Raw genomic sequence first — 54,956 nt, 5'->3', positions numbered from 1 at the left:
ACACTGGATCTCTCGACGACCTCCGACGTGTACGACCACGCGTTCGTGCCCGGCGGCTGGTTGTCCGCCGACCTCGAGGACCGGCTCGCCGCGGACGCGGTCGCGCGCGGAGCGACGCTGGTGCTCACCCGCTTCGGGGAACCGCGCCTGACGCTCGCACCCGCGTTGAGCCAGCGCAGCGCCGAGGTGGTACCGACCGGGATAGGGCTGTGGCCGGCCGAAGCGCTCACGTTGGTGGCGCCCTGGGACGGTGAGGTGACCGCCAGCGGCGAGGATGCGGTGACCCTGCGCGGTCGTGACTTCGAGGTGACGCTCACCGGCGTGCATCCCGGCCTCGTGACCACGGTGGTCAAGGCCGGCGACCCCCTCGCTCACGCCGATGCCGCACGCTGGGCCGAGGTCGCGGTCCGCCCGGTCGGTGCGATGCTCGCGCCCACACTGGTGCGCCCCGAGATGGCGTCGGGGTGGTTGGCGCACGTGCGCGATCCGCGGCCACTGCTCGGCCTGCCGCCGGAGGCGCCGGAGTCCCCCGCCGCCGGTGAGCTGGTCGCACGCCGCGACCGCGCGTTCGCCACCGTGCAGGAGCACTACTACCGCACGCCGCCGCAGATCGAACGCGGCTGGCGGCACTATCTGATGTCGACGGCCGGGCGCTGCTACCTCGACATGGTCAACAACGTCACCGTGCTCGGACATGCGCATCCGCGGATCGCCGACACCGCGGCGCGCCAGCTGCGCAGGCTCAACACCAACTCGCGGTTCAACTACGCCGCGGTGGTCGAGTACAGCGAACGCCTCGCCGCCGAACTGCCCGATCCGCTCGACACCGTGTTCCTCGTCAACTCCGGTTCGGAGGCAAGCGATCTCGCGATCCGCCTGGCGCTGGCTGCCACGGGGCGCCGGGACGTGGTCGCGATGCGCGAGGCCTACCACGGCTGGACCTACGGCACCGACGCGGTGTCCACGTCCACCGCCGACAACCCCAACGCGCTGACCACCCGCCCGGACTGGGTGCACACCGTCGAATCGCCGAACAGCTTCCGCGGCAAGTACCGCGGCACCGAGGTCGGCCGCTACGCCACCGAGGCCGTCGCGCAGATCGAAGAACTCGTCGCGGACGGCCGCGCCCCGGCGGGGTTCATCTGCGAATCGGTCTACGGCAACGCGGGCGGTATGGCGCTGCCCGACGGATACCTCCAGCAGGTGTACACGGCGGTGCGCGGTGCGGGCGGCCTGGCGATCGCCGACGAGGTCCAGGTCGGCTACGGCCGTCTCGGACACTGGTTCTGGGGTTTCGAACAGCAGGGCGTCGTACCCGACATCGTGTCGGTGGCCAAATCCACCGGCAACGGCTATCCGCTCGGCGCCGTCATCACCAGCCGGGCGGTGGCCGAGGCGTTCCGGTCGCAGGGGTACTTCTTCTCCTCAACCGGCGGCAGCCCGCTGTCGTGTGCGATCGGACTGACCGTGTTCGACGTGCTGCGGTCAGAAGACCTGCAGGGCAACGCAGTTCGCGTCGGTGGTCACCTCAAGTCACGGTTGGAGGCGCTCGCCGACAAGCATCCGATCATCGGCACGGTGCACGGGGTCGGGTTGTACCTCGGGGTGGAGATGGTCCGCGACCGGGAGACGTTGGAGCCCGCGACGCAGGAGACCAAGGCGATCTGCGAACGGATGCTCGACCTCGGCGTGATCATCCAGCCGACCGGTGACCACTCGAATATCCTGAAGACCAAACCGCCGCTGTGCATCGACGTGGAGTCGGCCGACTTCTACGTCGACGCCCTGGACCGGGTACTCACCGAGGGCTGGTGACGCGGTGACCGGATACCAGATCACCGCCGTCGTCCTCGCCGTCCTGGCGGTGGCGGAGGCGGTCGGTCTGGTCACGCTGTGGGTGCTGCTCACCCGCGCCCGCCAGGAGGCCGACGAACTGCGTGCCCGCGTCGACACCCGCAGCGCGCTGCTCAACGGCGGCAGGGAAGCGGTCAAGCATGTCTGGCAAACCGCGAACCTGGTGCGGGAGAAGGGTTTCGGCGGGGCGATCACGTCGTCGATCGAGGACCTCGCCGACTGGTTCGAGGTGGAGCGGCCCGACCTGGCACGGCTGGCGCCCAACGGCCGCGTGGCGATCATGTTCTCCGACATCGAGGATTCGACGGCGCTGAACAACCGGATCGGCGATCGGGCGTGGGCGCGGCTGATCGGACGCCACGCTCGTTCGGTGCAGCGGTTCGTCAAGGATCACGACGGCCATGTGGTGAAGAGCCAGGGCGACGGGTTCATGGTGGCGTTCGCCGCGCCCGAGAACGCGGTGCGCTGCGCGATTGCGCTGCAGCACGCACTTCGTCGACGGCCCAACGGGATTCGGGTGCGGATCGGGATCCACACCGGCAAGTCGGTGCGGCGCGGCGAGGACCTGTTCGGCCGCAACGTCGCACTGGCCGCGCGGGTGGCCGCCGAGGCCGACGGCGGCGAGATCCTGGTCAGCGAGGCGGTGCGCGATGTGGTCGACGGGGTCGACGGCGTCACGATCGGCGACAGCCGCGAGGTGTCGCTGAAAGGTTTCTCGGGCAAATACCAGCTGTACGTCGTGAGCGATTAGCGTCCCTCGGCGCTCACCGTCGGCGTACTGTGCGGCCAGTCGGGTAGCCACGGGAGGGCTTGCGATGGCTTCGCTTCGGGTGTTGTTCGCCATGACCGCCGCGACGGTGCTGTTCGCGGGTGCCGGAGGCGTGCTCGCGCCGGGGACGGCGACCGCGTTCTCCAGTCCCGATCTGCCAGTGGAGCAACTCGAGGTGCCGTCGGCGGCCATGGGCCGCACCATAAAGGTCGAATTCCTCAGCGGCGGACCGGGTTCACACGCGGTGTACCTGCTCGACAGCATGGAGGCGCCGGAGGACGTCAGCGGCTGGGACCGCAACACCGCCGCGTTCGACATCCTCAACGGCTCGGGGCTTTCGGTGGTGATGCCGGTCGGCGGCGAGTCGAGTTTCTACAGCGACTGGTATCAACCCGCGGTGGGCAACGGCAGGACCGTGACCTACCGGTGGGAGACGTTCATCACCGAGGAACTGCCGACGTGGCTGGCGGCCAATCGCGATGTCGCCGCCACCGGGAACGCCGCGGTCGGCGCGTCGATGGGCGGTTCGGCGGCGCTCACGCTGGCGATCTACCACCCGCAGCGCTTCATCTACGCCGGTTCGCTGTCGGCGTTCCCGAACCTGTCCGAAGGTCCGTGGCCCGGACTGGTCGGACTGTCGATGAACTGGAACGGCGGCTTCAGTTCGGCCGCGATGTGGGGTCCGCCCGGTGATCCGGCATGGGCCCGCAACGACCCGACCGTCAACGTCGACCGCCTCGTCGCCAACAACACCCGCATCTGGGTCTACTGCGGCAACGGGGCGCCCACCGACGTCGCCTACGCCAACCCCGCCCCGGTGGCCGGTGAGGGGTTCCTCGAGGGCTTCGCGATCGACTCGAACCGGACGTTCGAACAGCGGTACCTCGCCGCGGGCGGCCACAACGGCGTGTTCAACTTCCCGCCCAACGGCACCCACAACTGGGGCTACTGGGCGCAGCAGCTGCAGCAGATGCGCCCGGATCTGCAGCGGGTCCTCGGTTAACGCCGCCGGCCCGCCAGCACCAGCGGCAGCCGCACCAGGGCGAGGAGCTGGTTCATCCGCCGTCGCCGCGCCCGGATCTTGAGCGCCACGCGCACCCCGACGCACGCCCCGGTCACCACCACGACGATCCACAGAGTTGCCGCCACCAGATAGATCGTCTCGACCACCCTGCCGAGCGTTCCCGGTCCGCGTCGCGCCGAGGTCACGGACGAGACACACGTCTATCCCAGCGAGAGCCCCGCGTAGATCTGCTCGAGCATCGGGGCCAGCATCGCCTGCGCGGTGGTCCTGCCGTCCGGAGACAGCGTGAGGTTGGTCCAGATCACCAGGCTCACCTCGTTGTCCGGGTCGTAGCCCATGAACGAGTTGAACCCGGGCAACTCCCCACCGTGGTAGTACATCGCCGCGCGCGGTGCGAACCGCTGATACGAGATGCCGTACCCGTACTGCTGGCCGCCGGGCGCATCCGGGTCCTCGGGCCGCAGGCTCCTCGTCCACTGCCGGTGGTGGTCGTCGTCGAAGACCTCACCGGTGACCAGTGCCTTCATCCAGGTGCTCAGATCGTCGGCGGTGGAGATCGCTCCTCCCGCGGCGGTGGCGTACGACGGGTTCTGGTTCGTGTAGTCCACGGGTTTCAGCGTCCCGGCGCGCGCGGCGGCCTGCATCTCGGCGGGGTAGGGATCGTCGGCCAGGGCGTAGAAACTTCCGCCGTACATGTAGCCGTGCGAATAGGGCGCAGGCATGGCGGTGTCGTCGGCGGCGGGCAGCGAGGTCTTGGTGAGGCCGACGGGTTCGAACAGCCGGTCGCGGAACTGTTCGGATAGTGTTCGGCCACCGGCCTTCTCGGCGATCAGACCGAGAAGCGCATAGTTGGTGTTGCTGTACTCGTACGCGGTGTCGGGCGGGAACTGCGGTGGGTGGCGGTAGGCGATGGCGAGCACTTCGGCCGGTGTCCAGGATTTCGCAGGTTCGGCGTCCATCACCTGCGCGAGCGAGGGGTCCTGCGTGTACCCGTAGAGGCCGCTGCGCATCGTGAGAAGGTCTGCGACGGTGATGTTCTCGCCGTTGGGCACGTCGGGGACGTACGCGGTGACGGGGTCGGTGAAGCGGATCCTACCGTCCTGGGCGAGCAGCACGATCAGCGCCGCGGTGAAGGTCTTGGTGTTGGAGGCGATGCGGAAATGCGTGCCGGCGGTCGGTGGCGTGCGGGTACCGACCTCGGTGGTGCCCGCCGCGGCGTCGTATCGTCCCTGTGGGGTGTGGACGAGGACGAACGCGCCGGGCACCGTCAGTTCGTCGGCCAGCCGTTGGACCACCTGTTGGAGCGCCCGGGGGTCGATGGTGCGCAGTGCCGGCTCTGACGGGGACGTACAGGCGGCGACGAGGACCGCGACGCCCGTCGCGACAGTGGCGATACGGAGCGCATGCCTTCTGCGCGAACGCCGGGACCCGCACGTTCGGACGACGAACATCGTGGTCGCACCATATCGCTCGGCACACTGACATAGGCTCGGAATGTGCGAGACGACGGGCTCGGGCACAGCGGCGACGGGGACTCCGAACTGGATCAGGCGTTGTCGGGTGGGAGTGCCCAGACGGTGGGGCGGTTCCGCTTCTACATCGACGAGGAGCGGTGGGAGTGGTCGGACGAGGTGCAGCAGATGCACGGCTACGCGCCGGGCGAACTGCCCGCTCCGACCACGGCACAGGTGCTGGCGCACAAACATCCCGACGACCACGAGCATTTCGTCGGTGCGCTCGAGGACACGCGCCGGACGCGGGCCGCGTTCAGCACGCGGCATCGGATGATCGACGCCAATGGCGTCCACCACCGCTTGGTCGTGGTGGGTGATCAGCTGCGCGACGAGAGCGGCGCCGTCGTCGGCACGCACGGGTTCTACATCGACGTGACGCCGGCGGAGGCGGCCTACGAAGGGCGGATCTCGGCGGCCGTCGCGGACGTCTCGGACCGGCGGGTGGTCATCGAGCATGCCAAGGGGATGCTCGGACTGCTGTACGGTCTCGACGCGGAGGCCGCGTTCGCGTTGCTGAAGTGGCGGTCTCAGGAAGCCAACGTGAAATTGCGGGCGTTGGCGGTCCAACTCGTCGAGGATTTCCGCGCGTTGAGTGGACAGTCCGACGAGCTCCCGCCGCGGCGCGTGTACGACCAGACACTGATGACCGTGCACGAGCGGGTTTCGGACCGCGAGTCACACGCGGTGCACCGGTCCTCCGACAACACCTAGACGGCACCACAGGTATCCACCTGCTTGTTTTTCGCGTAGCCTTCGTGTAGCGGCCGACTTTTTTCGAAGGACTGCACGTAGTGCGACCGTGATGAGGATCCGAATCCTCCCGTCGTCGTACAGCAACCGCGGCGTTCACACCATCAAGAACCCGCGGCGGCGTCTCGCGGGCACGCCGTAGGAAGAAGATTCCGTTGAGTGATTCCGCCCAGAGTTGGGCCCGTGACAAGCGACGGTTCGTCGCCGACGCGGATGAAGCATCGAGGCTGGGCGTCGCCCCGAAACGCGACCATGGCTACCCCACGGGTCCGTTGGGTCGCCAATTCGCTGATCTGACAACCGCTTTGCTCAATGCGCAGACCGTCGCGGACGTGCTCGAGCAGGTCGTCGATGCCATCATGAGCGTCGCCCCGGACGTCGACGTGGTGAGTGTGACGCTGCGCAACCCCGACGGCACGTTCCATACACCGCTTGCGACGCACTCGGTGGGCCGCATGCTCGATCAGTGTCAGTACGACATGGACGAGGGACCGTGCGTGACCGCCGCCATGAACCCCGGACCGGCATTCGCGGCGTGGCCCGAACCCGACGTCCCGTCGCCGTGGCCGCGTTTCACCCGCGCCGCACGCAAGCTGGGTGTGGAGGCGATCCTGTCGCTGTCGTTGCTCCCCATGCCCCAACCGCCGCGGTTGTCGGGGGCGTTGAACCTGTACTCCCACTCCCCCGCAGGACTCGATGCCGTGGACAGGGGTGCGATCCTGCTCCTCGCCACGCACGCGTCCTTGGCGCTGGCCAACACCGAGGCGGTCACCACCGCCAAACTCCGCGAGGCCCAACTGCGTCAGGCGATCGACAGCAGGGATGTGATCGGGCAGGCGAAGGGAATTCTCATGGGTCGGCGCAACATCTCGGCGGACGAGGCGTTCGACATCCTGCGGAAGTCGTCGATGGAACTCAACATGAAGTTGGCCCAAGTAGCGAAAATCGTTGCGTCACACCCGGATATCTTGGGCTGATCTCACCGTGCGAACTGCTCGCGCACCGCATCCCTGTCGATCAACGACCACACCTCGGCGATCCGTCTGTCGGTGAAGCGGTAGAAGACGTGTTCTGCGAAGGAGATTCGCGCACCGGTCGGCTGCAGTCCCAGGAACTCACGTTGTGGGGTGCAGTCGAACGCCAGCCGACACGAGACCATGTCGCCGTCGGCGAGCAGGATCTCGGGAACGAAGCGCAGGTCCGGCGTCGCATGGGTGTCGGCCTCGAGCATCGCGCGGTAACCGTCGAGCCCCAGCCGCCGACCGTTGTGGGTGACGTCGTCGGCAACGTGCCGGCTCAGGTCGTCCCAGCGGCGTTCGTTGAGACAGGCGAGATAGGCGCGGTAGGTCTCGGACAGATCGGTGTTGGTCACCGATCCATCGTCGCGTGTGAGGGCGGTGACCGCCCGAGAAGGTGCACGCTGCTGAACACGTTCGAGTTGCGTCCGAGCGGTCACCTAGCGGGGACCATGGATGCAACTACTTCTGGTGTCCCGCCGGCACGTCTTACCCGCCCGCCGAACTTCTCAAACGTACCGGTCATGGTCCATCGACTCGCCGTTGCGTCTCCGCCACCGCACGCGCGATCTCGGCGCGCTCCCGTTCGGCCGCGGCATGCATGCGCTGGTCGGCGTCATCGAGACGCCGCAGTCGTTCGCGTTCACGCTCTTCGACCGCGCCCTCACGTTCGTCCGCGCGCACTTCCCGCTCGTCGGCAGCTTGTTCACGCGCGTCCGCGATGCGGTCCCGGTCGTCGGCCAGGCGGTCGCGTTCGTCGGCGACCTGCTCGCGGCGTGCGAGGTCGTCTTCGCGTCGCGCGAGACCCCTTGCGCGATCGTCCAGCTCAGCGGCGCGGTCCCCGTCTGTGTCCCGCGCGTCGGTCCGTTCCTCACCGACCACGGGTCAACTCTAACGCCGCGACGGCGCGTGGACGACGAGACGAGCGTCGGCCCTACACTTTCGGCGATGCCCGAAGACGACATCAGGAACCGCTACGGCGAGCTCGCCGACGTCTACATCCGGATGTTCGGTTCGGTGGCGCAGGTGCACTCAGAGGATCTGCGGTTCCTGGCGCGCAATCTCTGATCGTGCGACGGCACCGTGCTGGACGCCGGGCGATCGTGCCCGGCGGAACGCTCGTGGTGGGGTGCTTCGAGGGCGACACGGTCGAGGCGTTCGCGCACAAGGTCACGACCGCCTACCGGTGGCCGGTCGACGGGATGGCGCGGATGCTGGCCGCGGCCGGGTTCAGTGAGGTGGACCGGCTGCGGCGACCCGGCAGCGCCGATGTGCGGTCGCATGCGGTGCTGGCGGCGGGTTAGCGCGTCCGCGCGCCGCCCAGACGACGGTTGTTGACGGATTCCGCGGGATTTCGGTCACCTTCCGTAGTCTCGAGCGAACTTCGCGCGAGCGGCATCCGTGACCGGAGTGAACAGATTGACCAGGTTCCCGTCGGGGTCACGGAACAACAGCGCACGGTTACCCCACGGCATCGTCGTCGGCTCGGTGACCACCTCGGTGAGTTCGCCACGAAGCCGCGCGTACTCGGCATCCACGTCGTCGACGAGGAACTCGAGGATCGCGCTGCGATTCGCGGCGGGCTCGGCGGATCCGGCACCGAACAGCGCAACCGTCTTGTCGCTTCCGATCGCCAGCGTGCCGACCGGCGTGGGGATCTCCGCGAACAGTTCGTTACCCCAGACGGCGGCCACGCCGGTGACCTTCTCGTAGAACGCAACCAGCCGGTTCACGTCGGCGGTGATGATGCGGGTCGACACGAAATTCATACGCCGGATGCTAGGGACGCCCTCCGACAAGTCAGCTCCGCGAGACTACGGAAGGTGACGCATTTCGCGGGATTTCCGTCATCTTCCGTAGTCTCGGCGCACTCTGCAGCCCTAGACGTTGAAGCGGAACTCCACCACGTCGCCGTCGGCCATCACGTAGTCCTTACCCTCCATGCGGACCTTGCCCGCCGCCTTGGCTGCGGCCATCGACCCGGCCTCGCGCAGATCGTCGAACGACACGATCTCGGCCTTGATGAAGCCCTTCTCGAAATCCGAGTGGATCACCCCGGCGGCCTTCGGCGCGGTGTCGCCCTGATGGATCGTCCACGCCCGCGCCTCTTTCGGCCCGGCCGTCAGATAGGTCTGCAGCTTCAGCGTGTGGAAGCCGGCCCGCGCCAGCGCGTCGAGCCCGCGTTCGGTCTGCCCGATCGACTCCAGCAGCTCCGCCGCGGACTCGTCATCGAGCTCCTGCAGTTCCGCCTCGATCTTCGCGTCGAGGAACACACAGTCCGCAGGCGCCACCAACTCCCGCAGCTCGGCCTTGCGCGCCTCGTCGGTCAGCACCGACTCGTCGGCGTTGAAGACATACAGGAACGGTTTGGTGGTCATGAGATTCAACTCCCGCAACAGGCTGACGTCGGTGCCCGCGGCGAACAGCGTCTTACCGCCGTTGAGCACCTCCTGCGCGGCGAGCGCCGCGTCCAGGACGGGCTTGCGGTCCTTGTGCGTGCGGGCTTCCTTCTCCAGCCGCGGCACCGCCTTCTCCAGCGTCTGCATGTCGGCGAGGATGAGCTCGGTCTCGATCACCTCGATGTCGGATTTCGGGTCCACCTTGCCGTCGACGTGCACGACGTCGTCGTCGGCGAACACCCGCACGACCTGGCAGATCGCATCGCATTCGCGGATGTTGGCGAGGAACTTGTTGCCCAGGCCGGCCCCCTCCGAGGCGCCCTTCACGATCCCGGCGATGTCGACGAATGTCACCGGCGCGGGCACAATCTTCTCGGAATGAAACATCTTCGCGAGCTCGACGAGCCTGGGATCCGGGAGCGCGACCACACCCTCGTTGGGTTCGATGGTCGCGAACGGGTAGTTCGCCGCCAGCACGTTGTTGCGCGTCAGCGCATTGAACAGAGTGGACTTACCGACATTCGGCAGTCCGACGATTCCCAGGTTGAGGCCCACAGGAACCACAGTCTGCCAGAGCGCGACGGGCACGCCCGCGCGCGCTGGACGCGCGCTCTCGGGACGAGCCGGTACGGTCTAGCTGTGTCCGGACAGCGCGCACGGTCGGCAGTACCGGCCGACCACCGCTCTGTGCATCCACTTTTCCCAGGTCTGCCCTGGTGGGGTGCGGTGGTGCTGGCGTTCACCCTCACCGCCGTCGGCTTCGCGTTCGACGCCGGCTCCGGCAGCCGTGAACTCGGGTCCGTGTTCGCCGGATGCTACGTCCTCGGCTGCCTGCTCGCCGTACTCGCCGTCCGGCAGTCCGGCCTGTTCACCGCGGTTATCCAGCCGCCGTTGCTGCTGTTCGTGACCGTGCCGGGCGCCTACTTCCTCTTCCACGGCTCCGAGATCCAGGGCCTCAAAGACCTGGCGATCAACTGTGGCTATCCCCTCATCGAGCGGTTCCCGTTGATGTTCTTCACATCCGCGGCGGTCCTGCTGATCGGGATGGCCCGCTGGTACCTGGGCATGTCCGCCCGCCACGCGAACGCCACCGCCGGCGAGGCGGCACCGGCCGCGAAACCCGGCGGCGGTCTGCTGGGCACACTCACCGCGACGGTGTCCGGGCTGTTCGCCAAACCCGCGGCCGGCGACGGTGACGCGGAGGATGCGCCGCCGCGGCGCCCGCGCAGCGCCGAACGGCCGCGGCGCACCGCCAAACCGGCCGCCGAGCGCAGCCGCACCAGGCGTGACACCGCACGCGCCGGAGCCGCACGCAAACCGACCAAACGCGCCGCACCGTCGCGCTCACGGCACAACCGCCCGCCGGAGACCGAGATCATCGAACCCGTCGTCGACCGGCCGCGTCGGCCCCGCTCGGCGTCACGGACCTCCGAGACCCCGGAGCCGCGGCGCCGGTCCCGCACCCAGGCGCCGCGCGAAGCCCGTGAACCGCGCAAGCAGCAGCCGCCCCGCGCGCGGCGGTCGTCGTCGAACGACAGATCCGAGCGCCGGACCGAGCGTCCCAGCCGCTTCGACGCCTACGAGCCCTACGAGCCGCCGGAGCCACGCAACGGCAGCCCGGGCCATCACCCGATCTCGCGGGTGCGTTACCGCGGCGCCGACGGGGACGACCAGCCGAGCCAGTACCGCAGCCGTCCGCGTCCCCGCTCGGAGTGGGATGCCGACGCGTGGGAGTACGACGTCTGACGGTCAGGCCGCCACGGTCGTGCCGCAGATCCCGCACACCTCGAACTGTCGCCGCTTCCACCGCGCCAGCGGGATGAAGAACACGGTGAACTGCCGGTACTGCCGCATGACCGTCCACTGCGTGGTGTTGTGACAGCGCGGGCAGGTCCGGGTCGGCCCGGCGCCGAGGTATTGCTGTTTGGTGCTGAGGCCGAACAGGAAGAAGAACATCCGTCCAGCCTAGGGACTGGCCCGCTCAGCTACGGGCGGGCCGGATCTCCCGGGGTAGCGCGAACACCAGCGTCTCGTTGGCGGTGGTGACCGGCTGCACGGTGCCGTACCCGTAGTCGGCGAGGCGGTCGAGCACCCCGCGCACCAGGACCTCGGGCACCGACGCGCCGGAGGTGACGCCGACGGTGGTGACGCCGTCGAGCCAGGCCGGGTCGATGTCGTCGGCGTAGTCGACCAGGTGCGCCGCGTCGGCCCCGGCGCCCAGCGCCACCTCGACCAACCGCACCGAGTTCGACGAGTTCTTCGACCCGACGACGATCACGAGTTCACACTCGGGCGCCATCGCCTTGACCGCGACCTGGCGGTTCTGCGTGGCGTAGCAGATGTCGTCGCTCGGCGGATCCTGCAGCGTCGGGAACTTCTCGCGCAGCCGGCGGACGGTCTCCATCGTCTCGTCGACGCTCAGCGTGGTCTGCGACAGCCAGATGACCTTGTTCGGGTCGCGCACGGTGACCTTGTCGACCGCGTCGGGATTGTCGACGACCTGGACGTGGTCGGGCGCCTCACCGGCGGTGCCGACGACCTCCTCGTGGCCCTCGTGGCCGACGAGCAGGATGTCGTAGTCGTCGCGGGCGAAGCGTTTGGCCTCGTTGTGCACCTTGGTGACCAGCGGGCACGTGGCGTCGATGGTCTTCAGATTGCGGGCGGCGGCCTCTTCGTGGACGGTCGGCGCCACGCCGTGGGCGGAGAACACGACGATCGCACCCTCGGGCACCTCGTCGGTCTGCTCGACGAAGACGGCGCCGGCCTTGGCCAGCGTGTCCACCACGTAGCGGTTGTGCACGATCTCGTGACGGACGTACACCGGAGCGCCGTGCTTCTCCAACGCGCGCTCGACGGTCTCCACCGCGCGGTCCACGCCGGCGCAGTACCCACGCGGTTCGGCCAGCAGGACGCGCTTACCGGACACGCCGCCCGTCACCGAGCTGGACGCACCCGGAATCCCCATGTTGATCGTCGACGGCATGGTTCCCAGGGTACTGACCGGTGCCACCGACCGCCCAGCCGTAGGCTGTCGGCATGGCTACCGCACCCTATGGGGTCCGTCTGCTGGTCGGCGCCGCCGTCACCGCGGTCGAGGAAACCCGCAAGCTGCCACACACGATCCTGATGTATCCGATGACCGTGGCCAGTCAGGTCGCCAGCATCGTGATCCATTTCCAGCAGAACATCGCCGACCTGGTGAACAAGGGCGACGAGACGCTGGAGAACCTGTTCCCGCCCAAGGACGAGCAGCCGGAGTGGGCGACGTTCGACGAGGACGACGACTCCGCATCGACCGAGGGCGACGGGGAGCGGCGCACCGAGGGCCGCTTCGCGCTGTTCTCCACGGGCGAACCGGAGAACAACGGCGCCCAGACCGGCGCCGAGCAGTCCTCCGCCGGCACCGACACGCCGTCGATCGTCACCGAACTGGACTACGAATCGCTGACGCTGGCGCAGCTGCGCGCACGGCTGCCTTCGCTGAGCGTCGACGACCTCGAGGCGCTGCTCGACTACGAGGGCGCCACGCGTTCGCGCGCCCCGTTCCAGACCCTGCTGGCGAACCGGATCACGCGCGCCACCGCGAAGTGACGACCCCCGAACAGGGAAAGTCCGCCGACAATCCGTGGCCGGTACGTGCCGTCGCCACGCGAGTCGCGAAGTACATCGACCGGCTCGGGAGCGTGTGGATCGAAGGTCAGCTCACCGAGCTGAAGATCCGCCAGACGACGGCGTGGATGGTGTTGCGCGACCCCGCGGCGGACATGTCGCTGTCGGTGAGCGCTCCGCGCGACCTGGTGGCCAACGCCCCGGTGCCGCTGTCGGAGGGCACCCAGGTGATCGTGCTGGGTAAACCGCAGTTCTACACCCGCAACGGGTCGTTCAGCCTGCGGATCAGCGAGATCCGCGCCGTGGGCATCGGTGAACTGCTGGCTCGCATCGACCGGCTGCGCCGACTCCTCGACGCCGAGGGGCTCTTCGACCCGCGGCTCAAGCGGCCGATCCCGTTCCTGCCCGGCACGATCGGGCTGATCACCGGCCGCGCCAGCCACGCCGAACGCGACGTGATGACCGTCGCGACCAACCGCTGGCCCGCGGTCCGCTTCGCCGTACGCAACACGATCGTGCAGGGCCCCAGCGCGGTCCCGCAGATCGTCGAGGCGCTGCGCGACCTGGACCGGGACCCCGGTGTCGACGTCATCGTGCTCGCCCGTGGCGGCGGCAGCGTCGAAGATCTGCTGCCGTTCTCCGACGAGACGCTGTGCCGCGAGATCGCCAGGTGCACCACCCCGGTGGTCAGCGCGATCGGCCACGAACCCGACAACCCGCTGTGCGATCTGGTCGCCGACGTGCGCGCGGCCACGCCCACCGACGCGGCGAAACGTCTGGTACCCGACGCGGCCGCCGAGCAGGACTACGTCGCCGACCTGCGCGCGCGCAGCGCCCGCGCCCTGCGCGACTGGGTGCGCCGCGAACAGCGCCACCTCGACCAGCTGCGCAGCAGGCCGGTGCTGGCCCGGCCGCTGCAGGCGATCGACTCCCGCGCCGACGAGGTGCAGCGCGCGCGGGCGGCCGCCCGCCGCGATGTCCGCCGGCTGGTGGCGGTGGAATCCGAGCGCATCGGCCACCTCACCGCCCGGCTGACCACGCTGGGTCCGGCGGCGACGCTGGCCCGCGGGTACGCGGTCGTGCAGACCCTGCCCGACACCCATGTCCTGAAGACGACGGACGACGCGCCGGCGGGCACCCGGTTGCGCATCCGGGTCGCCGACGGTGCGATCAGCGCGACGAGTGAGGGAACCGATGAAGCCCATTAGTGAGATGGGGTACGAAGAGGCGCGCGACGAACTGGTCGCCGTCGTGCAGCAACTCGAGCACGGCGGCCTCGACCTCGAGGCGTCGCTGAAGCTGTGGGAGCGCGGCGAGGAGCTGGCGCGATGCTGCGAGGAGCACTTAGCCGGTGCCCGTCAGCGCATCGAGTCCGCGCTAGGGGGGCGCGAGTCCGACGACGGTTGACCGGGCAAGCACTTCTCGCGTAGGCCTGGAAAACTGGAACACGTTTCAGTTATCGTCGCCGTATGGGCGATCCACGGTTGACGACCGAACTCGGCACGGTGCTGGTGACCGGGGGCTCCGGTTTCGTCGGCGCCAACCTCGTGACGGAACTGCTCGACCGCGGTCACCGGGTACGGTCCTTCGACCGCGTCCCGTCGCCGCTGCCGAAGCACCCCCTGCTCGAGACACTCGTCGGTGACATCTGCGATCCGGAGACGGTGGCCGCCGCGGTCGCCGGCGTCGACACCGTCTTCCACACCGCCGCGATCATCGACCTGATGGGCGGCGCGTCGGTCACGCCCGAGTACCGGCAGCGCAGCTTCGCCGTCAACGTCGGCGGCACCGAGAACCTGGTGCGGGCGGGCCGGGCCGCCGGGGTCAAACGATTCGTCTACACCGCATCCAACAGCGTGGTGATGGGCGGCCAACGGATCGTCGCCGGGGACGAGACCCTGCCCTACACAACACGTTTCAACGATCTGTACACCGAGACCAAGGTGGCCGCCGAGAAGTACGTGCTCGCCGCCAACGGGGTCGACGGCATGCTGACGTGCTCGATCCGGCCGAGCGGCATCTGGGGCCGCGGCGACCAGACCATGTTCCGCAAGGTGTTCGAGTCGGTGCTGGCCGGCCACGTCAAGGTGCTGGTCGGCAGCAAGAAGGTCAAACTCGACAACTCCTACGTGCACAACCTGATCCACGGGTTCATCCTGGCCGCGCAACACCTGGTGCCCGGCGGCACCGCACCGGGTCAGGCGTACTTCGTCAACGACGGCGATCCGGTCAACATGTTCGAGTTCTCCCGCCCGGTCGTCGAGGCCTGCGGTGAGCGGTATCCGCGGTTGCGGGTGCCGGGACGGCTCGTCCACCTCGCGATGACGGCATGGCAGTGGCTGCACTTCAAGTTCGGGCTGCCCAAACCGCTGCTGGAACCCACCGGCGTGGAACGGATCTACCTCGACAACTACTTCTCGATCGCCAAGGCCGAACGCGACCTGGGCTACCGGCCGCTGTTCACCACCGAACAGGCGATGGCCGCGTGCCTGCCCTACTACGTCGAGCTGTACCGGAAGATGAAGGCCGAGGCCACCAAAGCGTCTGCGGTGCAGGCGGTTACGCCGGCCCCCGCCGCGGGCTGAGCAGCCGGGCTCAGTTCCCCTCGCCGTCGGCGGTCAGATCGCCGTCGTCGACGAATTCCAGCCCCCCGTCGTCGAGCGCCACCGCCCAGCGCCTCGCGGCGTCGGCGATGTGGTGTTCGCCGATCTCGACCGCCTTACCCGCGGTGTCGGCGAAGTCCTCCACGATGACCCCGCGTTTCTCCCGATCGGTGCCCGGATGCACCAGGACCCGGGAGTTGATGGCGATGCCCGAATCCCCGCCCCCGGCGTTCTCCGCATCGATGTTCGCCGTCATTTCCGCACCTCCGAGTGCATTTGTTCCTGCTCGAAAGTCAACCACGCTCGCATCCGGCCAGTGCCGTTTCGCGGTATTCGGCACGCGACGCGAAAAGGCCACGAATCGGTCTCGGAATCATGGCCGCGCGAGGCCGCTGGGCTCCTCGTCGGGGATGCTCCACCGCACCGAGGTCACCCGGGCATCGACGGCCAGCACGCTGACGACCCGTTCGAGCGCCGCGTCGTCGCGGGCGTCGGCCGACACTTCCGCGGTCATCTCCACCGCTCCCCCGCCCCCGGAAGCCGACCGCATCGACGTCAGTCGCAGCGCCGAGTCACCGACCGCCTGAACCAGCAGCGCCCGCACGTCGGTGTCGTGATCGCCGCGGCACACCACGGTCAGCAGGTAGTTCACCGGCGGATGTTCCCTGCCGCTCCAGTGCTTGCGCCGGTCCATCGTCTCGGCCAGCGGATGCAACAGCAGATTGGCCGCGACCACGATCACCGCGCTCGCCAGCGCCTCGCGCCACAGCCACGCCCCGGCCAGCGCCCCCACCGCGGCGGTGGACCACAGCGTCGCCGCGGTGTTCAGCCCCGTCACCGACAGCCCCTGTTTCATGATCACGCCGGCGCCGAGGAAGCCGATCCCCGAGACGATCTGGGCCGCCACCCGGGTCGGGTCGGCGCCCGGGAAGCTGTACGCGCCGAGGATCAGGTACAGCGCCGAACCCGTGCTCACCAACGCCATCGTCTGCAGGCCCGCCATGCGCGAACGCCACTGCCGTTCCAGGCCGATCGCCACACCGAGCAGGGTCGCCAGGCCGACGCGGGTGAGCAGGTCGACGGCCAGCATGTCTGGAATTCTGCGCCCGAGCCCGCCATCGGGCACCCAGACACGCGCACCGCCGAGAATTCACAGACTTTCCAGCGAGAAACGACGTCGCGCCGTCCGAGCAGCCATACGATCGACGCATTGTCTACGGCAAGGGGGCGCAATGCCCGACGGTAAACCGAACATCCTCATCATCTGGGGCGACGACATCGGCATCACCAACCTCAGTTGCTACAGCGACGGCCTGATGGGCTACCGCACCCCCAACATCGACCGGATCGCCGCCGAGGGCATGCGATTCACCGATTCCTACGGTGAACAGAGCTGTACCGCCGGCCGCGCCGCGTTCATCAGCGGCCAGAGCGTGTACCGCACCGGGATGAGCAAGGTCGGCGTCCCCGGTGCCGACATCGGCTGGTCCGCAGAGGATCCCACGATCGCCGAACTCCTCAAACCACTCGGCTACGCCACCGGCCAGTTCGGCAAGAACCACTTCGGCGACCTCAACAAGCACCTGCCGACCGTGCACGGTTTCGACGAGTTCTATGGCAACCTCTATCACCTCAATGCCGAGGAGGAGCCGGAGAATCCGGATTACCCGCCCAAAGAGCAGTTCCCCCGGATGTACGAGGCCGCGCGACCGCGGGGTGTGCTCCGGTGCTGGGCGACCGACGAGGTGTCGGACGAACCCGACGATCCGCGATGGGGTCCTGTCGGCAGGCAACGCATCGAGGACACCGGCCCGCTGACCCGCAAGCGGATGGAGACCATCGATGACGAGACCACCGAAGCCTGCATCGATTTCATCAAGCGCCAGGCTGCGGCCGAGACGCCGTTCTTCGTGTGGATGAACACGACCCACATGCATCTGTTCACCCATACCAAGCCGGGGAGTGTCGGGCAGGCCGGGCGATGGCAGTCGCCGTACCACGACACGATGATCGACCACGACCGTCACGTCGGGCGGCTGCTCGACACCCTCGACGAGCTCGCAATCGCAGACGACACGATCGTCGTCTATTCCACGGACAACGGCCCGCACGCGAACACCTGGCCCGACGGTGCGACCACCCCGTTCCGCAGCGAGAAGAACACCAACTGGGAGGGCGCCTTCCGGGTTCCGGAGCTGATCCGCTGGCCCGGCCGGATCCCCGCCGGCGCGGTGTCGAACGAGATTGTCCAACACCATGATTGGTTGCCGACGTTTCTGGCCGCGGCCGGTGAACCCGACATCGTCGACAAGCTCAAGGCCGGACATCGCGCCGGTGACAGAGATTTCAAGGTTCACATCGACGGCTACAACCTCCTGCCCTACCTGACCGGCGAGGTGGCCGAGAGCCCGCGCAAGGGGTTCATCTACTTCTCCGACGACGGCGACGTCCTCGGCCTGCGGTACGACAACTGGAAGGTGGTGTTCCAGGAGCAACGCTGCCCTGGCACGCTGCAGGTGTGGGCCGAACCGTTCACCCCGCTGCGGGTGCCCAAGCTGTTCAACCTGCGCACCGACCCGTTCGAACGGGCCGACATCACTTCGAACACGTATTACGACTGGATGATCCGCCGTGGGTTCCTGGTGTTCTACGCAAGCGTGATCGTCACCCAGTATCTCGAATCGTTCAAGGAGTTCCCGCCCCGCCATCCCCCGGCCAGTTTCACCATCGACCAGGCGCTGGAGAAGCTCCACGAGTTCCTGGCGAAGGACTAGATGCTCGACCTGTGGAACGACGGGCCGGCGAAGTCGGCGATCGTCGACTTCGTCAACCGAACGGTGGCCGACACCGCACCCGAGGAGCGTGTCGCGGTGTTCGACAACGACGGCACGCTGTGGTGCGAGAAGCCTGCCTACATCCAACTCGACTTCCTGGTGCGGCGCCTGGCCGAGAAAGCCCGCTCCGACCCGGCGTTGCGGCCGCAGCAGCCGTACCGGGCCGCCGTCGACCGCGACATGGCATGGTTCGGCAATGCCGTCACCAAACACTACGAGGGCGACGACGACGACCTGAAAACACTTGCGAAGGCGGGCCTTTCATTGCACGTGTCGATGACGGTCGAGCGGTATGCGGGTCTGGTGGCCGAGTTCTTCGACCAGGCCGAGCATCCGACACTCGGCCGGCCGTACCGCAGCTGCACCTACGCGCCAATGGTCCAGCTGCTGCGCCACCTGGAAGCGCACGGGTTCACCTGCTACATCGCCTCCGGCGGCGGGCGCGACTTCATGCGGCCCGTCACCGCCGCCCTCTACGGCATCCCGCCCGAACGGGTGATCGGCAGCGCACAGGGGTTGTCGTTCGACCCCGCGGGCGAACTCATCATCCAACCCACGCTGGACGTCTTCGACGACGGCCCGGAGAAGCCGGTCCGCATCTGGAGCCGCATCGGCCGACGCCCGGTGCTCGCGGCGGGCAACTCCAACGGAGACGACGAGATGCTGAGGTACTGCGGCGGTCTGCGGTTGCTGGTGCACCACGACGACCCCGACCGCGAATTCGCTTACACCGCAGGCGCCGAACGGGCACTGGACCACGCCGCATCGCAGGGCTGGACAGTCATCAGCATGCGCGACGACTGGGTGACCGTATTCGGTGACTGACGACTTCGCCCGCATCCCCGCCCAGACCGCGCTCCTCGGCTCCGACCGGCACGATCCGGAAGAGGCTCCGGTGCGCGAAACCCACGTCGACGAGTTCTTCATCGAGACCCGCACCGTCACCAACGCCGAGTTCGCGGCGTTCGTCGACGCGACCGGTTACGTCACCGTCGCGGAGCGGCCACTGGACCCCGCGGCCTATCCCGGCGCACCGGCGGCGAATCTGCAACCCGGATCCATGGTGTTTCGACGCACCGCGGGACCCGTCGACCTGCGCCACCTCAGCCAGTGGTGGGTGTGGACGCCGGGCGCATGCTGGCGCCACCCCGTGGGCCCCGGCTCCTCGATCGCCCACCGCGCCGACCACCCCGTCGTGCACGTCGCCTATGAGGACACCGAGGCCTACGCAGCGTGGGCCGGGCTGGCACTGCCGAGCGAGGCGCAATGGGAGACCGCCGCGCGGGGCGGCCTCCGGAACGCCGCCTACACCTGGGGCGACGACGCCGAACCGGAGGGCACGCGGCTGGCCAACTACTGGCACGGCGACTTCCCGTGGCGGCCCGACCCGGGGTACGGCCGCACCACCCCCGTCGGCAGCTTCCCACCGAATGGCTACGGCTTGTACGACATGGCGGGCAACGTATGGGAGTGGACCACCGACTTCTACGCCGACAGCGGCTGCGCGGAGGAGTCCCGCGACCGCTTCGGGATGCCGCGGCGGGTGGTCAAGGGCGGATCGTTCCTGTGCGCCGACTCATATTGCGCCCGTTACCGGCCCGCGGCCCGGCGCGGACAACCGGTCGACACGGGGATGAGCCACATCGGGTTCCGCTGCGTGCGGGTGTGAGAACCGGCGGTCAGGGCATCCGCGCCAGCGGGGTGATCACCCCCGTCGCGCTGTCGACCAACGCTGCGCGGTCGAGCGTCGCACGCAACGGCAGCACGTCGTACAGCGCGGCCGCGACGGTCGGGAGTTGGGCGAGCATGGCCCGCGGCGCCACCGAACAGTGCGGCGTCCAGATCCCCGGCCGGTAGTGCTTGTGCAGATCGGCGCCGGTGGCGGTGACCGCCTCGACGACGCGTTCCTGCCGCGCGACGAGCGCGGCGGACACACCAGCGACCAGCCAGACCCGGCCGCGACGGAACAGTCCCACACCGTCGAACTGCAGCTGCACCGCCGGCCCGGCGGGAAGTCGTCCGAGCGCACCAGCGACTGCGGACGCATCCCAGCTGCGCAGCACCGCAAGCGACAGATGCGGCACATGGTGACCGTGGGTGTGGGAGCGCAGGGTCGGCACCCCATCGCTTTCGAGGCGGTCCCAGATCGCGCGGATCGCCGAATCGGATCGCCTGTCGAAGAGCAGACAGACCGCCAAAGCCACGGGTCGGTACACCTCCACCCACATCGTCCTGAACAAGAGTGTGACCGAAACCCCCGACCACACTTGGAACGTGTTCTAACTTGAGTACCCGTGACCACCAACCGCACCGCCGTCGTGATCGGCGCCGCCTCCGGGATCGGCTGGGCCAGCGCCCAGGCGCTCGCCGCCGCCGGGTACCGCATCGTCCTGGCCGACCGCAACGGCGACGGCGCCGGTGACCGCGCCGCCGCCCTTGGGGACCCGCACACCCACGCGCAGGCCGACGTCACCGACGAGGAGTCTGTCCAGCGCCTCTTCGAGCAGGCCGGCCCGGTCGACGCGGTCGTCAACTGCGCCGGGTTCAGTAACGTCGGCATGATCGTCGACATGCCGGTCGAGGGCTTTCGCGAGGTCATCGACGTCTGCCTGACCGGTGGCTTCGTCGTCGCCAAACACGCGGGCCGGACGTTGCGCGAAGGCGGTGTGCTGGTGCAGATCTCGTCGCTCAACGGGCGCCAGCCCGCCGCCGGGATGAGCGCCTACTGCGCCGCCAAGGCCGGGCTGTCGATGCTCACCCAGGTCGCCGCGCTGGAACTCGCGCCGCGCGGGATCCGCGTCAACGCCGTCGCCCCGGGCTTCGTGCACACCCCGCTCACCGATCCGGCCGCCAGCGTCCCCGGCGTCGTCGAGGAGTACCTGGAGAACACCCCGCTCGGCCGGGCCGGACAGCCCGAGGACGTCGCGGCCGCCGTGGCGTTCCTGTGCTCACCCGCCGCGTCCTGGATGACCGGTGAGGTACTCGACCTCAACGGCGGCGCCCACCTCAAGCGGTACCCCGACATCCTGCACCACGTCATGAAACTCGCGGAGGCGCAGTGACGTTCGCGGGTAAGCAGGCCGTCGTCACCGGTGCGGGCTCGGGCATCGGCGCGGCGCTGTGCCGGGCGCTGGCCGGTGCGGGTGCCGAGGTGCTGTGCACCGACATCGACGCCGACGCCGCCGAGAAGACCGCACGGGAGCTCGGCGCGCGGTGGGCTCCGCTGGACGTCACCGACGCCGCCGCCGTGCAGCGCACCGTCGACGACGTCGTCGCCCGCAGCGGCCGGCTCGACCTGATGTTCAACAACGCGGGCATCTCCTGGGGCGGGGACACCGAACTGCTCACCCTCGAGCAGTGGAACGCGATCATCGACACCAACATCCGCGGTGTCGTGCACGGCGTCGCCGCGGCCTACCCGCAGATGATCCGGCAGGGGCACGGCCACATCGTCAACACCGCGTCGATGGCCGGGCTGACCGCCGCCGGGCTGATCACCAGCTACGTGATGACCAAACACGCCGTCGTCGGAATGTCGCTGGCGCTGCGCTCCGAGGCCGCCGCCCACGGGGTCGGGGTGCTCGCGGTGTGCCCGGCCGCAGTCGAGACACCGATCCTCGACAAGGGTGCGGTCGGCGGCTTCGTCGGCCGCGATTACTACCTGCAGGGTCAACGGGTCAAGGAACCGTATGACGCCGACCGGCTCGCCGCCGACACCCTGCGTGCGATCACCCGCAACAAGGCACTACTGGTGAAGCCCCGACAGGCCCACGCCGCATGGCTTTTCGCCCGCCTGGCACCCGGACTGATGCAGCGCATGGCCACCCGGTTCGTCGCCGAACAGCGCGCCGGGCAGCGGGCGCGCACGGTCACCACGGGGTAGGTTCCCCGCGTGTCCGCAGACCTACCCGACGACGCGAGTGTCGACGCGGACCTCAGCCCGACCCAGAAACGCGCCCTGGCCGTCTGCACCGTCGCCGCACTGGCGTTCGCGGCCTACTTCCTGCACGACTTCTTCATCCTGATCGTGGTGGCCGCGGTCGGCGCGTACCTGTTCGCCCCGCTCTACGAACGGCTGCGCCGCCGGTTCGGCACCGGCCTGTCGGCGACCCTGACGCTGCTGGCGGCGATCCTCGTGGTCATCATCCCGGTCACCTTGGTGGTGTTCCTGGCGATCGCGCAGATCTCGCAGATGGTCACCACCGTCAACCAGTGGATGGCCACCACCGACGTCAGCACGCTCGGGGACCGCGCGTTGGCACTGGCCAACGACGTGCTCGACAGGGTGCCGTTCGTCGACTTCCGCCTCACCCCGGACACCCTGCGCGACGGTGTGGTCACGGTGTCCCAGCGCGTCGGCGAATGGCTGCTCGGGGTGCTGCAGGGTGCGGTCGGCGGCGTGCTCGGCGCGCTGACCGCGAGCGTGATCTTCCTGTACGTATTCGTGTCGATGCTTGTCAAGCGGGAGCAGATCCGCACACTGATCCGCAGGCTCAACCCGCTCGGCGAGGACATCACCGACCTGTACCTGGCCAAGACCGGCGCGATGGTGCGCGGCACGGTGAAGGGGCAGTTCGTCATCGCGCTGTGTCAGGGTGTGGCCGGGGCGATCTCCATCTACGTGGCCGGCTTCCACAACGGGTTCTTCTTCTTCTGCATCCTGCTCAGCGCGCTGTCGGTGATCCCGCTCGGCAGTGGCATCCTCAGCATCCCGTTCGGCATCGGGATGGCGTTGTTCGGCAACGTGATCGGCGGGGTGTTCGTGGTGGCCTTCCACCTGCTCGTCGTCACCAACATCGACAACGTGCTGCGCCCCATCCTCGTCCCGAAGGCCGCACGCCTCGACCCGGCGCTGATGCTGCTCGCGGTGTTCGCGGGAATCGCGATGTTCGGGTTCTGGGGCATCGTGCTGGGCCCGGTGCTGATGATCATCGTCGTCACCACGATCAGCGTCTACCTCGCCGTCTACAAGGGCGTACCGCTGATACGCGACGACGAGACCTCACCGCAGCGGCCCGGCCGACCGCAGTGGCTGCGCTCTCTGGAGCGGAAGGTCAGGCTTCGACGAGCCGCTCGGTGAGGAATTCGACGACGCGTTTGCGGGCCTCGTAGGCGGGGTGGCCGCCGACCTCGCGGACCTGATCGGTGAGCACCGAGTGCGCCCGCGGCGAGATGCCGTGCGCATTGCCCTTGGTCGAGTCGATCTCGATGACCTCGAAGGCGTCACCGAGCCGCTCCTTGAGCGTGGTGAACCGCTCCCCCGGCGACATCCAGTCCTTGCTGAAGCGCAGCCCGAGCGCACACAGGCCGTCGTTGGCCGCGCGCTGCTCGATGACACGCAGTTCGCCCTCGGACAGCCCGGGGTCGCGTTTGTGTTTCGGCGTGATCGGCAGCGGCAGCGAGGGCTGGCTGAGCACCGGCGCCAGCACGCTGTCATCGACGGCGGCGGCCAGCGCGAAGCCGCCGGTGAAGCACTGTCCGATGACGCCGACGCCCTTGCCGGGGGTGCGGGCGTTGAGGTCGCGGGCCAGCGCCCGCAGGTAGTGGGCCACCGGGCGGTCGGCGTTGGTGGCGAACGCCGCGAACTCCTTCGACACGCAGCCCTTGAGCAGGACCGGCACCGCGCCGGGACCCATCGGGGGTTTCATCGGCGTGCCGAACAGCGACGGGGCGGCGACGGTGAACCCGTTGTCGACGAGGTGGTTGCCCAGCGCCAGCACGTGCGGGTGCAGGCCGGGCATCTCGGGGATGAGCACCACCCCGGGGCCCTCACCTTTGCGGTACACGTCGTGGGTGTAGCCGGCGGCGGTGAAGGGCTCGGCGGTCCATCCGGTGAGGTCTGATGCCGGCGGAGCCGCTCCGGCGGCGACATCGGGCTCGCGTGTCATCGCTTCTCCAGGGGCTGCTGCTTCTGGGTCGCGGCCGCGAGTGTGCGGAACTCCTCGGGGCTGCCCGCGCCGGTGATCGCGAGTTGCGCGTTACCGGGCAGCCGGGTCGTCCACACCGGTTCGGTGTCCTCACCGCCCTGGTAGACGACCCAGTCGACCCCGTCGACGTCCTGGGCGCCGGACGGGACGAGGCCCGGGTTGATCGATTCGACCAGGGCGGCCTCGTCGGCGTTGCTCTGTGTGAGGCTCACGTAGTGCCCGCTGGGCGCCAGATAACCGACCCGTGACACCACCGCGCGGGTCGGCTGACCGGTGGCCGGATCGGTCGCGCCGGCCTCGATCCCGGCACGGCCGCCGCTGTTGGCCCGCCAGTTGTCGGGCAGTGCGGGCAGCCGGATCGGGATGTCGAGTGCGTCGGCGTCGGCCTGCAGGGCCGTGGGGGCGTCGAAGGCGGGGGGCGCACCTTCGGTCGGGCCGCGACCCTGGAACGAACACATGCCGAGCAGACCCGCGAGCACGATGCAGGCCACGATCAGCGGGGCCAGCGACCAGAACATGTCGCGCCCGTCCTGTAGCACCCGCGGCTTCGCCTCCCGCGGCGCGGGGCCGGCCCACTCGGACGGGGTCGGGTCCGGTTGGCTCGGGTCGACGGTCATGCCGCCAGTATCCCAGCCTCCCGATGGTGAGCGGCTTCTGGGACAATCACCCGCATGCCCGATCGCCGCAGGGAAGCCCCTGATCGCAACCTCGCCCTCGAACTCGTCCGCGTCACCGAGGCCGGGGCCATGGCCGCCGGCCGCTGGGTGGGTCGCGGGGACAAGGAAGGCGGCGACGGTGCGGCCGTCGACGCCATGCGCGAGCTGGTCAACTCGGTGTCCATGCGCGGTGTCGTCGTGATCGGCGAGGGCGAGAAGGACAACGCCCCGATGCTCTACAACGGCGAAGAGGTCGGCAACGGCGACGGACCGGACTGCGACTTCGCCGTCGACCCGATCGACGGCACCACGCTGATGAGCAAAGGTATGCCGAACGCGATCTCGGTCCTGGCGGTCGCCGAGCGCGGTGCGATGTTCGACCCGTCGGCGGTGTTCTACATGAACAAGATCGCCGTCGGCCCGGACGCCGTCGACGCCATCGACATCACCGCGCCGATCGGCGAGAACATCCGCGCGGTGGCGAAGGTCAAGGGCCTGTCGGTCCGCGACGTGACGGTCTGCATCCTGGACCGCCCGCGCCACGAACAGCTCATCGCCGACGTCCGTGACGCAGGCGCCCGCATCCGGCTGATCTCCGACGGCGACGTCGCGGGCGCGATCTCGGCGTGCCGGCCGAACTCGGGCACCGACATGCTGGCCGGTATCGGCGGCACCCCGGAGGGCATCATCACCGCCGCCGCGATCCGCTGCATGGGCGGCGCCATCCATGCCCAGCTCGCCCCCAAGGACGACGAGGAGCGGCAGAAGGCGATCGATGCGGGTCACGACATCGACCGGGTGCTCAAGACCGAGGACCTGGTGTCCGGGGAGAACGTGTTCTTCTGTGCGACCGGCGTCACCGACGGCGACCTGCTGCAGGGTGTGCGCTACGTCGGCGGCGGGTGCACCACCCAGTCGATCGTGATGCGCTCCAAGTCGGGCACCGTCCGCATGATCGAGGCCTACCACCGGCTGTCCAAACTCAACGAGTACTCCGCTGTCGACTTCACCGGTGACAGCAACGCCGCCTACCCCCTGCCGTAAAGACCTGGATGAGAAAGGTTTTCATGACCGCCGACAACGAAGTCGAGACCGAGTACCGCATCGAGCACGACACCATGGGCGAGGTCCGGGTGCCCAAGGCTGCGCTGTGGCGCGCGCAGACCCAGCGCGCCGTCGAGAACTTCCCGATCTCGCACCGCGGCCTCGAGCGCACCCAGATCCGCGCACTCGGACTGCTCAAAGGCGCGTGCGCCCAGGTGAACAAGGACCTCGGGCTGCTGGCGCCGGAGAAGGCCGACGCGATCATCGCCGCCGCGGCGGAGATCGCCGACGGGCAGCACGACGACCAGTTCCCGATCGACGTGTTCCAGACCGGTTCGGGCACCAGCTCGAACATGAACACCAACGAGGTCATCGCGTCGATCGCCGCGCGCAACGGCGTGACCGTGCACCCGAACGACGACGTGAACATGTCGCAGAGCTCCAACGACACGTTCCCGACCGCCACCCACATCGCGGCCACCGAAGCCGCTGTGCGCCACCTGATCCCGGCGCTCGAGGTGCTGCACGAGTCGCTGGCGGGCAAGGCGCGGCAGTGGCGGACCGTGGTGAAGTCCGGCCGTACGCACTTGATGGACGCGGTGCCGGTGACGCTGGGCCAGGAGTTCGGCGGGTACGCCCGCCAGATCGAGGCCGGTATAGAACGGGTGAAGGCGACGCTGCCACGGCTGGGTGAGCTGGCGATCGGCGGCACCGCCGTCGGCACCGGGCTCAACGCCCCCGACGGGTTCGGCGCGAAGGTCGTCGAGGTGCTCGTCGACCAGACCGGGATCGCTGAACTGCGCACGGCCAAGGACTCGTTCGAGGCGCAGGCCGCCCGCGACGGGCTGGTCGAGGCCTCCGGTGCGCTGCGCACCATCGCGGTGTCGCTGACCAAGATCGCCAACGACGTCCGCTGGATGGGGTCGGGGCCGCTGACCGGGCTGGCCGAGATCCAGCTGCCGGATCTGCAGCCGGGCAGCTCGATCATGCCGGGCAAAGTCAATCCGGTTCTGCCCGAAGCGGTCACGCAGGTCGCCGCGCAGGTGGTCGGTAACGACGCCGCGATCGCGTGGGGCGGTGCGGCCGGCGCGTTCGAGCTGAACGTCTACATCCCGATGATGGCCCGCAACCTGCTCGAGTCGTTCAAGCTGCTGACCAACGTGTCGCGGCTGTTCGCCGAGCGGTGCATCGACGGTCTGGTGGCCAACGAAGAGCACATGCGCTCGCAGGCGGAGTCCTCGCCGTCGATCGTGACGCCGCTGAACTCGGCGATCGGCTACGAGGAGGCCGCCAAGGTCGCCAAGGAAGCGCTCAAGGAGCGCAAGACGATCCGCCAGACGGTCATCGACCGCGGGCTGATCGGCGAGAAGCTCTCCGAGGAGGAACTCGACCGTCGCCTCGACGTGCTGGCGATGGCGAAGGTCAAAGACGGCTCCTGATCTGCGATTTCGGTGTAGTTGGTTGCGGTGAGCGCAACCAACTACACCGAAATCACGGGACCTTGCGGTCGGTGATCGGGCCTGCCCGTAGATCGCGCAACATGCTGTCGAGCGGGCCGCGGTAGGACAGCACCGGGCTCTCGGTGTCCGCGCAGTTCTTGAACCCCTCACCCATGTCGACCAGCGCCTCCAGCGACGTCCGTGCCGGCGACCAGCCGAGTTCGGACTGCGCGCGGCCGGTGTCGAGCAGCGGCACGGTGAACGCCATGTCCAGCCACCCCTCGTCAATCGGCTGCAGCCGCGCCCGCCACGACACCGCGACCGCGGGCCGCAGCAGCGACGACGGCACGTGCACCGGGTACGCCCCGAGGACTTCGGCGATGTCGTTGCGGCGCACCGGCGGGTCGGCCATCAGGTTGAACGGTCCGCCCGCGCGGCGTTCCACGGTCCGGGCGATCGCGTCGGCGACGTCCTCGGCGTGGATGATCGGCACGACCAGGCTCCGGTCGAGCGGCAGCACCGGCAGGAATCGCAGCCAGCGCGGTTCGATGAACGCGGGCAGCGTGTACCGGCGCAGACCGCCCGCGGCGTTACGTTGCACGATGAATCCGGGTCGCATGCGCGCGATGGTCAGACCGTCGGAGTGGTTGCGCTCGTAGTCGTCGAGGATCTGCTCGGCGGCCGATTTGGCGCGGCTGTAGGCCGAGGTGTCCACGCCCGCGGTCGACCACGTCTCGTCGACGTACTGCCCGTACCGACCGGGTGCGTAGGTACCGACCGACGACATGTGCACCAGCTGCCCGACCTCGGCGACGACGGCGGCGCGCAGCACCGCCCTGGTGCCGCCGACACCGACCGCGTCCAGGTAAGCGACGTTGCGGGTGGGCTGGAACCCCCAGGCGAGGTGTACGACGGAGTCGGCGTCGCGCATGACCGCTTGCAGCCGGGTGGTGGCGTCGTGGTCGGCGAGGTCGAGTTGGCGCCACTGCGCCGACCGGTAGATGCCGGTCTCGGGCGGTTTGCGCCGTGTGACGCCGGTGACCTCGTATCCGCCGGCGTCGGCGAGCCGCTGCAGCAGCGCTGTTCCGACGTTCCCGCTGGCTCCGGTGATCACGACGCGTGTGGCCATGGTCGGTCAATACCCGGGTGATCGCCGTTGAATCAGGCCTTTGTGCCCTACCCGGCGCCCCGCCACCGGGTGATCCTGGAATGGTGACCAGCTTCCCCGACGCCGACACCGTGCGCACGGCGCTGGCGTCGGCCATTCGGGCCCCGTCGGTGCACAACAGCCAGCCGTGGCGCTGGCGTGCGGGCACCGACCGTCTGGACCTGTTCGCCGTACCCGAACTGCACCTGCGGCACATCGACCCCGACGGCCGCGACCTGATGCTCAGCTGCGGTGCGACACTGCATCACGCCGTCGTCGCGTTCGCCGCGCTGGGCTGGCAGGCGCGTGTCCACCGCTTCCCCGGCTCTGACCCGAATCATCTTGCCTCGCTGATATTTTCACCTCGTCCACCGACCGACACGGAACGCGCGCTCGCCGCGGCAATCCCGGGCCGCCGCACCGACCGCAGGCGGTACAGCAGCCGGGAGGTGTCCCCCGCCGACATCGCGGTGATGGGGGCGCGGGCGGCGCGCGGCGGGGTCTCCCTGCGCCGGGTGGAATCAATGAGCGGGCTGCGCGCGGCCGTCGAACGGGCCATGGACACCCACCTGCACGACGACGGCTACCTTCGCGAACTCACCATGTGGAGCGGCCGCTACGGAGCGGTGGCCGGAGTGCCCGCGGCCAACGTGCCGTCCCCCGACATGGCCGCGACGGTGCCGGCGCGGGTGTTCGCGGGCAGCGGCTCGGTGCGCGCGGGCGCCGGGGGCACCGACCACGCCGTCGTGCTGGCGCTGGGCACCCGCGACGACGACGCGCTGGCCCGGCTGCGCGCCGGGGAGGCCACCAGCGTCGTGCTGCTCACCGCGACGGCGATCGGCCTGGCGAGCTGTCCGGTCACCGAACCGCTGGAGATCCGCGAGACCCGATGGGCGTTGCGGGAGGAAATCTTCGAATGCCGCGCCCACCCGCAGATGCTGCTGCGCATCGGCTGGGCGCCCGCCGACGCGGCGCCGCTGCCCGCCACCCCGCGACGACCGCTGCCGTAGCTCACGGCAACGGTGCGCACCAGCGCAGCACGGTTCCGCCGCCGGGGTTGCGTTCGACCGTGCATGTTCCGCCCACACCCTCGGCCCGCGCCCGCAGATTACGCAGACCGCTCTCGGTGACCGCTCCCTCGATGCCGCGGCCGTTGTCGCCGACCTCGATGCACAGGTCGTCGGCCACGGTGACCCGCACCGTCAACTCGGTGGCCTCCGCGTGACGGACGGCGTTGCTCACCGCCTCGCGCACCACCGCCTCGGCGTGGTCGGCCAGCGTCGCGTCGACCACCGACAGCGGGCCGACGAACTGCGTCGTGGTGTGCAGGCCGGCGCCGGCGAACTGCCCGATCGCCTCGTCGAGACGCTGCCGCAGCCGGGTCGTGCCCGGGGCGCCGCCGTGCAGATCGAAGATCGCAGTGCGGATCTCCTGGATCACCGCCTGCAGATCGTCCACGTTGCCCGACAAACGTTGGCGCACATCGCCGTCGCGCACCCGGGCCAGCGTGCCTTGCAGCGACAGCCCGACCGCGAACAGCCGCTGGATCACGTGGTCGTGCAGATCGCGGGCGATACGGTCGCGGTCGGTGAGGATCTCGAGTTCCTGCATCCTTCGCTGCGAGGACGCCAGCTGCCACGCCAACGCCACCTGATCGGCGAAAGCCACTGCGGTGTCTAGTTGTTCGGCGGTGAACGGCCGCGTCCCCGGTGCCCGCACCGCAACCAGCACCCCGGCGACGGCGTCGGCGGTACGCAACGGAAGCACAAGGGCCGCACCATGTTCCGCACCGTCCAGCACCAGCCGGTCCACCCGCGCGGGGGCGCTCTCACGGTATGCCGCACCGACCGGACCGTCGTCGAGGGCCAGCGCGCCGATGTCCCCGCCGAGGGCACCGGCGGCCTCGACCACCACGAGTTCGTCGATTTCACCCGGTGGCGCTTCCGCGTCACCGGGCACCGCGACCAGGGTGCCGTCGGCGCCGGTCAGCGTCAGCGTCTGGTCGGCCACCCGCCGGAACACGATGGCCGGGCTGACCCCGGAGAGCATCTCGGTGGCGATGTCGCGGGTGGCGGCGATCCACGCCTGCCGCGCCCTGGCCTGTTCGTAGAGCCGCGCGTTGTCGATCGCGATACCCGCCGCGGCGGCGAGCGCCTGCACGAGCACCTCGTCGTCCTCGCTGAACGGCTGCCCGCCGATCTTGTCGGTCAGGTAGAGGTTGCCGAACACCTCGTCGCGGATGCGTACGGGCACACCGAGGAACGTGCGCATCGGCGGGTGGTTGGGCGGGAAGCCGACCGAGGCGCTGTGGTGGCGGATGTCGTCGAGGCGGATCGGGTGCGGATCGTCGATGAGCACGCCGAGCACCCCGCGGCCCTCCGGCAGGTGTCCGATCAACGCGCGCATGTGGTCGTCGATGCCCTCGTAGACGAATTCGACGAGCTCGTGGCCGTGCCCCCGCACCCCGAGCGCGCCGTAGCGGGCGTCGACCAACTGGATCGCGGTGTGCACGATCGTGCGCAACGTGACGTCGAGGTCGAGTCCGGCAGTGACGACGAGCATCGCGTCGACCAGCCCGTCGAGGCGGTCACGGCCCTCGACGATCTGCTCGATGCGGTCCTGCACCTCCGTGAGCAGTTCGCGCAACCGCAGCTGGGACAGCGTCTCGCGCAGGGGGCGCTCGGTCACGCCGCCAACCTAGCCGCCACCGCGCGCCGGCCGGTCGAGTTTCGACACGAACACCGCGGCCTGGGTGCGCCGCTCCATCCCGAGTTTGGCCAGCAGCCGGGACACGTAGTTCTTGACCGTCTTCTCGGCCAGGAACATCCGCGCGGCGATCTGCTTGTTGGTCAACCCTTCGCCAAGCAGGTCGAGCAGCACCCGCTCCTGCGCGGAGAGCCCGGAGAGCGGATCGGAACGTTCGGCGTCGCCACGCAGTTTCGACATCAGTGCGGCCGCGGCGCGGTTGTCCAGCAGTGAGCGGCCCGCCCCGACGTCCTTGATGGCCTGCGCGAGCTCCATTCCCTTGATGTCCTTGACGACGTATCCACTGGCGCCGGCGAGGATCGCGTCGAGCATCGCCTCGTCGGAGGTGAACGACGTCAACATCAGGCACCGCAGATCGGGCAGCCGCGACAACAGTTCCCGGCACAGCTCGATGCCGTTGCCGTCGGGTAGCCGCACGTCGAGGACGGCGACGTCGGGTTGTAGGGCGGGGATGCGGGCCAACGCCGAAGCGACGGAGTCGGCTTCGCCCACCACGTCGAGTTCGGGGTCGGCGCCCAGCAGGTCGATGAGACCGCGCCGCACCACCTCGTGATCGTCGACGAGGAAGACCCGGATCATGCCCCCAGTCTCACACGACTTCGGTGTCGTTGGTTGCGCGCACCGCAACCAACGACACCGAAATCACCGCGTCACGGCAGTGCGCCGGGGCTGATCTCCTCGAGCATCTCGGTCACCAGCGCGGCGATCGGCGAGCGTTCACTGCGCTGCAGGGTGATGTGGGCGAACAGCGGGTGGCCCTTGAGCTTCTCGATCACCGCCGCGACGCCGTCGTGGCGGCCGACGCGCAGGTTGTCCCGCTGGGCGACGTCGTGGGTGAGCACCACCCGAGACCCGGCGCCCAACCTCGACAGCACGGTCAGCAGTACGTTGCGCTCCAGCGACTGCGCCTCGTCGACGATCACGAACGAATCGTGCAGCGACCGGCCACGGATGTGAGTGAGCGGCAACACTTCCAGCATCCCGCGCGAGAGCACCTCCTCGAGCACCGCGGGGCTGGCGAGCCCTTCGAGGGTGTCGAAGACCGCCTGCGCCCACGGCCCCATCTTGTCGCTCTCACTGCCGGGCAGGTAACCCAGATCCTGTCCGCCGACGGCGTAGAGCGGCCGGAACACCACGACCTTGCGCTGCGTGCGCCGTTCCAGCACCGCCTCCAGGCCCGCGCACAGCGCGAGCGCCGACTTGCCGGTGCCCGCCTTACCGCCGAGCGAGACGATGCCGACCGATTCGTCCTGCAGCAGATCGAGGGCGACGCGCTGTTCGGCTGACCTTCCCCGGAGGCCGAACACCTCGCGATCCCCTCGCACCAGCTGCACGCGTTTGGCGGCGTTGACCCGGCCGAGCGCATGCGAGTTGCCGCCGAGCAGCCGAATCCCGGTGTGGCACGGCAGATCCCGGGCCGCACCGAGGTCGATCTCCCCGTCGGCGAACAGTTCGTCGATCTCGTCGCCGGTCACGTCGATCTCGGCCATCCCGGTCCAGCCGGAGACCACGACGTCCTGGGCGTGGTACTCGTCGGCGGCCAGGCCGACCGCACCGGCCTTCACCCGCAGCGGGATGTCCTTGCTGACCAGCGTGACGTTCTTACCCTCGGCCGCGAGATTGGCTGCCACCGTGAGGATCCTGGCGTCATTGCTGTCATTGCGGAACCCGGCAGGCAGCACCGTGGGGTCGCTGTGGTTCAGCTCGACGTGCAGCGTCCCGCCCTCGTCGCCGACGGGGATCGGCTGATCGAGGCGACCGTGCTCGAGCCGCAGGTCGTCGAACAGGCGCAACGCCTGCCGTGCGAACCAACCCAGCTCGTGGTGGTGCCGTTTGGCTTCCAACTCACTGATGACCACCAGCGGGACGACCACCTCGTGCTCAGCGAACCGCGTTGTGGCCCAGGGATCGGACAGCAACACGGAGGTGTCGAGCACGTAGGTCCGGAGAGGCGAATCGGTCACGTAGCGCTCCTGGTATCCGCGGGTCCCCCGCGAACCTGTCGGCGGACACTGCGGCACCAGGGCCGGGGCCGGCCCTCTCGTGATCGAAACGATCGGGTACCGCCCGGACAGCAGAGCAATTCGCTAGCCATCGAAGCCGACGCTACTCCCGTGGCGGGGACTGCGCCTTGCAGGCGCGCCGGTGTCCGGCGCGCGCCAGGTTAAGCGTTCGTGAACTCCCGCAACACGGGTTCACCGGCGACGTCCCAGGCCGCGATCCGGTCGGTGACGACCTTGCGCAACTGGTCCTTGTCGAAGATCCCCGCATCGGCCATGTTCGCGACCTTGTCCCGGTAGGCGTCGATGTCCGCGCCGACGACGTCGAGTTCGGCCGCGCGGGCGGCGATCGCGGTGAGCGTCTCGTCGCGGTGGGTCTGCAGGCAGTGTGCGACGAGGTTGGCGAAGAACACCGCGTGGCGCTCCTCGTCGGCGGCGATCCGCCCGATCAGCGACTTGAGCACCGGTTCGGTGATCTGCGCTTCCAGGTTGCGGGTGAACACGGCGTGCGACTGCTCGAAGAACGTCATGAACACCAACGTCTCGATCTGGCTGAACCGGTCGGCGCGGTACCCCTTCATGACGTGCTCGACGCGCACGTCTTCGTTGGCGGCGGGGTCGACCTCGCGGGTGACGACGAGGTAGTTGCGCAGCGCGACGGCGTGCAGGTGCTCCTCGGCGGTCCAGCGGCCGAGCCAACGGCCCCACTTGTCCTCGAGGATGAAGTGCTCGACGAGCTCGCGGTGGTACCCGGCGAGGTTGTCCTTGGTGATGAGCAGGATCTCGACCGCGTCGGTGACGTGCTTGGGCAGCGTCACCTGCGACGGATCCCAGTCCCGGCCGCCGAGGAACGCGAAGTTCTCGCCCTGGTCGAACGGCACGTAATCGTGCGCGTACCAGAGGTCCTCGGAGTCGAGGTGGCGACGGAGCTCGTCCTTGACGACCGGCTCCAGCTCGAGGGTCAGCGCGTTAGGGACAGGTTTCTGTGCCATGCGGTTACATTAACCCAATTCTGTGGGAATCGTAAAACTCCCGTCGGCGCGTCGCTACAGCGTCAGACCCGGGTAGAGCGGGTTGGCCGCCAACATCTCCTGCGACGCCGCGTGCACACGTTCGGCGGTGCCGTCGGCCAGCGTGTACTTGGCTTTGGAGGGCCCGTTGGAGGCCTGCGTGGGCTGGGTGTTGTTCAGCACGTCGACGACCAGTTCGGCCACCCGGTCGAACTCCGCGGCGCCGAAGCCGCGCGTGGTCAGCGCCGGCGTGCCGAAGCGGATGCCGCTGGTGTACCAGGCGCCGTTCGGGTCGGCCGGGATCGAGTTGCGGTTGGTGACGACGCCCGCGTCGAGCAGCGCGGACTCGGCCTGGCGGCCGGTCAGCCCGAAGCTGGTCACGTCGAGCAGCACGATGTGGTTGTCGGTGCCGCCGGTGACCAGGCGGGCGCCGCGCTTGAGGAAGCCCTCGGCCAGCGATTTGGCGTTGTCGGCGACGCGCTGGGCGTAGGCCTGGAACGACGGCTGGCGCGCCTCCGCGAGCGCGACGGCCTTGGCGGCCATCACGTGCGACAGCGGTCCGCCGAGCACCATCGGGCAGCCCTTGTCGACGGCGTCGGAGTACTCCGGCTGCGCCAGCACCAGGCCGCCGCGCGGTCCGCGCAGCGACTTGTGCGTGGTGGTGGTGACGACGTGGGCGTGCGGCACCGGATCCTCGTCGCCGGTGAAGACCTTGCCCGCGACCAGACCGGCGAAGTGGGCCATGTCGACCATCAGCGGGGCGCCGACCTCGTCGGCGATCTCGCGCAGCTTGGCGAAGTTGACCCGCCGCGGGTAGGCCGAGTAGCCGCCAACCAGGATCAGCGGTTTGAACTCACGCGCGGCTTCGGCCAGCTTGTCGTAGTCGAGCAGCCCGGTCTCCGGATCGGTGCCGTAGCTGCGCTGGTGGAACATCTTGCCGCTGATGTTCGGGCGGAACCCGTGGGTGAGGTGACCGCCCGCGTCGAGCGACATGCCGAGCAGCCGCTGATTGCCGAGCTTGTTGCGCAGGCTCTCCCAGTCCGCCTCGTTGAGGTCGTTGACATGTTTGGCGCCGAGTTCGGCCAGCCCCGGCGCCTCGACCCGGGTGGCCAGGATGGCCCAGAAGGCCACCAGGTTGGCGTCGATACCGGAGTGCGGCTGGGCGTAGGCGTACGGCGCACCGAACAGTTCGCGGGCGTGTTCGGCGGCGACGCTCTCGACGACGTCGACGTTCTGGCAGCCCGCGTAGAACCGGTGGCCGATCGTGCCCTCGGCGTATTTGTCGGACAGCCAGCTGCCCATGGTCAGCAGCACGGCCGGCGACGCGTAGTTCTCGCTGGCGATCAGCTTGAGGGAATCCCGCTGGTCGGCCAGCTCTTTGCGGGTGGCCGCCGCGATCCGTGGTTCGACGGATTCGATGACCTGCAGCGCGGCCCGGTAGGCGGCGCTCGCGGTGTCGGCGTACTCGGCGCCGGGAGCGGCCGCCGACGAGGTCACGGGGTCTGCAGTCATGGTGACGAGGGTAGTACTCACGGGCCGGGCGGTCGCCGGTCAGGCACCTTCTGCGGTGACTGTGCGAACTGATACGCCCGGTGCGGCGTGTCGCGTATGAAACCGCACACTCGGCGGCCGCGTCAGGCCACGCGCAGCGCCGACGGGATCAGCGGCTCGTCGAGCAACCGGCCGAACCGCTCGGTCAGCCCGACTCCGGCAGGCCGGGCGTCGAGCCACCCGCGCAGCAGGCGGTAGCCCTCGACGTAGGTCGACGTGTACGCCCGCCACAGCGGCGACGACAGGAACCGCAGCATCTGCCGGGCCCGGTCGTCGTTGACCAGCAGCCAGCGCTTGAGGAACGCCACGACCTCGTCGACCGGGCGGTGCTCGTCGTGCAGCATCAGCGCGGCGTCCTGGCGCACGTCGGCCAGCGCCGCCGTCGCCGCCGACACCGCCTCGGCGCGCGCCCCGTCGAACCGCAGCCCGAGGTCGGCGTAGATCTCCGCTGCCCAATTGCCCCACTGCGGTCCGATCGCGGCGTACAGCGCGAGGTCAGCCAGACCCTCGGCCATCAGGCACTGCGGGGTGTTGACCAGGAAGATCGTCTGCTCGGCGTGGCCGAGTTTCGCGACCAGGCCGGCCTCTTTGCGGCAGTGCTCGGTGTGGTGGCCCGGGTAGGACTCGTGGGCGACCAGCCGCGGCAGGTTGGCCATCTGCTGTTTGAGGTCGGCGTTGACCGCGACCGTCGACTGGTAGTCACCGCGGTAGTAGTTGAACCCCGACCACGGCTTGTCGGTGACCACCTCGTAGGTGATGGTCTCGGAGTCCGGCAGCGGATACGTCGCCCGAACCCGGTCGCGCAGGGCGCTGGAGAACGCGTGGATGCACTCCTCGAGCCGTTCGGGCGGGATCTCGTCGGCGGCGCGGTGGGCCTGGATCCGCTCGGCCAGCGGTCCGCTGCCGCCGAGCGCTTCGTCGAGTGCGACGTGCGCCTGCCGGTAGGCCTCCGGATCGCCCTTGGTGATGCGCACGTCGAAGTAGGCCTCGACCTCGTCGACGAATCCGACGTCCTCGCCGGCGAACTTACGCCCGGCCAGGGCCAGCGCGCGCAGGTGCGCGGTGAGGTAGTCGGCGCGTGCCTCGTCGAAGCCGCCGGTCCGCGGGGTGTCGGGCAGCGCGGCGAGCAGCCGCTCGGCGTGGCGGGTGAGGTCGGCGGGGTCGGGGGCGGGTTCGTCGGCCACCGCGTGGCGCAGTGCGGGGTCGCCGGTGAAGGAGTCGACGTAGCCCTCCTCGATCCGGTCGAAGCGCAGACCGAGAAGCAGATATTCGCGAATCAGGGTGTCGGGCTCCATACCCGCAACGCTAATCGGGTCGCCCCAGCCGTTCACCCCGGAGCCGGTACTGCAAGACTGACCCCATGGCGCGGCTGAGCGAACCGAGCCCCTATGTGGAGTTCGACCGCACCCAGTGGCGTGCGCTGCGGATGTCCACACCCCTGAAACTCACCGAGGACGAGGTCATCCGACTCCGCGGTCTCGGGGAGAAACTCGACCTGCTCGAGGTCGAGGAGGTGTACCTCCCGCTCGCGCGGCTCATCCATCTCCAGGTGGCCGCGCGGCAGCGGTTGTTCGCCGCGACTTCGGAGTTCCTCGGCGAGCCGCAGCAGAACCCGGACCGGCCAGTGCCGTTCATCATCGGCGTGGCGGGCAGCGTCGCGGTCGGCAAGTCCACCACCGCCCGCGTGCTGCAGGCGCTGCTGGCCCGGTGGGGCAACCACGCCCGCGTCGACCTGGTCACCACCGACGGTTTCCTGTATCCGAACGCCGAGTTGGCCCGTCGGAACATCATGCACCGCAAGGGTTTTCCGGAGAGCTATGACCGCAGGGCGTTGATGCGGTTCGTCACGGCGGTGAAGTCCGGCGCCGATCATGCCTGCGCCCCGGTCTATTCGCACCTGCTCTACGACATCGTGCCGGGCGAGAAGCAGATCATCCGCCACCCCGACATCCTCATCCTCGAGGGTCTCAACGTGCTGCAGACCGGTCCGGCGCTGATGGTCTCGGATCTGTTCGACTTCTCCGTCTACGTCGACGCCCGCATCGAGGACATCGAAGGCTGGTACATCTCCCGGTTCCTGGCGATGCGGTCGACGGCGTTCGCCGATCCGGCGTCGCACTTCCACCACTACGCGACGCTGACCGATGACGCGGCCGTGTTCGCCGCCCGTGACATCTGGCATTCGATCAACCGGCCGAACCTGATCGAGAACATCCTGCCGACCCGTCCGCGCGCGACGCTGGTGCTGCGCAAAGACGCCGACCACGCCATCAACCGCCTGCGCCTGCGCAAGCTGTAGCAATACCCCCCCGCGAGCAGACACAGATTCGCGCTGGAACGGCCGTTCCAGCGCGAATCTGTGTCTGCTCGCGGGTTCTAGAGGCGGCGCCAGCCCACGTACTGCAGTTCGGCGAACACCGCGGTGTAGACACCGGTCGCGAGCGTCAGCACCACGCCGACGGTCGTCATCGTCCACACGTCGGTGGCCACGACCACGACCGCGGCGACGGTGTAGGCGAGGTTGGCCACGATCACCGCGAGGCCTGCGGTGCGCAGCGACGGCAGCGTCGACAGCCCGAACACCACGAGCCCGTAGGCGATGAAGAACGCGGCGAGTGCGTACTCGATCGTCGTCGTGGTGCCCGACCAGTCGGCGAGGGTCGCGGCCCACGGCAGTGCGGCGAGGCCGGCCAGTCCGGTCAGCACCGCGTCGGCGCGCATGGCCAGGCGCAGGAACCGGTCCCGGGTGGTGATGTCGGCGGCTACAGCGGTCATTCCATTCTCCTTCGGTGGTGGGATCACTGGTGAAACCAGGGGCCGGATGCGGGGCGTCACGCCGGACGGCGGCGCCCCGCACCGGCAGGAGGGCGTCACGCCAGACGGCGCACGCCGAGGTACTGCAGGACGGCAAGGGCCAGCGTCATGACGGTGAACGCGACGGTCAGCGCGACACCGGTGGCGGTCAGCGGCAGCCAGCCGGCGATGAGCACCGCCACGACGGCGACGGCGAAGCCGACGTTGCCCGCCAGCACGGCCGCACCGACGCGTCGCACGTCCGGGACGGCGGCGAGCACGTAGAGCAGCGCGCCGTACCCGACGAGCAAGGCACCGCCGATCCATTCGGCGGCGGCGGACAACCCGACCGTGCGGGACAACGTGTCGGCGGCCATCGCGACGACCAGACCGAACGCGGCGCACACGGTCGCGTCGGCGCGCAAGGCGAAGCGCAGCAGCGAGTCGGTGGAATCGGACAGTGGGCGGGTGACGATCGCGGTCATGTCGGCTCCTCGGCGGTGAGGCGGGTGTAACACCTCCGATGCTGCGAAACCTGCACTGCCAGATCGACACCGAACGCTGCCAACCACTGCCAACCGCAGGTCAGCGCCTAGGGTCGAGCAGGTGACGGCGCGTGAACTGGTCGTGCTCGGAACCGCCAGTCAGGCGCCGACGCGGCACCGCAACCACAACGGGTACCTGCTGCTGTGGGATGACGAGGGGTTCCTGTTCGATCCGGGCGAGGGCACCCAGCGCCAGATGCTGTTGGCCGGCGTCGCGGCGAGCCGGATCACCCAGCTGTGCCTGACCCACTTCCACGGCGACCACTGCCTCGGGGTGCCCGGCGTGGTGCAGCGGCTGTCCCTCGACGACGTGCGACACCCGGTGCATGCGTACTACCCGGACTCGGGCCGCGAGTTCTTCGCCCGGCTGCGCCACGCGTCGGTGTTCCACGAACGCGCCGAACTCCGCGAGGTGCCGGTGGCCTCGGACGGTCCGGTGGCCGATGGCCCCTTCGGGGTCCTGCACACCCACAGGCTGGACCACCCCGTCGACGCGATCGGGTACCGGCTGGTCGAACCCGACGGACATCGCTTCGTACCCGAGTTGTTGGCCCGCCACGGCATCGCGGGCCCCGCCATCGGCGAGCTGCACCGGTCCGGGGCGATCCGGCTGGGCGAGCGGGTGGTCGGCGTGGAGGAGGTGTCGACGGCGCGGCCGGGGCAGACGTTCGCGTTCGTGATGGACACCCGGCTGTGCCCGGCGGTGTACGCGCTGGCCGACGGCGTCGACATGCTGGTGATCGAGGCGACGTTCCTCGAGGAGGACGCCGAACTGGCGACTCGCTTCGGACATCTCACCGCCGCGCAGGCCGGCCGGGTGGCCGCGGAGTGCAATGTGCGACGCCTTGTCCTGACCCACTTCTCGCAGCGGTATCCGGACATTGCCCGCCACCGCGAGGAGGCGCTCACGCAGTTCGACGGTGACGTGGTCGTGGCGGAGGACCTGACGCGGATCCCCGTACCGGCCCGCCGCTGACGGCCGATCAGTCGCCCGCGGCGACCAGATCGCTGCGCAGATCCGCGGCGATCACCTTGGCCGCCGCGGTCTGCCAGTTGTGCAGCGAGCGCTGCGGCACGTCGGTGACGAACCATTGCCAGGCGCGCCGGGCGACGGGATCCAGGCCCGCCGGGGTCGCGTTCTGGGCGTAGGCGCGCACACCGGCCACGTAGGGGAAGTACAGCGAGTTGTAGTGCCGCCACTGCTCGGTGGTGCCGAAGTCGCCGCCGTCGCGCGGTTTGAGCCGGGCGATCCGCTCGGCCAGCAGCGCCCGCAACTCGGTGGCGCGCTCGAGCGGCTGATCGGGCGCCCCGCGCGCGGCGAGGCGTTCGTCGATCACCGGAAGCGCCGTCAACGGGTTGGCCATCAACTTGGCCAGATCGCCGTAGTGCCCGAGCGCGCGGCGCGTCAGCCGGGCGAACGTCTCGTCGTCAATGTCGTCGAGGGGGTTGGCCGCGCGCCGCGGCAGCGCGGCCTCGGTGCGGCGCAGCGTGGCCCGGTCGGCGCGCAGGTCCGGTGCGCGGGCGAACGCCAACCGGTCCAGCACCCCCGCCAGCGGATCGGCGAGCACGTTGACCGCGATCGCCAGCCCGAGGCTGGTGAACAACAGCACCGCCAGCGCGGTACCCGGCCCGGCGAACGCCATGCCGACGAGCACCTGCCCACCGAACAGCACGGCCACCGCCGCGGTCGCGACGAACGATCGTCGCATGTCCGCCCGTAGCGCCTGCCCCTCGTCGAACGCGTCCCAGATCGCCACCGCCACCCCGAGCAGCGCCACGTCGAAACCCGTCGACGCCAATGCCAGCCAGCTCGGCAGCAGGCCCAGCGGGATGACCAGGATCGCGTTGCCCAGTGCGAAGAACAGCGTCGCGATCACCAGGAAACCGGCCACCGGAACGGGTTTCACGCCGCGGCGCACCGCACGCACCATCGCCGCGAGCGCGGATACCGAGACGACGCCGAACATCAGCCAGTGCCCGGCGCGCAGCGGACCCTCGACGGTCCCGGCCAGTGCCGCACCCGCCAGCGCCACCGCGGCGACCCCGGCGACGGCGATCGATTCCCCGGCCCGGCCGAGCCCGGTGTCCGGGCGTGCCACCTCCAGCAGCACCGCGAACCAGGCGACGCCGGGCACGACGACGAGGTAGATCTCGACCCGGCCGAGCACATCGGCGCCGCTGATGACACGGACCGCGTCCAGCGCCACCACGAGTGCGAACCCCGTGAGCCCGATCGCGGCCGACACCAGCGCGGGTTTGCGCGGATTACGCGCCAGCAGATACAGACCCAGCCACCAGCTCAGCGCGAAGACCACGGCGGACAGCGCAGCCATGGCACCAGTGTGGCACGGGTCTCAGATGCCGTAGCGGCGATCCCGGCGGGTGTAGTCGCGCAGCGCGCGCAGGAAGTCGACCCGCCGGAACGCCGGCCAGTACGCCTCGGTGAACCACATCTCGGAGTACGCGCTCTGCCACAGCAGGAACCCCGACAACCGCTGCTCCCCCGACGTGCGGATCACCAGATCGGGGTCGGGTTGGCCGGAGGTGTAGAGGTTCTCCGAGATCGCGTCCACGGTGACGGCCTCGACGAGCTGCTCGCCGGTGACACCGTCGGCCAGCTTCTTGCCCAGCAGCGCCCGCACCGCGTCGACGATCTCCTGCCGGCCGCCGTAAGCGACGGCGACGTTGACGTGAAAGGTGTTGCCGTTGCCGGTGGTCGACTCGACCGCGTCGCGCAGCCTGCGCGCCGGCTCCTCCCCCAGCAGCGACAGGTCGCCGACGGTGCGCACACTCCAACGGTTGGCGGGTGCACAGATCTCCTCGACGACGCCGGTGATGATCTCGATGAGCTCGGCCAGCTCGGCGACGTCGCGGCGCAGGTTCTCGGTGGACAGCAGATAGACCGTGGCCATCTCGATGCCTGCGGCCTGACACCACCGCAGCATCTCGGCGATCTTCGCCGCACCGGCGCGATAGCCGTAACTGACGTCGTCGTGACCGGCGTCACGCGCCCAACGACGGTTGCCGTCGCACAGCACCGCAATGTGGCGTGGCAGTTGTGATTTGGACCGCGTCAGCTCCTGACGCAACCGCATCTCATAGAGCCGGTATGCAGGCTCTTTGAGACCGCGGGGAATGATGTCCATAGACAACCAGACTACTGTGGCGGCCGAATGCCCCCACCGATTGACGGAGGTGAGATGACGACCCCGTCCAGCCCGATCGACGCCGACGAGTCCCGTCCGCAGGGCGATCCGGAGGACTTCCCCGCGGCCGTCGCCGATGGTGTCGCCCAGTTCATCGGCAAACCGCGCGCCCGCGGGTGGATTCACCTCTACTCCGCGATCGTGGCGGTGGTCTGCGGGGCGACGCTGGTCTCGGTGTCGTGGTCGGTGCAGTCGACGAGGGCGGGTATCGCGACGCTGATCTACACGCTGACGATCGTCGCGATGTTCACCGTAAGCGCCACCTACCACCGGGTGAACTGGCAGTCGCCGACCGCGCGCAAGTGGATGAAGCGCGCCGACCACTCGATGATCTTCCTGTTCATCGCGGGCAGCTACACCCCGTTCGCCGCGCTGGCGCTGCCCTCGGACGACGGTGTGGTGCTGCTGTGGATCGTGTGGTCCGGGGCGATCGCCGGTGTCCTGCTCAAGATGTTCTGGCCCTCGGCGCCCGCGTGGGTCGGGGTACCGCTCTACCTGCTACTCGGTTGGGTCGCGGCGTGGTTCATCGGGCCGATCATGCAGGGTGCCGGGGTCGCGGCGGTGGTGCTGCTGATCGTCGGCGGTGCGCTCTACAGCATCGGCGGGGTGTTGTACGGGCTCAAGTGGCCCAACCCGTGGCCGACGACCTTCGGCCACCACGAGTTCTTCCACGCCTGCACCGCGGTCGCGGCGATCTGCCACTACATCGCGATGTGGTTCGCGGTCTTCTCCGGTTAGCGATTTCGGCGCGCTCGCGTACGCCCAGCGCACGTTTGCGCGCCGAAATCACAGCTGGGTGATGTCGTCGGAACCCCAGTAGGCCTTCATCGACGCGATCAGCCCGTCGCTGGTGAACGTCATGATCTCGATCGGTTCGATCCGCATGGCGCCGCCGACGGTGATCGCGAACACGAACGCGGCCTCGTTGCCGCCGACGCGGATGGTCAGTAGTTCGGTGCTGATCTCCACGCCGTCGGTGTTCTTGTAGAAGCCGGCGATCGCCTGCCGTCCGATGTGCACCTCGCCGCCGCCGACCGGATCCTCCAGCGTCGCGTCCTCGGCGTACAGCGCGGCGACGTCGTCGGCGGTGCCGTTGGTGACGGTGTGCAGGTAACGCTCGACGATGGCCCTGGGGTCGACTGACATGAGCGGGAGGTTACACGGATCACACCGCGCGTAGACCGTACGTGTAGGTGGTCAGGTACGTGTCGATCACGGGCCGCCGGATCTCGGGGTCCTCGGGCAGCGTGACCAACAGCGCGTACAGCCCGGCCAGGAACGACACCCCGTTGTTGAGCACGTCGACGTCGGCCGGGATCTCACCGCGGTCGCGGGCCCGGCCGAGTTCCTCGACGACGGCGAGGATCACCGGGTGATCGGTCGACTCCTCCGACGGCTGCCGGGTCGTCGAGAAGTGCAGTGCCAGGAAGTCCTTGAACAACCGGCTGCCGAGCCGTCGTTCGAGGGCGTCCAGCATCTCGACGATCTTGGCCAGGGTGGCCCGCACGTCGTGCGGTGTGGCGAAGAAGCGGTGGAGTTCGGCGGCCATCCGGTCCTCCTCGCGGCGCTCCAACTCCAGCAGGACGTGCTCCTTGGTCGGGAAGTGGAAGAAGAACGTGCCGTGGGCGACGCCCGCCGCCGCGACGATGGCGCCGATGTCGGCGCGCGCGATCCCGCCCCGCTTGAATTCGGCGATCGCCGCGCCCAGTAACCGCTCGCGGGTCTGGGCGCCCTTGCGGCCGCGCTCGGGCGGCGAATGCTTCAGCAATGTCCATCCACTCTGACGTGATGACCCTGCCGCGATCCTATGTCGGCTGCGAAAAAACTGACTCAAATCAGAAAAAGTGTTCCCCTTCCGAGTCGATCGGGTTACCGTGCCCTCAACGGTAAGAGCCGTGCAGCAGGCGGATCCACGACGACGAGGCGTGGTCCGGTGACCCCGTCACCGTGCTGTCAGGTCTGACTCAGGTCACTTGGAGGTCGACGGTGCAGATCCTCGAGCAGGCTCAGGACCTGCCCAACGCCGCGAAGATCAAGGCGCAGTGGGTGTGCCTGTGGACGGGGCCTGCGGTCGGGGCGGTGCTGCTGCTCGCACTGCTGGCCTTCCCGGGGTTCTGGCCGCCGCTGTCCCCCACTCTGAGCGCCGAGCAGGTCGCCGCGTTCTACGCCGAGAACACCGCCTGGATCCGGTTGAGCCAGGTGACGTTCAACCTGTGCGGCATCATGGTGCTGCCGTTCTTCATGGTCATCGTGATCCAGATGAAACGCATGAGAACCCAGTCCGGCGTGTTCGCGTACTGCTATCTGACCGCCGTCGTCAGCGGCGCCACCACGTTCGCGCTGTCCAACATCTTCTTCCTCGTCGCGGCGTTCCGACCGGACCGCGATCCGGCCTTGGTGATGGTGCTCAACGACCTCGCGTGGATCGTGTTCATCGCGCCGGTCGGCATGGTGGTCACCCAGTTCGCGCTGCTGGCATTGGCGGTGTATTTCGACGACGGACCCGGCCCGGTGTTCCCGCGCTGGGTCGGCCACTACTCGCTGGCGACGGGTGTGGCGATGATCCCGGCGGCGGGCGCGGCGGTGTTCCACACCGGACCGCTGGCCTGGGACGGCATTCTGTCGTTCTGGCTGCGCAACGGCGGGTTCGCGGTGTTCGTCATCGTGATGTTCTTCGTGCTGCGCAACGCCGTGCTGCGCCAGGCCCGCGGCGAGGGCGTGCTGCGGTGAGCGTGCTCGCCCCCGGACAGCTGGCCCGCACCGCGGCACGGGTCCCGCCCGGCCGCCGCGATGTGCGGTGGGTCTGCTGGTTCTTCCCGGTGTGGTACGCGGTCTTCGGGGTGATCATCTGCATCCTGGCCCGGGTCACCCCACCGCCGCGGCCGGACGTGACGGCCGAGGACAAGGTCGCGTTCTTCGCCGCCAACGGCGCCACCATCCAGATCGGTTTCGCCCTGCTGCTGGTGCTGCTCGGCGGCGCCGCCGTCACCAACGGCCTGGTGGGCTACCACATGTCGCGGATGACGACGGGTCCGATCTTCGCCTACGTCTACATCGGCGGCATGGGGGTCGGCGCGCTGCCCGGCTTCCTGCTCGTGGCGGTGTGCTTCCTGACCGCCACCTTCCGCACCGACCGCGACCCGCAGATCGTCAGCCTGCTCTACGACCTCGGGATGCTGTCCTACAACGGATCCCTGGGCTGCTTCTCGGCGGCCTATCTCGCGTTCGCGATCGCGATCCTCTACGACCGCAACGAGATCTTCCCGAAATGGTTTGCCTACGTGAGCATCTGGCAGATCATCACCGAGGTCATCGCCACCCAGATGTTCGTCGCACAGTCCGGGCCGTTCGCGTGGAACGGGTCGCTGGCGTTCTGGTGGTCGGTCGTGGTGTTCAGCCTGTGGCTCGGCGCACTGATTGTGTTGCTGCGCAAGGCGACCGCCCGAGAACTCGACGAGGTGACGGCCCCGTGACCCTCGAGCGGGAACGCATCGACCGCGGACGCGACGGCCATCTGCCCGGCGACGGGCACATGTGGGTGATGGTGCTGGGCGATCTCGTCATCTTCGCCGGCTACTTCGTCGTCTACATGGTGTACCGCACCATGCACACCGAGGAGTTCCTGCGCGCCCAACAACATCTCGACATCGACATCGGTGTGCTCAACACCGTGATCCTGTTGACCAGTTCGTGGTTCGTCGCCCGCAGTGTGCTCGCCACCCGGGAGGGCAGGTACGACCGCGCGGTCGCGCTGATCTGGGCGGGCGGCTTCGCGGGCGTGCTGTTCATGGCCTTCAAGGGTTACGAGTGGTACATCAAAATCGCTGCGGGCCAGACGAACTCGCAGCTGTTCTACTCGTTCTACTATGTGCTGACCGGTGTGCACCTGGTGCATGTGCTGATCGGGTTGATCGTGCTCGGCGTCCTGGTGCGGGAACTGCGCACCCCCGGGCGCCGCCGGACGTCGGTGGTCGAATCCGGCGCTGTCTACTGGCACATGGTCGACCTGCTCTGGGTGATCATCTTCGGCCTGCTCTACGTGATGAGGTGACCGTGACCGAGACCGCACCCGCCCACAGCCGAGGCCGGACGATGACGTGGGTCTGGGCCGCGTTGGTCGTCATCACGGTCGGCTCGTGGTGGCTCGCGCCCGCCCACGTCACCGACACCGTCCACGCCAGCACGCCGATCACCGCGCTGGTGCTGGTGCTCACCGCGGTCAAGTCGCGGTTGATCATCCGCTACTTCATGGAGGTGCGCGGCGCACCACGGTGGCTGCGGCGATCCTGCGACGGCTGGCTGGCGGTGTTGTTCGCCGCGGTCTTCGTGATCTACCTGGTCTGACCGGCGCCGAGCGCGGCGGCCAGGGCGTCGCTCGTCGTCACCGGGAGATCGCACACCCGGCCGCGGCACACGTAGGCGGCGTCGGCGCCGTCGACGCGGTCCCGGTGCAGTAGCAGCTCCGAGGAGTCGACGGGCCCGCCCACCACGATCGCCCCGCCCGGCGCGAATTGTCGTGCCGCGTCAAGTAGTTCAGATCTCCCGGGGTCGCAGGCCACCGCGATCTGCAGCGGTCCGCGCACGGCGGCCTCGGCGACGGCCAGCCAGTGCCCACCCGAGCGGGGTGCGCGTTCGAGGATCAGCGCCGCGGAGGCAAGCGTGGCGTCGGCGGCCGCGCCGTAGCGTTCGGCCCGCGCCGCGGGAGCGAGGTGGGCGGCCAACTGCAACGCCTCGGCGATCAGCGACGCACCCGACGGGGTGGCGCCGTCGAACGGATCGGCGGGCCGCAGCACGAGCGCCTCGGCGTCGTCGGCGGTGTCGAACCAGCGGCCCGGGTTCTCGGAATCGGCGAAGTGGTCGAGCGCCACGTCGACGAGGTGCAGACTCGCGTCGAGCCACTGTTCGTCGCCGGTGGCCTGGTAGAGGGTCAGCAGCCCGGTTCCCAGCGCGGCATGGTCCTCGAGGATCGCCGCGCTCTCGCCGACCCGGCCGCCGAGGCTGGCACGGCGCAGCCGGCCGTCGACCACATGCAGGTCGACGACGGCGCGCGCGCATTCCGTTGCCGCCGTGAGGAGTTCGTCCTGGTCGAGCGCGACCGCGGCCTCGATCAACCCGGTGATCGCCAGCCCGTTCCACGCGGTGACGACCTTGTCGTCACGGCCGGGTTGCGGCCGGGTCGAGCGCGCCGCGCGCAGCGCCGTGCGCACCCGCTCGAACCGGGCGGGGTCGTCGGCGTCGGTGGGCAACTGCAGCACCGAGGTGCCGTGTTCGAACGTCCCTGCCGCGCTGACCGCGAAAAGCGTTGCCGCCCAATCGCCGTCCTCGTCGCCGAGCACCTCCCGCAGCTGGGCGGGCGTCCACGCGTAGGTCAGCCCCTCGACACCGGCGGCGTCGGCGTCGAGCGACGAGGTGAACATACCGTCGGCGCCCAGATCGTCGATGACGAACCGGGCGGTCTCACCGGCCACCCGCCGCGCGAGCGGATCCCCGGTGCGGCGCGCCCAGTGCGCGTAGAAGCGCAACAGCAGCCCATTGTCGTAGAGCATCTTCTCGAAGTGCGGCACCACCCAGTCGGCGTCGACGCTGTATCGCGCGAACCCGCCTCCGAGCTGGTCGTAGATCCCGCCGCGCGCCATCGCCGCCGCGGTCCGCTCGGCCGTGGCCAGCGATGCGTCCGATCCGGTGCGTTCGTGGTGCCGCAGCAGCGCCTCGAGCAGCGCCGACGGCGGGAACTTCGGGGCTCCGCCGAAGCCGCCGCGGGCGGTGTCCTCGTCGCGCAGCACGGCCTCGACGGCGGCGTCGCACAGTTCCGGGCGCACCGCCGGTCCGCCGCCGGGCAGCCCGCCCGCCATGTTCCGCAGCTCCCCGGAGATCCGGTCGGAGGCCTGCTCCACCTCGTCGCGCCGGGTCCGCCAGGTCTCGTTGACCGCGGCCAGCAGCTGCAGGAAGTTCGGCTTCGGGTAGTACGTACCGCAGAAGAACGGCCGCCCGTCGGGGGTGAGGAAGCAGGTCATCGGCCAGCCGCCCTGACCGGTCAGCGCGACCGTCGCGTTCATGTAGACCGCGTCCAGGTCCGGCCGCTCCTCGCGGTCGACCTTGATGCACACGAAGTCGGCGTTCATCGCGGCCGCCACCTGGTCGTCCTCGAAGGACTCGTGGGCCATGACGTGGCACCAGTGGCAGGCGGCGTAGCCGATCGACAGCAGGATCGGGACGTCGCGCTCGGCGGCCTCGGCCAGTGCGGCCGGGGTCCACTGCCGCCAGTGCACCGGGTTGTCGGCGTGCTGGCGCAGGTAGGGGCTGGTGGCCCCGCCGAGTTCGTTAGCCCCCGGACTCACGCGGGGTGTTCCCGTTCTTCTCGGTGTCGCCACCGGGTGCGGAGCCGGTGCCGAGGTCGACGGTGCCGTCGTCGACGGCCTGATCCGGTTCGGGGTGTTCGGGGTCGAACGACTCCGGTAGCCGCTTGAGGTGCCGGTTCATCGAGAACACCAGCAGGAACACCGCCACCAGCAGCACCGCGACGATGAGCAGGCCGAACGGACTGGCCTTGCCGAAGTCCGGACCGGTCTCGCGGGGTTGGTCCTGGGCCAGCAGGTCGGCGGCCACCAACAACGTGTCGATCATCAGTCCGCCTCGATGCCTTCGAAGAGGTCGGTCTCCGGCAGCGTGACCGGGACCCGCGAGCGAGCCAGCTCGTACTCCTCGGTCGGCCACAGCCGCTCCTGCCACTCCAGCGGGGCGGCGAAGAAGAAGCTGTTCGGGTCGATCTGCGTGGCGTGCGCGCGCAGCGCGTCATCCCGCTGCGGGAAGTACTTGGCGCACTCCACCCGCGTGGTGACCCGCTTGGCGAAGATGTCGCGGTCGGGGTTCCAGTGCTCGAGCCACTTCGCGAACGGCCCCTCGAGCCCGTGCTTGGTGAACTCGTCCTGCAGCAACTGCATGCGGTCCCGCAGGAAGCCGTGGATGTAGTACAGCTTCGAGACGTTCCACGGCTCACCGGCGTCGGGATACCGGTGGTGATCGCCGGCCGCCTCGTACGCGGCGACCGACACCCGGTGGCACTGGATGTGGTCGGGATGGGGATAGCCGCCGGTCTCGTCGTAGGTGGTCATCACGTGCGGCCGGAACTCGCGGATCACCCGCACGAGCGCCTCGGTCGCGTCGTCGAGCGGGGCCAGCGCGAAGCAGCCCTCGGGCAGCGGCGGCAGCGGGTCACCCTCGGGCAGCCCGGAGTCGACGAAGCCCAGCCAGTGGTGTTCGACGCCGAGGATCTCGGCGGCCTTGGCCATCTCGTCGCGCCGGATCTCGGCCATTCGGCCGTGCACCTCGGGCAGGTCCATCGCCGGGTTCAGGATGTCGCCGCGCTCACCACCGGTGAGTGTCACCACCATCACGCGGGCGCCCGCATCGGCGTATTTGGCCATGGTGGCGGCACCCTTGCTCGACTCGTCGTCGGGGTGCGCGTGCACCGCCATCATGCGCAGTTCAGTCATCTCGTCTCATTCAACTACGGCGTCGTCGCGACTATGCCCCGGGCCGATCCGGGGCCCGTTCCTGCCCGGGCTCGTCGTCGAGGTCGCGACCGTCGCGCTCTATAGTCTCAGTTCTGACAGAGCCGACCGACCGACGGGCACCCCCAACCCCATGATCGAACGTCCCGCCACCCGTTACGGGCGGCAGCGGATGCCGCGCAGGACGCGCCGGCTGGTGGTCGGCGTGCTGGCCGCGGCGGTCGTCGTCGCCGGCGTGATCATCGCGATCGTGGGGTCCCAGCGGCTGGGCAGCCAGGAGGTCGAGGGGGAACTCGGGGCCTACCGGATCCTCGACGACCGTACCGTCGAGGTGACGGTCAGCGTGACGCGCAAGGATCCGTCGCAACCCGCCGTGTGCATCGTGCGGGCCCGCTCCAAGGACGGCAGCGAGACCGGCCGCCGGGAGATTCTCGTGCCCCCGTCCCAGCAGGCGACGGTGCAGGTCACGACCGAGATCGAGGCCAGCAGACCGCCGGTGATCGGCGACGTCTACGGGTGCGGGCTCGACGTCCCGCCCTATCTCGTGGCGCCCTAGGACCAACGCTCGGCGGCGAAATCGTGAACGCCTGACGTCGCCGCGGTGGTACGATCGACCGGTACACGGTTCCGGCTGGGGCCGTGTATTGCTGCATTTACGCGTTGTTCGCGCCGGGGGGACGCACGAGCCGGGGGCTTGCAGCAGTACACGCCACGAGCCCAGCCCTCGACCCCACAACACTTTCCGGACACAGCGCGAGACAACGACGACAGGAGCGCGAAGACATGACTGACACTCAGGTCACGTGGTTGACCCAGGAGTCATACGACCGGCTGAAGGCGGAGCTGGACCAGCTGATCGCCAACCGGCCCGTCATCGCCGCCGAGATCAACGACCGCCGCGAGGAGGGCGACCTCCGCGAGAACGGCGGTTACCACGCCGCACGTGAGCAGCAGGGCCAGGAAGAGGCCCGCATCCGCCAGCTGCAGGAGCTCCTCAACAACGCCAAGGTCGGCGAGGCGCCCAAGCAGTCCGGCGTCGCGCTGCCCGGCTCGGTGGTGAAGGTCTACTACGACGGTGACGAGAACGACACCGAGACCTTCCTGATCGGCACCCGCGAACAGGCCGTCAACGACGGCAAGCTCGAGGTGTACTCCCCCGCATCCCCGCTGGGCGCCGCGCTCATCGACGCCAAGGTCGGCGAGACGCGCAGCTACACCGTGCCGAGTGGAAGCACCGTGCAGGTCACCCTGGTCAGCGCGGAGCCGTACCACTCCTGACGGTCCATGGCGCTGATCGCCGAAGACCTCTTACTGCTGCTGCTGGACAACGCGTCCGCGCAGCCGTGCCTCGACAAACCCCGCCGCGAGCGGGTGCTGGCCGGGGCGGTGCTGCTGGATCTGGCCCACGCGTGCCTGATCCGGCCCGCCGTCGACGGTGACCCCGCGCCGGAAGGCCGGCTGCTGGCGCTGACGCCCCTCGGCCCCCTCGACCCGGTGAGCCGACCGGCCTTCGAGCTGCTGCAGCGCCGTCCGCTGCGCCCGCAGTCGGCGCTGGACAAACTCCGCGGGCGGGTCGAGCCGCCGCTGCTCGACCATCTGCTGGCCGCCGGCCAGATCGGGCGTCACGACGTGCCGGGTAAACGGTTCGGCCGCTCCTACGTGTGGCCGGTGGCCAACCGCGACCGCGTCGCCCACGCCCGCTCCCAGGTGCTGTCGGCGCTGTTCGACCGCACCGCACCCGGCCCCGTGACGGCCGCGGTGATCACGCTGCTGCACAGCGTCGACGGGCTCGGCGCGCTGCTGAGCCTCAACGACCGCGGGTGGCGGTGGGTGCACGGCCGGGCCGGGGAGATCGCGCTCGGCAGTTGGGTCGACGAATCGGCGACGGGGCTGGCCGAGGTGAACCTCGCCGTCACCGCCTCGGCGGTACGTGCGGCGTTACGCGCCTAACGCCTGCCCCAGGTCGGCGAGCAGGTCGGCGCGGTCCTCGATGCCGACCGACAGCCGGACCAGATCGTCGGGCACCTCGAGCTGCGACCCCGCGGTCGAGGCGTGGGTCATCGCGCCGGGGTGCTCGATCAGCGACTCCACCCCGCCCAGCGATTCCGCGAGGATGAAGATCTGAGTGCGGGCGCAGAAGTCGCGCGCGGCCTTGGCCCCGCCGCGCAGGCGCACCGACACCATGCCGCCGAACCCACTCATCTGCTTGGCCGCCACCTCGTGGCCCGGGTGGCTCGGCAGCCCGGGATACAGCACCGATTCGATGGCCGGGTGGTTGGCGAGGAATTCGGCGACGGCGGTGGCGTTTTCGCTGTGCCGCTGCATCCGCACCACGAGCGTCTTGAGCCCGCGCAGCGTCAGGTAGGCGTCGAACGGGCCGGGCACCGCGCCGGATCCGTTCTGCAGGAACGCGAACGCCGTGTCGAGTTCCTCGTCGTCGGTGAGCAGTGCACCACCGACGACGTCGGAGTGCCCGCCGATGTACTTCGTGGTGGAGTGCAGCACGATGTCCGCGCCGAGGGTGAGCGGCTGCTGCAGCGCCGGCGAGGCAAAGGTATTGTCCACCAACACCTTCACCCCCGACGACTTGGCGATCTCGGAGATGGCGGCGATGTCGGCGATCGACAGCAGCGGGTTGGTCGGCGTCTCGACCCAGATCATCTTGGTCTGCGGGGTCAGCGCCGCGCGGACGGCGTCGAGGTCGGACAGCGCGACGGCGGTGTAGCCGATACCCCACTGCGAGAACACCTTGTCGATCAACCGGAAGGTGCCGCCGTAGGCGTCGTCAGGGATGACGAGGTGGTCCCCCGGACGCAGCACCGCGCGGATCGCACAGTCGGTGGCCGCCATCCCGGAGGCGAACGCACGGCCGTAGTCGGCGCTCTCCACCGCGGCCAGCGCCGACTCCAGCGACTGCCGGGTCGGGTTGCCGGTGCGGGCGTACTCGAAGCCACCGCGCAGCCCGCCGACGCCGTCCTGGGCGAAGGTCGAACTGGCGAAGATCGGCGTGTTGACCGCGCCCGTCTGCGGGTCGGGTGCGTACCCGGCGTGGATGGCCTTGGTCGCGAGTCCGTGGGTGTTGCGCTGTTCATTCATAACGCCATCGAGCCTAGCGAAGCGCGGTGTAGACATGGGGCCATGACCGTACGCATCGACGATCTGCTCGACACCGACGCCATGCTCGCCCCCGAGGAGGTCGAGCTGCGCCAGACGGTGCGCCGCTTCGGTGAGCAGCGGCTGCGCCCGCACGTCGCCGAGTGGTTCGAGGCCGGGGAGGTGCCGGTGCGCGAGCTGGCGTCGGAGTTCGGCAAGCTCGGCCTGCTCGGGATGCACCTCGAGGGGTACGGCTGTGGCGGGTCGACGGCCACCGCCTACGGCGTGGTGTGCCAGGAGCTCGAGGCGATCGACAGCGGGCTGCGCAGCATGGTCTCGGTGCAGGGATCGCTGGCGATGTTCGCGATCCACCACCACGGCAGCGAGGAGCAGCGCCAGCAGTGGCTGCCCGCAATGGCCACCGGCGACGTGATCGGATGCTTCGGCCTCACCGAACCCGACTTCGGCTCAAATCCGGCCGGGATGCGCACCACCGCACGCCGCGACGGCGGCGACTGGATCCTCAACGGCGCCAAGATGTGGATCACCAACGGTTCCGAGGCCGACGTCGCGGTGGTGTGGGCGCGGGCCGAGGAGGGCATCCTCGGCTTCCTGGTGCCCGCGGGCACGAAGGGGTTCGAGGGCCGGGAGATGAAGCACAAACTCTCGCTGCGCGCGTCGAACACCTCCGAGCTGGTGCTCGACGACGTCCGGCTGCCCGCCGAGGCACAGTTGCCGTCGGCTCGTGGCCTGTCGGGCCCGCTGGCGTGCTTGTCCGAGGCGCGATTCGGGATCGTGTTCGGCAGCGTCGGCGCCGCCCGCGACTGCCTGGAGACGACGCTGGACTACGTCGGGAGCCGCGAGGTGTTCGACAAACCGCTGGCGGCCTACCAGCTGACCCAGGCCAAGATCGCCGACATGGCCGTCGAATTGGGCAAGGCGCAGTTGCTGGCGCTGCATCTGGGCCGGCTCAAGGACGAGGGCCGGATCCGCCCGGATCAGGTGAGCTTCGGCAAGCTCAACAATGTGCGCGAGGCGCTGAAGATCGCCCGGCAGTGCCGCACACTGCTGGGCGCCAACGGGATCACGCTGGAGTATCCGGTGCTGCGGCACGCCAACAACCTGGAATCGGTGCTGACGTACGAGGGCACCTCGGAGGTGCATCAGATGGTCATCGGGGAGGCGCTGACCGGGGTCAGCGCCTTCCGAGGATGACGGGATCTACTGCGGGTACTGCTGCTGCTGCTGCCGGTTGCGTTCGGTGGGCACGCACACCGTGCTCATGATCTTGTCGGCGAGCGTCTGCCGCTTGGCGTCCCACAGCGGGAACAGGTAGCCGATGTAGCAGATGATCTGGTCGATCACGTGCGCGATCTGGCGAACCACCGAGAGGCCGAAACCGATTGGCTGCCACGTCTTCTCGCTGACGACCTTGAAGTTCATCACCGATTTGCCGATGCTCTGGCCGGTGGTGCCCTGACGGTAGCCCCAGTTCCAGATCCAGTAGGCCAGCGACGCGAGCCACATCAGCGCCAGCACCGCGGTCCCCACGCCGGAGAACGACGACGTGCACGAGCCGCCGATGCCGTCTTCGCTGTCGACGCAAACGGTGTCGCCGGTGGCGAATGCGATGCCGTAGCCGATACCGCTGAGCAGGATCGGCGGGACGGCGTCGATGAGGGCGCCGACGACGCGGGTGAACCACGGTGTGTAGGCCTCGCGCGGGAGCACCTGCGCCTGCGGGTACCCGCCCGGATATCCGCCCGAATACTGTTGCGGCGCAGACGCGTACGCACCGGGTGGCGGCATATTGCCCGACGGGGGCGGCGGGTAGCCGCCCTGCGGTGGCGGCGGTGGCGGGTACCCGCCCTGGGGCGGCGGGGGGTAGTTCCCGGA

Annotated in this window: 62 protein-coding genes (1 of these 62 running past the window's edge); 31 read left to right on the top strand and 31 right to left on the bottom strand. The window is 69.2% G+C overall.

The genetic code is table 11. The features are described 5' to 3' along the window. The 3 genes from AU194_RS05180 to AU194_RS05170 all read left to right on the top strand — a co-directional run. Positions 1-1,815, top strand: partial view of an aminotransferase gene (locus AU194_RS05180; protein WP_059088163.1) — the 3' portion only. It extends 1,119 nt beyond the left edge of the window; 1,815 of the gene's 2,934 nt are visible here — the last part of the coding sequence; its start codon lies off the left edge, out of view; the stop codon is at positions 1,813-1,815. A gap of 4 nt (positions 1,816-1,819) precedes the next feature. After that, a complete protein-coding gene (locus AU194_RS05175; RefSeq protein ID WP_059088162.1) occupies positions 1,820-2,605 on the top strand; it encodes an adenylate/guanylate cyclase domain-containing protein in 786 nt (261 codons plus the stop codon). 64 nt (positions 2,606-2,669) lie between these two features. Beyond that, entirely contained in the window at positions 2,670-3,626 is a 957-nt protein-coding gene (locus AU194_RS05170) for an alpha/beta hydrolase family protein (protein ID WP_059088161.1), read from the top strand. Here the strand turns inward: AU194_RS05170 and AU194_RS31640 are convergent. Both AU194_RS31640 and AU194_RS05165 read right to left on the bottom strand, forming a co-directional pair. Further along, positions 3,623-3,832, bottom strand: a complete 210-nt coding sequence (locus AU194_RS31640; RefSeq protein ID WP_157575903.1) for a hypothetical protein — start codon at positions 3,830-3,832, stop codon at positions 3,623-3,625. The genes AU194_RS05170 and AU194_RS31640 overlap by 4 nt on opposite strands. A 15-nt stretch (positions 3,833-3,847) precedes the next feature. Continuing rightward, positions 3,848-5,098: a serine hydrolase gene (locus AU194_RS05165; protein ID WP_059088160.1), complete on the bottom strand. Its 1,251-nt coding sequence runs from the start codon at positions 5,096-5,098 to the stop codon at positions 3,848-3,850. Between the two features lie 45 nt (positions 5,099-5,143). Here AU194_RS05165 and AU194_RS05160 point away from each other — a divergent pair, with 45 nt between their 5' ends. Both AU194_RS05160 and AU194_RS05155 read left to right on the top strand, forming a co-directional pair. After that, positions 5,144-5,872: a PAS and ANTAR domain-containing protein gene (locus tag AU194_RS05160; RefSeq protein WP_059088159.1), complete on the top strand. Its 729-nt coding sequence runs from the start codon at positions 5,144-5,146 to the stop codon at positions 5,870-5,872. A 194-nt stretch (positions 5,873-6,066) separates the two neighbouring features. Next, positions 6,067-6,888 (top strand): GAF and ANTAR domain-containing protein, encoded by an 822-nt coding sequence (locus tag AU194_RS05155; protein ID WP_082698483.1) that lies wholly within the window; start codon positions 6,067-6,069, stop codon positions 6,886-6,888. A 2-nt stretch (positions 6,889-6,890) separates the two neighbouring features. On the opposite strand, the gene AU194_RS05150 is transcribed toward AU194_RS05155, so the two are convergent. Both AU194_RS05150 and AU194_RS32130 read right to left on the bottom strand, forming a co-directional pair. Next, a complete protein-coding gene (locus AU194_RS05150) occupies positions 6,891-7,283 on the bottom strand; it encodes an ester cyclase (protein WP_059088158.1) in 393 nt (130 codons plus the stop codon). A 166-nt stretch (positions 7,284-7,449) separates the two neighbouring features. Then, the gene (locus tag AU194_RS32130; RefSeq protein WP_082698482.1) at positions 7,450-7,809 is read right to left on the bottom strand and encodes a hypothetical protein; all 360 of its coding nucleotides are present in this window, start codon (positions 7,807-7,809) and stop codon (positions 7,450-7,452) included. Positions 7,810-7,997: 188 nt separating this feature from the next. On the opposite strand from AU194_RS32130, the gene AU194_RS30920 reads away from it, so the two are divergent. Then, complete coding sequence (locus AU194_RS30920) at positions 7,998-8,231, top strand: hypothetical protein (RefSeq protein ID WP_231743170.1); 234 nt, start codon at positions 7,998-8,000, stop codon at positions 8,229-8,231. 54 nt (positions 8,232-8,285) lie between these two features. On the opposite strand, the gene AU194_RS05135 is transcribed toward AU194_RS30920, so the two are convergent. Both AU194_RS05135 and ychF read right to left on the bottom strand, forming a co-directional pair. Continuing rightward, on the bottom strand, positions 8,286-8,696 hold the full coding sequence (locus AU194_RS05135; protein WP_059088155.1) for a VOC family protein: 411 nt from the start codon (positions 8,694-8,696) through the stop codon (positions 8,286-8,288). 111 nt (positions 8,697-8,807) lie between these two features. Beyond that, the gene (gene ychF, locus AU194_RS05130; RefSeq protein ID WP_059088246.1) at positions 8,808-9,881 is read right to left on the bottom strand and encodes a redox-regulated ATPase YchF; all 1,074 of its coding nucleotides are present in this window, start codon (positions 9,879-9,881) and stop codon (positions 8,808-8,810) included. 84 nt (positions 9,882-9,965) lie between these two features. On the opposite strand from ychF, the gene AU194_RS05125 reads away from it, so the two are divergent. Continuing rightward, entirely contained in the window at positions 9,966-11,072 is a 1,107-nt protein-coding gene (locus AU194_RS05125; protein ID WP_059088154.1) for a DUF6542 domain-containing protein, read from the top strand. Between the two features lie 3 nt (positions 11,073-11,075). On the opposite strand, the gene AU194_RS05120 is transcribed toward AU194_RS05125, so the two are convergent. Next, the gene (locus AU194_RS05120) at positions 11,076-11,282 is read right to left on the bottom strand and encodes a zinc-ribbon domain-containing protein (protein ID WP_059088153.1); all 207 of its coding nucleotides are present in this window, start codon (positions 11,280-11,282) and stop codon (positions 11,076-11,078) included. A 25-nt stretch (positions 11,283-11,307) separates the two neighbouring features. Beyond that, positions 11,308-12,309, bottom strand: coding sequence for a 4-hydroxy-3-methylbut-2-enyl diphosphate reductase (locus AU194_RS05115; protein WP_059088245.1), 1,002 nt, complete (start codon positions 12,307-12,309; stop codon positions 11,308-11,310). A 53-nt stretch (positions 12,310-12,362) separates the two neighbouring features. On the opposite strand from AU194_RS05115, the gene AU194_RS05110 reads away from it, so the two are divergent. From AU194_RS05110 to AU194_RS05095, 4 genes are all read left to right on the top strand, one after another. Beyond that, positions 12,363-12,917 (top strand): lipid droplet-associated protein, encoded by a 555-nt coding sequence (locus AU194_RS05110; protein ID WP_059088152.1) that lies wholly within the window; start codon positions 12,363-12,365, stop codon positions 12,915-12,917. Then, a complete protein-coding gene (gene xseA, locus AU194_RS05105; RefSeq protein ID WP_059088151.1) occupies positions 12,914-14,143 on the top strand; it encodes an exodeoxyribonuclease VII large subunit in 1,230 nt (409 codons plus the stop codon). Before AU194_RS05110 ends, xseA begins: the two co-directional genes overlap by 4 nt. Then, positions 14,130-14,342 carry an exodeoxyribonuclease VII small subunit gene (locus AU194_RS05100; RefSeq protein WP_059088150.1) on the top strand — a complete coding sequence of 71 codons (213 nt, stop codon included), beginning with the start codon at positions 14,130-14,132 and terminating at the stop codon, positions 14,340-14,342. Before xseA ends, AU194_RS05100 begins: the two co-directional genes overlap by 14 nt. Positions 14,343-14,404: 62 nt before the next feature. Further along, complete coding sequence (locus AU194_RS05095) at positions 14,405-15,520, top strand: NAD-dependent epimerase/dehydratase family protein (protein WP_059088149.1); 1,116 nt, start codon at positions 14,405-14,407, stop codon at positions 15,518-15,520. Between the two features lie 10 nt (positions 15,521-15,530). Here AU194_RS05095 and AU194_RS05090 read toward each other — a convergent pair whose 3' ends face one another. Further along, on the bottom strand, positions 15,531-15,794 hold the full coding sequence (locus AU194_RS05090; RefSeq protein WP_197417516.1) for a hypothetical protein: 264 nt from the start codon (positions 15,792-15,794) through the stop codon (positions 15,531-15,533). Between the two features lie 117 nt (positions 15,795-15,911). Further along, on the bottom strand, positions 15,912-16,628 hold the full coding sequence (locus tag AU194_RS05085; RefSeq protein ID WP_059088148.1) for an MgtC/SapB family protein: 717 nt from the start codon (positions 16,626-16,628) through the stop codon (positions 15,912-15,914). Between the two features lie 142 nt (positions 16,629-16,770). Between AU194_RS05085 and AU194_RS05080 the strand changes: the two genes are divergently transcribed. The 3 genes from AU194_RS05080 to AU194_RS05070 are packed head-to-tail and all read left to right on the top strand — an operon-like array spanning position 16,771 to position 20,041. After that, entirely contained in the window at positions 16,771-18,312 is a 1,542-nt protein-coding gene (locus AU194_RS05080; protein ID WP_059088147.1) for an arylsulfatase, read from the top strand. Next, entirely contained in the window at positions 18,313-19,197 is an 885-nt protein-coding gene (locus AU194_RS05075) for an HAD family phosphatase (protein ID WP_059088146.1), read from the top strand. It abuts the gene before it with no gap. Then, the gene (locus AU194_RS05070; protein ID WP_059088145.1) at positions 19,190-20,041 is read left to right on the top strand and encodes a formylglycine-generating enzyme family protein; all 852 of its coding nucleotides are present in this window, start codon (positions 19,190-19,192) and stop codon (positions 20,039-20,041) included. The genes AU194_RS05075 and AU194_RS05070 overlap by 8 nt, the downstream gene beginning before the upstream one ends. 10 nt (positions 20,042-20,051) lie before the next feature. On the opposite strand, the gene AU194_RS05065 is transcribed toward AU194_RS05070, so the two are convergent. Continuing rightward, positions 20,052-20,576, bottom strand: coding sequence for a 2'-5' RNA ligase family protein (locus AU194_RS05065; RefSeq protein WP_059088243.1), 525 nt, complete (start codon positions 20,574-20,576; stop codon positions 20,052-20,054). A 90-nt stretch (positions 20,577-20,666) separates the two neighbouring features. Between AU194_RS05065 and AU194_RS05060 the strand changes: the two genes are divergently transcribed. Genes AU194_RS05060 through AU194_RS05050 form a run of 3 tightly spaced genes read left to right on the top strand, consistent with a single transcriptional unit; the run spans position 20,667 to position 23,452 of the window. Then, complete coding sequence (locus AU194_RS05060; protein ID WP_059088144.1) at positions 20,667-21,434, top strand: SDR family NAD(P)-dependent oxidoreductase; 768 nt, start codon at positions 20,667-20,669, stop codon at positions 21,432-21,434. After that, on the top strand, positions 21,431-22,255 hold the full coding sequence (locus AU194_RS05055) for an SDR family oxidoreductase (RefSeq protein WP_059088143.1): 825 nt from the start codon (positions 21,431-21,433) through the stop codon (positions 22,253-22,255). The genes AU194_RS05060 and AU194_RS05055 overlap by 4 nt, the downstream gene beginning before the upstream one ends. 9 nt (positions 22,256-22,264) lie before the next feature. Next, positions 22,265-23,452, top strand: coding sequence for an AI-2E family transporter (locus AU194_RS05050; RefSeq protein WP_059088142.1), 1,188 nt, complete (start codon positions 22,265-22,267; stop codon positions 23,450-23,452). Here the strand turns inward: AU194_RS05050 and AU194_RS05045 are convergent. Beyond that, positions 23,427-24,260 carry a dienelactone hydrolase family protein gene (locus AU194_RS05045; protein WP_059088141.1) on the bottom strand — a complete coding sequence of 278 codons (834 nt, stop codon included), beginning with the start codon at positions 24,258-24,260 and terminating at the stop codon, positions 23,427-23,429. The two genes, AU194_RS05050 and AU194_RS05045, sit on opposite strands and share 26 nt — an antisense overlap. Further along, positions 24,257-24,916, bottom strand: coding sequence for a DUF4245 domain-containing protein (locus AU194_RS05040; protein ID WP_059088140.1), 660 nt, complete (start codon positions 24,914-24,916; stop codon positions 24,257-24,259). Before AU194_RS05040 ends, AU194_RS05045 begins: the two co-directional genes overlap by 4 nt. Positions 24,917-24,970: 54 nt before the next feature. Between AU194_RS05040 and glpX the strand changes: the two genes are divergently transcribed. Together glpX and AU194_RS05030 are read left to right on the top strand one after the other, a co-directional pair. After that, complete coding sequence (gene glpX, locus AU194_RS05035) at positions 24,971-25,999, top strand: class II fructose-bisphosphatase (RefSeq protein ID WP_059088139.1); 1,029 nt, start codon at positions 24,971-24,973, stop codon at positions 25,997-25,999. Positions 26,000-26,022: 23 nt separating this feature from the next. Continuing rightward, positions 26,023-27,438, top strand: coding sequence for a class II fumarate hydratase (locus AU194_RS05030; protein ID WP_059088138.1), 1,416 nt, complete (start codon positions 26,023-26,025; stop codon positions 27,436-27,438). A gap of 52 nt (positions 27,439-27,490) precedes the next feature. On the opposite strand, the gene AU194_RS05025 is transcribed toward AU194_RS05030, so the two are convergent. After that, entirely contained in the window at positions 27,491-28,567 is a 1,077-nt protein-coding gene (locus AU194_RS05025; RefSeq protein ID WP_059088137.1) for an NAD-dependent epimerase/dehydratase family protein, read from the bottom strand. Positions 28,568-28,647: 80 nt separating this feature from the next. Here AU194_RS05025 and AU194_RS05020 point away from each other — a divergent pair, with 80 nt between their 5' ends. Further along, positions 28,648-29,595 (top strand): hypothetical protein, encoded by a 948-nt coding sequence (locus AU194_RS05020; protein WP_059088136.1) that lies wholly within the window; start codon positions 28,648-28,650, stop codon positions 29,593-29,595. A 1-nt stretch (position 29,596) separates the two neighbouring features. On the opposite strand, the gene AU194_RS05015 is transcribed toward AU194_RS05020, so the two are convergent. The 6 genes from AU194_RS05015 to AU194_RS04990 form a co-directional block, all read right to left on the bottom strand. Then, on the bottom strand, positions 29,597-31,273 hold the full coding sequence (locus AU194_RS05015) for a GAF domain-containing sensor histidine kinase (protein WP_059088135.1): 1,677 nt from the start codon (positions 31,271-31,273) through the stop codon (positions 29,597-29,599). Between the two features lie 9 nt (positions 31,274-31,282). Beyond that, complete coding sequence (locus tag AU194_RS05010; protein ID WP_059088134.1) at positions 31,283-31,930, bottom strand: response regulator transcription factor; 648 nt, start codon at positions 31,928-31,930, stop codon at positions 31,283-31,285. 71 nt (positions 31,931-32,001) lie between these two features. Next, entirely contained in the window at positions 32,002-33,315 is a 1,314-nt protein-coding gene (locus tag AU194_RS05005; protein ID WP_059088242.1) for a PhoH family protein, read from the bottom strand. Between the two features lie 200 nt (positions 33,316-33,515). After that, positions 33,516-34,343 carry an acyl-ACP desaturase gene (locus AU194_RS05000; RefSeq protein WP_059088133.1) on the bottom strand — a complete coding sequence of 276 codons (828 nt, stop codon included), beginning with the start codon at positions 34,341-34,343 and terminating at the stop codon, positions 33,516-33,518. 54 nt (positions 34,344-34,397) lie between these two features. Further along, positions 34,398-35,873, bottom strand: coding sequence for a glycine hydroxymethyltransferase (locus AU194_RS04995; protein WP_059088132.1), 1,476 nt, complete (start codon positions 35,871-35,873; stop codon positions 34,398-34,400). Between the two features lie 122 nt (positions 35,874-35,995). Further along, positions 35,996-37,207, bottom strand: a complete 1,212-nt coding sequence (locus tag AU194_RS04990; RefSeq protein WP_059088131.1) for a hypothetical protein — start codon at positions 37,205-37,207, stop codon at positions 35,996-35,998. A 65-nt stretch (positions 37,208-37,272) separates the two neighbouring features. Here AU194_RS04990 and coaA point away from each other — a divergent pair, with 65 nt between their 5' ends. Further along, positions 37,273-38,211 carry a type I pantothenate kinase gene (coaA, locus tag AU194_RS04985; RefSeq protein WP_059088130.1) on the top strand — a complete coding sequence of 313 codons (939 nt, stop codon included), beginning with the start codon at positions 37,273-37,275 and terminating at the stop codon, positions 38,209-38,211. A gap of 77 nt (positions 38,212-38,288) precedes the next feature. Here coaA and AU194_RS04980 read toward each other — a convergent pair whose 3' ends face one another. Both AU194_RS04980 and AU194_RS04975 read right to left on the bottom strand, forming a co-directional pair. Next, a complete protein-coding gene (locus AU194_RS04980) occupies positions 38,289-38,687 on the bottom strand; it encodes a hypothetical protein (RefSeq protein ID WP_059088129.1) in 399 nt (132 codons plus the stop codon). 95 nt (positions 38,688-38,782) lie between these two features. Next, a complete protein-coding gene (locus tag AU194_RS04975; RefSeq protein ID WP_059088128.1) occupies positions 38,783-39,190 on the bottom strand; it encodes a hypothetical protein in 408 nt (135 codons plus the stop codon). Positions 39,191-39,311: 121 nt separating this feature from the next. On the opposite strand from AU194_RS04975, the gene AU194_RS04970 reads away from it, so the two are divergent. Beyond that, the gene (locus tag AU194_RS04970; RefSeq protein WP_059088127.1) at positions 39,312-40,226 is read left to right on the top strand and encodes a ribonuclease Z; all 915 of its coding nucleotides are present in this window, start codon (positions 39,312-39,314) and stop codon (positions 40,224-40,226) included. Positions 40,227-40,233: 7 nt separating this feature from the next. Here AU194_RS04970 and AU194_RS04965 read toward each other — a convergent pair whose 3' ends face one another. Together AU194_RS04965 and AU194_RS04960 are read right to left on the bottom strand one after the other, a co-directional pair. Beyond that, the gene (locus tag AU194_RS04965) at positions 40,234-41,583 is read right to left on the bottom strand and encodes a hypothetical protein (RefSeq protein ID WP_059088126.1); all 1,350 of its coding nucleotides are present in this window, start codon (positions 41,581-41,583) and stop codon (positions 40,234-40,236) included. A 21-nt stretch (positions 41,584-41,604) separates the two neighbouring features. Next, positions 41,605-42,396 carry a (2Z,6E)-farnesyl diphosphate synthase gene (locus AU194_RS04960; RefSeq protein ID WP_059088125.1) on the bottom strand — a complete coding sequence of 264 codons (792 nt, stop codon included), beginning with the start codon at positions 42,394-42,396 and terminating at the stop codon, positions 41,605-41,607. A 54-nt stretch (positions 42,397-42,450) separates the two neighbouring features. Between AU194_RS04960 and AU194_RS04955 the strand changes: the two genes are divergently transcribed. Then, on the top strand, positions 42,451-43,194 hold the full coding sequence (locus tag AU194_RS04955; protein ID WP_059088124.1) for a hemolysin III family protein: 744 nt from the start codon (positions 42,451-42,453) through the stop codon (positions 43,192-43,194). 48 nt (positions 43,195-43,242) lie between these two features. Here AU194_RS04955 and AU194_RS04950 read toward each other — a convergent pair whose 3' ends face one another. Together AU194_RS04950 and AU194_RS04945 are read right to left on the bottom strand one after the other, a co-directional pair. Next, the gene (locus AU194_RS04950) at positions 43,243-43,602 is read right to left on the bottom strand and encodes a nuclear transport factor 2 family protein (RefSeq protein ID WP_059088123.1); all 360 of its coding nucleotides are present in this window, start codon (positions 43,600-43,602) and stop codon (positions 43,243-43,245) included. A 19-nt stretch (positions 43,603-43,621) separates the two neighbouring features. Next, entirely contained in the window at positions 43,622-44,224 is a 603-nt protein-coding gene (locus tag AU194_RS04945; protein ID WP_059088122.1) for a TetR/AcrR family transcriptional regulator, read from the bottom strand. Positions 44,225-44,442: 218 nt separating this feature from the next. Here AU194_RS04945 and AU194_RS04940 point away from each other — a divergent pair, with 218 nt between their 5' ends. From AU194_RS04940 to AU194_RS04925, 4 genes are read left to right on the top strand one after another with little or no spacing between them, the layout of a single operon-like run. Then, entirely contained in the window at positions 44,443-45,186 is a 744-nt protein-coding gene (locus AU194_RS04940) for a hypothetical protein (protein ID WP_059088121.1), read from the top strand. Continuing rightward, positions 45,183-45,929, top strand: coding sequence for a hypothetical protein (locus AU194_RS04935; RefSeq protein ID WP_059088120.1), 747 nt, complete (start codon positions 45,183-45,185; stop codon positions 45,927-45,929). The genes AU194_RS04940 and AU194_RS04935 overlap by 4 nt, the downstream gene beginning before the upstream one ends. Before the next feature lie 59 nt (positions 45,930-45,988). Next, positions 45,989-46,507 carry a cytochrome c oxidase subunit 3 gene (locus AU194_RS04930; RefSeq protein WP_082698490.1) on the top strand — a complete coding sequence of 173 codons (519 nt, stop codon included), beginning with the start codon at positions 45,989-45,991 and terminating at the stop codon, positions 46,505-46,507. Between the two features lie 41 nt (positions 46,508-46,548). Further along, positions 46,549-46,800 carry a cytochrome C oxidase subunit IV family protein gene (locus AU194_RS04925; RefSeq protein WP_059088241.1) on the top strand — a complete coding sequence of 84 codons (252 nt, stop codon included), beginning with the start codon at positions 46,549-46,551 and terminating at the stop codon, positions 46,798-46,800. On the opposite strand, the gene AU194_RS04920 is transcribed toward AU194_RS04925, so the two are convergent. Genes AU194_RS04920 through mca form a run of 3 tightly spaced genes read right to left on the bottom strand, consistent with a single transcriptional unit; the run spans position 46,788 to position 49,949 of the window. Further along, positions 46,788-48,794 (bottom strand): thioredoxin domain-containing protein, encoded by a 2,007-nt coding sequence (locus AU194_RS04920; protein WP_059088118.1) that lies wholly within the window; start codon positions 48,792-48,794, stop codon positions 46,788-46,790. The genes AU194_RS04925 and AU194_RS04920 overlap by 13 nt on opposite strands. After that, entirely contained in the window at positions 48,778-49,080 is a 303-nt protein-coding gene (locus tag AU194_RS04915; RefSeq protein ID WP_059088117.1) for a hypothetical protein, read from the bottom strand. Before AU194_RS04915 ends, AU194_RS04920 begins: the two co-directional genes overlap by 17 nt. Continuing rightward, positions 49,080-49,949 carry a mycothiol conjugate amidase Mca gene (gene mca, locus AU194_RS04910; RefSeq protein ID WP_059088116.1) on the bottom strand — a complete coding sequence of 290 codons (870 nt, stop codon included), beginning with the start codon at positions 49,947-49,949 and terminating at the stop codon, positions 49,080-49,082. Before mca ends, AU194_RS04915 begins: the two co-directional genes overlap by 1 nt. Positions 49,950-50,100: 151 nt before the next feature. Here mca and AU194_RS04905 point away from each other — a divergent pair, with 151 nt between their 5' ends. The 3 genes from AU194_RS04905 (at position 50,101) to AU194_RS04895 (ending at position 51,917) form a co-directional block, all read left to right on the top strand. Further along, positions 50,101-50,523 carry a DUF4307 domain-containing protein gene (locus tag AU194_RS04905; RefSeq protein ID WP_059088115.1) on the top strand — a complete coding sequence of 141 codons (423 nt, stop codon included), beginning with the start codon at positions 50,101-50,103 and terminating at the stop codon, positions 50,521-50,523. Positions 50,524-50,750: 227 nt separating this feature from the next. Further along, positions 50,751-51,245, top strand: a complete 495-nt coding sequence (greA, locus tag AU194_RS04900) for a transcription elongation factor GreA (RefSeq protein WP_059088114.1) — start codon at positions 50,751-50,753, stop codon at positions 51,243-51,245. Positions 51,246-51,251: 6 nt separating this feature from the next. Continuing rightward, the gene (locus AU194_RS04895; RefSeq protein ID WP_059088113.1) at positions 51,252-51,917 is read left to right on the top strand and encodes a GPP34 family phosphoprotein; all 666 of its coding nucleotides are present in this window, start codon (positions 51,252-51,254) and stop codon (positions 51,915-51,917) included. On the opposite strand, the gene AU194_RS04890 is transcribed toward AU194_RS04895, so the two are convergent. Further along, on the bottom strand, positions 51,906-53,063 hold the full coding sequence (locus AU194_RS04890; protein WP_059088112.1) for a cystathionine gamma-synthase: 1,158 nt from the start codon (positions 53,061-53,063) through the stop codon (positions 51,906-51,908). The two genes, AU194_RS04895 and AU194_RS04890, sit on opposite strands and share 12 nt — an antisense overlap. 42 nt (positions 53,064-53,105) lie before the next feature. Between AU194_RS04890 and AU194_RS04885 the strand changes: the two genes are divergently transcribed. Continuing rightward, a complete protein-coding gene (locus AU194_RS04885; protein WP_157575902.1) occupies positions 53,106-54,275 on the top strand; it encodes an acyl-CoA dehydrogenase family protein in 1,170 nt (389 codons plus the stop codon). Between the two features lie 6 nt (positions 54,276-54,281). Here AU194_RS04885 and AU194_RS04880 read toward each other — a convergent pair. Then, positions 54,282-54,956, bottom strand: a 675-nt coding sequence (locus tag AU194_RS04880) for an RDD family protein (RefSeq protein WP_059088239.1), incomplete at its 5' end; no start/stop codon positions are given.

Origin of the sequence: Mycobacterium sp. GA-2829, assembly GCF_001499965.1 — a bacterium.
Classification (GTDB): domain Bacteria; phylum Actinomycetota; class Actinomycetes; order Mycobacteriales; family Mycobacteriaceae; genus Mycobacterium.
Note: the sequence above shows the minus strand (reverse complement) of the source record. Positions and strands in the feature narration are given on the sequence as shown.

What these genes read in the sequence shown, in the direction of transcription:
- AU194_RS05115 (WP_059088245.1), bottom strand. Translation starts at nt 12,309, where the DNA reads ATGCCGTCGACGATCAACATGGGGATTCCGGGTGCGTCCAGCTCGGTG.
- AU194_RS04950 (WP_059088123.1), bottom strand. Translation starts at nt 43,602, where the DNA reads ATGTCAGTCGACCCCAGGGCCATCGTCGAGCGTTACCTGCACACCGTC.
- coaA (WP_059088130.1), top strand. Translation starts at nt 37,273, where the DNA reads ATGGCGCGGCTGAGCGAACCGAGCCCCTATGTGGAGTTCGACCGCACC.
- AU194_RS05085 (WP_059088148.1), bottom strand. Translation starts at nt 16,628, where the DNA reads ATGCTGGCCGTCGACCTGCTCACCCGCGTCGGCCTGGCGACCCTGCTC.
- AU194_RS04925 (WP_059088241.1), top strand. Translation starts at nt 46,549, where the DNA reads ATGACGTGGGTCTGGGCCGCGTTGGTCGTCATCACGGTCGGCTCGTGG.
- AU194_RS05120 (WP_059088153.1), bottom strand. Translation starts at nt 11,282, where the DNA reads ATGTTCTTCTTCCTGTTCGGCCTCAGCACCAAACAGCAATACCTCGGC.
- greA (WP_059088114.1), top strand. Translation starts at nt 50,751, where the DNA reads ATGACTGACACTCAGGTCACGTGGTTGACCCAGGAGTCATACGACCGG.
- AU194_RS05045 (WP_059088141.1), bottom strand. Translation starts at nt 24,260, where the DNA reads ATGACACGCGAGCCCGATGTCGCCGCCGGAGCGGCTCCGCCGGCATCA.
- AU194_RS05020 (WP_059088136.1), top strand. Translation starts at nt 28,648, where the DNA reads ATGGTGACCAGCTTCCCCGACGCCGACACCGTGCGCACGGCGCTGGCG.
- AU194_RS05090 (WP_197417516.1), bottom strand. Translation starts at nt 15,794, where the DNA reads ATGACGGCGAACATCGATGCGGAGAACGCCGGGGGCGGGGATTCGGGC.
- AU194_RS04885 (WP_157575902.1), top strand. Translation starts at nt 53,106, where the DNA reads ATGACCGTACGCATCGACGATCTGCTCGACACCGACGCCATGCTCGCC.
- mca (WP_059088116.1), bottom strand. Translation starts at nt 49,949, where the DNA reads ATGACTGAACTGCGCATGATGGCGGTGCACGCGCACCCCGACGACGAG.
- AU194_RS05110 (WP_059088152.1), top strand. Translation starts at nt 12,363, where the DNA reads ATGGCTACCGCACCCTATGGGGTCCGTCTGCTGGTCGGCGCCGCCGTC.
- AU194_RS04890 (WP_059088112.1), bottom strand. Translation starts at nt 53,063, where the DNA reads ATGAATGAACAGCGCAACACCCACGGACTCGCGACCAAGGCCATCCAC.
- AU194_RS04905 (WP_059088115.1), top strand. Translation starts at nt 50,101, where the DNA reads ATGATCGAACGTCCCGCCACCCGTTACGGGCGGCAGCGGATGCCGCGC.
- AU194_RS05165 (WP_059088160.1), bottom strand. Translation starts at nt 5,098, where the DNA reads ATGTTCGTCGTCCGAACGTGCGGGTCCCGGCGTTCGCGCAGAAGGCAT.
- AU194_RS05080 (WP_059088147.1), top strand. Translation starts at nt 16,771, where the DNA reads ATGCCCGACGGTAAACCGAACATCCTCATCATCTGGGGCGACGACATC.
- AU194_RS04930 (WP_082698490.1), top strand. Translation starts at nt 45,989, where the DNA reads ATGTGGGTGATGGTGCTGGGCGATCTCGTCATCTTCGCCGGCTACTTC.
- AU194_RS04965 (WP_059088126.1), bottom strand. Translation starts at nt 41,583, where the DNA reads ATGGCTGCGCTGTCCGCCGTGGTCTTCGCGCTGAGCTGGTGGCTGGGT.
- AU194_RS05100 (WP_059088150.1), top strand. Translation starts at nt 14,130, where the DNA reads ATGAAGCCCATTAGTGAGATGGGGTACGAAGAGGCGCGCGACGAACTG.
- AU194_RS04955 (WP_059088124.1), top strand. Translation starts at nt 42,451, where the DNA reads ATGACGACCCCGTCCAGCCCGATCGACGCCGACGAGTCCCGTCCGCAG.
- AU194_RS04975 (WP_059088128.1), bottom strand. Translation starts at nt 39,190, where the DNA reads ATGACCGCGATCGTCACCCGCCCACTGTCCGATTCCACCGACTCGCTG.
- AU194_RS04990 (WP_059088131.1), bottom strand. Translation starts at nt 37,207, where the DNA reads ATGGAGCCCGACACCCTGATTCGCGAATATCTGCTTCTCGGTCTGCGC.
- AU194_RS05095 (WP_059088149.1), top strand. Translation starts at nt 14,405, where the DNA reads ATGGGCGATCCACGGTTGACGACCGAACTCGGCACGGTGCTGGTGACC.
- AU194_RS04980 (WP_059088129.1), bottom strand. Translation starts at nt 38,687, where the DNA reads ATGACCGCTGTAGCCGCCGACATCACCACCCGGGACCGGTTCCTGCGC.
- AU194_RS05025 (WP_059088137.1), bottom strand. Translation starts at nt 28,567, where the DNA reads ATGGCCACACGCGTCGTGATCACCGGAGCCAGCGGGAACGTCGGAACA.
- AU194_RS04895 (WP_059088113.1), top strand. Translation starts at nt 51,252, where the DNA reads ATGGCGCTGATCGCCGAAGACCTCTTACTGCTGCTGCTGGACAACGCG.
- AU194_RS04995 (WP_059088132.1), bottom strand. Translation starts at nt 35,873, where the DNA reads ATGACTGCAGACCCCGTGACCTCGTCGGCGGCCGCTCCCGGCGCCGAG.
- AU194_RS04915 (WP_059088117.1), bottom strand. Translation starts at nt 49,080, where the DNA reads ATGATCGACACGTTGTTGGTGGCCGCCGACCTGCTGGCCCAGGACCAA.
- AU194_RS05040 (WP_059088140.1), bottom strand. Translation starts at nt 24,916, where the DNA reads ATGACCGTCGACCCGAGCCAACCGGACCCGACCCCGTCCGAGTGGGCC.
- glpX (WP_059088139.1), top strand. Translation starts at nt 24,971, where the DNA reads ATGCCCGATCGCCGCAGGGAAGCCCCTGATCGCAACCTCGCCCTCGAA.
- AU194_RS05135 (WP_059088155.1), bottom strand. Translation starts at nt 8,696, where the DNA reads ATGAATTTCGTGTCGACCCGCATCATCACCGCCGACGTGAACCGGCTG.
- AU194_RS05000 (WP_059088133.1), bottom strand. Translation starts at nt 34,343, where the DNA reads ATGGCACAGAAACCTGTCCCTAACGCGCTGACCCTCGAGCTGGAGCCG.
- AU194_RS05030 (WP_059088138.1), top strand. Translation starts at nt 26,023, where the DNA reads ATGACCGCCGACAACGAAGTCGAGACCGAGTACCGCATCGAGCACGAC.
- AU194_RS05010 (WP_059088134.1), bottom strand. Translation starts at nt 31,930, where the DNA reads ATGATCCGGGTCTTCCTCGTCGACGATCACGAGGTGGTGCGGCGCGGT.
- AU194_RS05170 (WP_059088161.1), top strand. Translation starts at nt 2,670, where the DNA reads ATGGCTTCGCTTCGGGTGTTGTTCGCCATGACCGCCGCGACGGTGCTG.
- AU194_RS05075 (WP_059088146.1), top strand. Translation starts at nt 18,313, where the DNA reads ATGCTCGACCTGTGGAACGACGGGCCGGCGAAGTCGGCGATCGTCGAC.
- AU194_RS04960 (WP_059088125.1), bottom strand. Translation starts at nt 42,396, where the DNA reads ATGGACATCATTCCCCGCGGTCTCAAAGAGCCTGCATACCGGCTCTAT.